56 protein-coding genes (1 of these 56 running past the window's edge) are annotated in these 55,703 nt (G+C 72.3%); 29 read left to right on the top strand and 27 right to left on the bottom strand.

The features are described from left to right. Positions 1 to 401, bottom strand: the 5' portion of a protein-coding gene (locus EBO15_RS22660; RefSeq protein WP_122196441.1) for an NUDIX hydrolase. It extends 145 nt beyond the left edge of the window; only the first 401 of its 546 coding nucleotides appear in the window; the start codon lies at positions 399 to 401; the stop codon falls past the left edge of the window. Positions 402 to 747: 346 nt separating this feature from the next. On the opposite strand from EBO15_RS22660, the gene EBO15_RS22655 reads away from it, so the two are divergent. From EBO15_RS22655 to EBO15_RS22635, 5 genes are all read left to right on the top strand, one after another. After that, the gene (locus tag EBO15_RS22655; protein WP_122196440.1) at positions 748 to 1,293 is read left to right on the top strand and encodes a hypothetical protein; all 546 of its coding nucleotides are present in this window, start codon (positions 748 to 750) and stop codon (positions 1,291 to 1,293) included. 46 nt (positions 1,294 to 1,339) lie between these two features. After that, on the top strand, positions 1,340 to 2,014 hold the full coding sequence (locus tag EBO15_RS22650) for a hypothetical protein (protein WP_122196439.1): 675 nt from the start codon (positions 1,340 to 1,342) through the stop codon (positions 2,012 to 2,014). A gap of 111 nt (positions 2,015 to 2,125) precedes the next feature. Beyond that, complete coding sequence (locus EBO15_RS43720) at positions 2,126 to 2,743, top strand: hypothetical protein (protein WP_147481617.1); 618 nt, start codon at positions 2,126 to 2,128, stop codon at positions 2,741 to 2,743. Between the two features lie 59 nt (positions 2,744 to 2,802). Then, positions 2,803 to 3,420, top strand: coding sequence for a TetR/AcrR family transcriptional regulator (locus EBO15_RS22640; protein ID WP_122196437.1), 618 nt, complete (start codon positions 2,803 to 2,805; stop codon positions 3,418 to 3,420). After that, the gene (locus EBO15_RS22635; RefSeq protein WP_122196436.1) at positions 3,417 to 4,046 is read left to right on the top strand and encodes a DUF1707 domain-containing protein; all 630 of its coding nucleotides are present in this window, start codon (positions 3,417 to 3,419) and stop codon (positions 4,044 to 4,046) included. The genes EBO15_RS22640 and EBO15_RS22635 overlap by 4 nt, the downstream gene beginning before the upstream one ends. Positions 4,047 to 4,058: 12 nt before the next feature. Here EBO15_RS22635 and hemC read toward each other — a convergent pair whose 3' ends face one another. Together hemC and EBO15_RS22625 are read right to left on the bottom strand one after the other, a co-directional pair. Next, the gene (gene hemC / locus EBO15_RS22630; RefSeq protein WP_122196435.1) at positions 4,059 to 4,988 is read right to left on the bottom strand and encodes a hydroxymethylbilane synthase; all 930 of its coding nucleotides are present in this window, start codon (positions 4,986 to 4,988) and stop codon (positions 4,059 to 4,061) included. Next, positions 4,985 to 5,497 carry an NUDIX domain-containing protein gene (locus tag EBO15_RS22625; protein WP_122196434.1) on the bottom strand — a complete coding sequence of 171 codons (513 nt, stop codon included), beginning with the start codon at positions 5,495 to 5,497 and terminating at the stop codon, positions 4,985 to 4,987. Before EBO15_RS22625 ends, hemC begins: the two co-directional genes overlap by 4 nt. 174 nt (positions 5,498 to 5,671) lie before the next feature. Between EBO15_RS22625 and EBO15_RS22620 the strand changes: the two genes are divergently transcribed. After that, entirely contained in the window at positions 5,672 to 6,850 is a 1,179-nt protein-coding gene (locus EBO15_RS22620) for a hypothetical protein (protein ID WP_147481616.1), read from the top strand. Here EBO15_RS22620 and EBO15_RS22615 read toward each other — a convergent pair. Further along, positions 6,842 to 7,474: a TetR/AcrR family transcriptional regulator gene (locus tag EBO15_RS22615; protein ID WP_122196432.1), complete on the bottom strand. Its 633-nt coding sequence runs from the start codon at positions 7,472 to 7,474 to the stop codon at positions 6,842 to 6,844. The two genes, EBO15_RS22620 and EBO15_RS22615, sit on opposite strands and share 9 nt — an antisense overlap. A 60-nt stretch (positions 7,475 to 7,534) precedes the next feature. Here EBO15_RS22615 and EBO15_RS22610 point away from each other — a divergent pair, with 60 nt between their 5' ends. Then, the gene (locus tag EBO15_RS22610) at positions 7,535 to 7,825 is read left to right on the top strand and encodes a hypothetical protein (RefSeq protein ID WP_122196431.1); all 291 of its coding nucleotides are present in this window, start codon (positions 7,535 to 7,537) and stop codon (positions 7,823 to 7,825) included. A 168-nt stretch (positions 7,826 to 7,993) separates the two neighbouring features. After that, positions 7,994 to 8,479 (top strand): hypothetical protein, encoded by a 486-nt coding sequence (locus tag EBO15_RS22605; RefSeq protein WP_122196430.1) that lies wholly within the window; start codon positions 7,994 to 7,996, stop codon positions 8,477 to 8,479. 45 nt (positions 8,480 to 8,524) lie between these two features. Here the strand turns inward: EBO15_RS22605 and EBO15_RS22600 are convergent, their stop codons facing one another. From EBO15_RS22600 to EBO15_RS22590, 3 genes are all read right to left on the bottom strand, one after another. Further along, positions 8,525 to 9,322: an endonuclease/exonuclease/phosphatase family protein gene (locus tag EBO15_RS22600; protein ID WP_122196429.1), complete on the bottom strand. Its 798-nt coding sequence runs from the start codon at positions 9,320 to 9,322 to the stop codon at positions 8,525 to 8,527. Positions 9,323 to 9,383: 61 nt separating this feature from the next. Then, the gene (locus EBO15_RS22595; protein WP_147481615.1) at positions 9,384 to 9,986 is read right to left on the bottom strand and encodes a TetR/AcrR family transcriptional regulator; all 603 of its coding nucleotides are present in this window, start codon (positions 9,984 to 9,986) and stop codon (positions 9,384 to 9,386) included. Positions 9,987 to 10,264: 278 nt separating this feature from the next. After that, entirely contained in the window at positions 10,265 to 11,143 is an 879-nt protein-coding gene (locus EBO15_RS22590; RefSeq protein ID WP_122196427.1) for a LysR family transcriptional regulator, read from the bottom strand. Positions 11,144 to 11,242: 99 nt separating this feature from the next. Here EBO15_RS22590 and EBO15_RS22585 point away from each other — a divergent pair, with 99 nt between their 5' ends. After that, positions 11,243 to 11,974, top strand: a complete 732-nt coding sequence (locus EBO15_RS22585; RefSeq protein WP_122196426.1) for an SDR family oxidoreductase — start codon at positions 11,243 to 11,245, stop codon at positions 11,972 to 11,974. Positions 11,975 to 12,038: 64 nt separating this feature from the next. Continuing rightward, complete coding sequence (locus tag EBO15_RS22580; protein WP_122196425.1) at positions 12,039 to 12,932, top strand: DUF1963 domain-containing protein; 894 nt, start codon at positions 12,039 to 12,041, stop codon at positions 12,930 to 12,932. A gap of 3 nt (positions 12,933 to 12,935) precedes the next feature. Here the strand turns inward: EBO15_RS22580 and EBO15_RS45420 are convergent, their stop codons facing one another. The 4 genes from EBO15_RS45420 to EBO15_RS22560 form a co-directional block, all read right to left on the bottom strand. Beyond that, entirely contained in the window at positions 12,936 to 13,271 is a 336-nt protein-coding gene (locus tag EBO15_RS45420) for a PASTA domain-containing protein (protein WP_199744738.1), read from the bottom strand. A 76-nt stretch (positions 13,272 to 13,347) separates the two neighbouring features. Then, complete coding sequence (locus EBO15_RS22570; RefSeq protein ID WP_122196424.1) at positions 13,348 to 13,647, bottom strand: sulfurtransferase TusA family protein; 300 nt, start codon at positions 13,645 to 13,647, stop codon at positions 13,348 to 13,350. A 41-nt stretch (positions 13,648 to 13,688) separates the two neighbouring features. Further along, a complete protein-coding gene (locus EBO15_RS22565) occupies positions 13,689 to 14,897 on the bottom strand; it encodes a cysteine desulfurase family protein (protein WP_199744737.1) in 1,209 nt (402 codons plus the stop codon). Further along, the gene (locus EBO15_RS22560) at positions 14,894 to 15,565 is read right to left on the bottom strand and encodes an ArsR/SmtB family transcription factor (protein ID WP_122196423.1); all 672 of its coding nucleotides are present in this window, start codon (positions 15,563 to 15,565) and stop codon (positions 14,894 to 14,896) included. Before EBO15_RS22560 ends, EBO15_RS22565 begins: the two co-directional genes overlap by 4 nt. A 98-nt stretch (positions 15,566 to 15,663) precedes the next feature. Between EBO15_RS22560 and EBO15_RS22555 the strand changes: the two genes are divergently transcribed. Together EBO15_RS22555 and EBO15_RS22550 are read left to right on the top strand one after the other, a co-directional pair. Next, positions 15,664 to 17,040: an MFS transporter gene (locus tag EBO15_RS22555; protein ID WP_233616367.1), complete on the top strand. Its 1,377-nt coding sequence runs from the start codon at positions 15,664 to 15,666 to the stop codon at positions 17,038 to 17,040. A gap of 35 nt (positions 17,041 to 17,075) precedes the next feature. After that, a complete protein-coding gene (locus EBO15_RS22550; protein ID WP_147481614.1) occupies positions 17,076 to 17,735 on the top strand; it encodes a DUF6518 family protein in 660 nt (219 codons plus the stop codon). A 16-nt stretch (positions 17,736 to 17,751) separates the two neighbouring features. Here the strand turns inward: EBO15_RS22550 and EBO15_RS22545 are convergent, their stop codons facing one another. Beyond that, positions 17,752 to 18,510, bottom strand: a complete 759-nt coding sequence (locus tag EBO15_RS22545) for a DeoR/GlpR family DNA-binding transcription regulator (RefSeq protein ID WP_122196421.1) — start codon at positions 18,508 to 18,510, stop codon at positions 17,752 to 17,754. A gap of 68 nt (positions 18,511 to 18,578) precedes the next feature. On the opposite strand from EBO15_RS22545, the gene EBO15_RS22540 reads away from it, so the two are divergent. Both EBO15_RS22540 and EBO15_RS22535 read left to right on the top strand, forming a co-directional pair. Further along, positions 18,579 to 19,253 (top strand): HAD family hydrolase, encoded by a 675-nt coding sequence (locus EBO15_RS22540; protein WP_122196420.1) that lies wholly within the window; start codon positions 18,579 to 18,581, stop codon positions 19,251 to 19,253. 77 nt (positions 19,254 to 19,330) lie between these two features. Beyond that, positions 19,331 to 20,479, top strand: coding sequence for an MFS transporter (locus EBO15_RS22535; protein ID WP_158628331.1), 1,149 nt, complete (start codon positions 19,331 to 19,333; stop codon positions 20,477 to 20,479). A 19-nt stretch (positions 20,480 to 20,498) separates the two neighbouring features. On the opposite strand, the gene EBO15_RS22530 is transcribed toward EBO15_RS22535, so the two are convergent. Next, a complete protein-coding gene (locus EBO15_RS22530; RefSeq protein ID WP_122196418.1) occupies positions 20,499 to 21,131 on the bottom strand; it encodes an RNA polymerase sigma factor in 633 nt (210 codons plus the stop codon). Between the two features lie 250 nt (positions 21,132 to 21,381). Between EBO15_RS22530 and EBO15_RS22525 the strand changes: the two genes are divergently transcribed. Then, positions 21,382 to 22,203, top strand: coding sequence for an SAM-dependent methyltransferase (locus EBO15_RS22525; protein ID WP_122196417.1), 822 nt, complete (start codon positions 21,382 to 21,384; stop codon positions 22,201 to 22,203). Positions 22,204 to 22,364: 161 nt separating this feature from the next. Here EBO15_RS22525 and EBO15_RS22520 read toward each other — a convergent pair whose 3' ends face one another. The 6 genes from EBO15_RS22520 to EBO15_RS22495 form a co-directional block, all read right to left on the bottom strand. Further along, entirely contained in the window at positions 22,365 to 23,555 is a 1,191-nt protein-coding gene (locus tag EBO15_RS22520) for a hypothetical protein (protein WP_122196416.1), read from the bottom strand. 35 nt (positions 23,556 to 23,590) lie between these two features. Continuing rightward, positions 23,591 to 24,469 carry an ABC transporter permease gene (locus EBO15_RS22515; protein ID WP_122196415.1) on the bottom strand — a complete coding sequence of 293 codons (879 nt, stop codon included), beginning with the start codon at positions 24,467 to 24,469 and terminating at the stop codon, positions 23,591 to 23,593. A 1-nt stretch (position 24,470) separates the two neighbouring features. After that, entirely contained in the window at positions 24,471 to 25,244 is a 774-nt protein-coding gene (locus tag EBO15_RS22510) for an ABC transporter ATP-binding protein (protein ID WP_122196414.1), read from the bottom strand. A gap of 131 nt (positions 25,245 to 25,375) precedes the next feature. Further along, the gene (locus EBO15_RS22505) at positions 25,376 to 25,903 is read right to left on the bottom strand and encodes a helix-turn-helix domain-containing protein (RefSeq protein ID WP_199744736.1); all 528 of its coding nucleotides are present in this window, start codon (positions 25,901 to 25,903) and stop codon (positions 25,376 to 25,378) included. A 387-nt stretch (positions 25,904 to 26,290) separates the two neighbouring features. Further along, a complete protein-coding gene (locus EBO15_RS22500; protein WP_122196412.1) occupies positions 26,291 to 27,223 on the bottom strand; it encodes a 5'-3' exonuclease in 933 nt (310 codons plus the stop codon). A gap of 31 nt (positions 27,224 to 27,254) precedes the next feature. Continuing rightward, complete coding sequence (locus EBO15_RS22495) at positions 27,255 to 29,879, bottom strand: SpoIIE family protein phosphatase (RefSeq protein ID WP_158628330.1); 2,625 nt, start codon at positions 29,877 to 29,879, stop codon at positions 27,255 to 27,257. A gap of 225 nt (positions 29,880 to 30,104) precedes the next feature. Here EBO15_RS22495 and EBO15_RS22490 point away from each other — a divergent pair, with 225 nt between their 5' ends. The 5 genes from EBO15_RS22490 to EBO15_RS22470 all read left to right on the top strand — a co-directional run bounded on the left by EBO15_RS22490 (position 30,105) and on the right by EBO15_RS22470 (position 36,498). Then, entirely contained in the window at positions 30,105 to 31,214 is a 1,110-nt protein-coding gene (locus EBO15_RS22490) for a M24 family metallopeptidase (protein WP_233616366.1), read from the top strand. 216 nt (positions 31,215 to 31,430) lie between these two features. Further along, positions 31,431 to 32,672, top strand: a complete 1,242-nt coding sequence (locus tag EBO15_RS22485) for an ABC transporter ATP-binding protein (RefSeq protein WP_122196409.1) — start codon at positions 31,431 to 31,433, stop codon at positions 32,670 to 32,672. Beyond that, a complete protein-coding gene (locus EBO15_RS22480) occupies positions 32,669 to 33,991 on the top strand; it encodes an ABC transporter substrate-binding protein (protein WP_122196408.1) in 1,323 nt (440 codons plus the stop codon). Before EBO15_RS22485 ends, EBO15_RS22480 begins: the two co-directional genes overlap by 4 nt. A 12-nt stretch (positions 33,992 to 34,003) precedes the next feature. Further along, positions 34,004 to 35,569 carry a carbohydrate ABC transporter permease gene (locus EBO15_RS22475; protein ID WP_122196407.1) on the top strand — a complete coding sequence of 522 codons (1,566 nt, stop codon included), beginning with the start codon at positions 34,004 to 34,006 and terminating at the stop codon, positions 35,567 to 35,569. Continuing rightward, a complete protein-coding gene (locus tag EBO15_RS22470; protein WP_122196406.1) occupies positions 35,566 to 36,498 on the top strand; it encodes a carbohydrate ABC transporter permease in 933 nt (310 codons plus the stop codon). The genes EBO15_RS22475 and EBO15_RS22470 overlap by 4 nt, the downstream gene beginning before the upstream one ends. Before the next feature lie 99 nt (positions 36,499 to 36,597). Here the strand turns inward: EBO15_RS22470 and EBO15_RS22465 are convergent, their stop codons facing one another. Continuing rightward, positions 36,598 to 37,635 carry an IS630 family transposase gene (locus tag EBO15_RS22465; RefSeq protein ID WP_122196454.1) on the bottom strand — a complete coding sequence of 346 codons (1,038 nt, stop codon included), beginning with the start codon at positions 37,633 to 37,635 and terminating at the stop codon, positions 36,598 to 36,600. A gap of 464 nt (positions 37,636 to 38,099) precedes the next feature. Between EBO15_RS22465 and EBO15_RS22460 the strand changes: the two genes are divergently transcribed. Both EBO15_RS22460 and EBO15_RS22455 read left to right on the top strand, forming a co-directional pair. Then, entirely contained in the window at positions 38,100 to 40,490 is a 2,391-nt protein-coding gene (locus EBO15_RS22460) for a hypothetical protein (protein WP_199744735.1), read from the top strand. A 90-nt stretch (positions 40,491 to 40,580) separates the two neighbouring features. Beyond that, complete coding sequence (locus tag EBO15_RS22455) at positions 40,581 to 40,994, top strand: hypothetical protein (RefSeq protein ID WP_122196405.1); 414 nt, start codon at positions 40,581 to 40,583, stop codon at positions 40,992 to 40,994. 67 nt (positions 40,995 to 41,061) lie between these two features. On the opposite strand, the gene katG is transcribed toward EBO15_RS22455, so the two are convergent. The 3 genes from katG to EBO15_RS22440 all read right to left on the bottom strand — a co-directional run bounded on the left by katG (position 41,062) and on the right by EBO15_RS22440 (position 44,476). Continuing rightward, positions 41,062 to 43,263, bottom strand: coding sequence for a catalase/peroxidase HPI (katG, locus tag EBO15_RS22450; protein WP_122196404.1), 2,202 nt, complete (start codon positions 43,261 to 43,263; stop codon positions 41,062 to 41,064). Positions 43,264 to 43,281: 18 nt separating this feature from the next. Then, the gene (locus tag EBO15_RS22445) at positions 43,282 to 43,728 is read right to left on the bottom strand and encodes a Fur family transcriptional regulator (protein WP_122196403.1); all 447 of its coding nucleotides are present in this window, start codon (positions 43,726 to 43,728) and stop codon (positions 43,282 to 43,284) included. A 100-nt stretch (positions 43,729 to 43,828) separates the two neighbouring features. Continuing rightward, a complete protein-coding gene (locus EBO15_RS22440; protein WP_233616365.1) occupies positions 43,829 to 44,476 on the bottom strand; it encodes a TetR/AcrR family transcriptional regulator in 648 nt (215 codons plus the stop codon). Positions 44,477 to 44,617: 141 nt separating this feature from the next. Between EBO15_RS22440 and EBO15_RS22435 the strand changes: the two genes are divergently transcribed. Next, a complete protein-coding gene (locus EBO15_RS22435) occupies positions 44,618 to 45,586 on the top strand; it encodes an AurF N-oxygenase family protein (RefSeq protein ID WP_233616364.1) in 969 nt (322 codons plus the stop codon). Between the two features lie 47 nt (positions 45,587 to 45,633). Beyond that, positions 45,634 to 47,076 carry an FAD-dependent oxidoreductase gene (locus EBO15_RS22430; protein WP_122196400.1) on the top strand — a complete coding sequence of 481 codons (1,443 nt, stop codon included), beginning with the start codon at positions 45,634 to 45,636 and terminating at the stop codon, positions 47,074 to 47,076. A 16-nt stretch (positions 47,077 to 47,092) separates the two neighbouring features. Here EBO15_RS22430 and EBO15_RS22425 read toward each other — a convergent pair whose 3' ends face one another. Next, on the bottom strand, positions 47,093 to 47,926 hold the full coding sequence (locus EBO15_RS22425) for a metallophosphoesterase family protein (RefSeq protein WP_122196399.1): 834 nt from the start codon (positions 47,924 to 47,926) through the stop codon (positions 47,093 to 47,095). A 199-nt stretch (positions 47,927 to 48,125) separates the two neighbouring features. Beyond that, entirely contained in the window at positions 48,126 to 49,376 is a 1,251-nt protein-coding gene (locus EBO15_RS22420; RefSeq protein ID WP_122196398.1) for an ABC transporter ATP-binding protein, read from the bottom strand. 166 nt (positions 49,377 to 49,542) lie between these two features. Between EBO15_RS22420 and EBO15_RS22415 the strand changes: the two genes are divergently transcribed. Next, complete coding sequence (locus EBO15_RS22415; RefSeq protein ID WP_233616363.1) at positions 49,543 to 50,577, top strand: LacI family DNA-binding transcriptional regulator; 1,035 nt, start codon at positions 49,543 to 49,545, stop codon at positions 50,575 to 50,577. 116 nt (positions 50,578 to 50,693) lie between these two features. After that, complete coding sequence (locus tag EBO15_RS22410) at positions 50,694 to 51,134, top strand: Lrp/AsnC family transcriptional regulator (protein ID WP_122196396.1); 441 nt, start codon at positions 50,694 to 50,696, stop codon at positions 51,132 to 51,134. 51 nt (positions 51,135 to 51,185) lie between these two features. Here EBO15_RS22410 and EBO15_RS22405 read toward each other — a convergent pair whose 3' ends face one another. Beyond that, positions 51,186 to 52,100 carry a TIGR03619 family F420-dependent LLM class oxidoreductase gene (locus EBO15_RS22405; RefSeq protein ID WP_122196395.1) on the bottom strand — a complete coding sequence of 305 codons (915 nt, stop codon included), beginning with the start codon at positions 52,098 to 52,100 and terminating at the stop codon, positions 51,186 to 51,188. A gap of 296 nt (positions 52,101 to 52,396) precedes the next feature. Here EBO15_RS22405 and trhA point away from each other — a divergent pair, with 296 nt between their 5' ends. After that, a complete protein-coding gene (gene trhA / locus EBO15_RS22400) occupies positions 52,397 to 53,065 on the top strand; it encodes a PAQR family membrane homeostasis protein TrhA (protein WP_122196394.1) in 669 nt (222 codons plus the stop codon). Between the two features lie 168 nt (positions 53,066 to 53,233). Here trhA and EBO15_RS22395 read toward each other — a convergent pair whose 3' ends face one another. Next, complete coding sequence (locus tag EBO15_RS22395; protein ID WP_122196393.1) at positions 53,234 to 53,500, bottom strand: hypothetical protein; 267 nt, start codon at positions 53,498 to 53,500, stop codon at positions 53,234 to 53,236. Between the two features lie 196 nt (positions 53,501 to 53,696). Between EBO15_RS22395 and EBO15_RS22390 the strand changes: the two genes are divergently transcribed. Both EBO15_RS22390 and EBO15_RS22385 read left to right on the top strand, forming a co-directional pair. Continuing rightward, positions 53,697 to 54,368, top strand: coding sequence for an RNA polymerase sigma factor (locus tag EBO15_RS22390; protein ID WP_122196392.1), 672 nt, complete (start codon positions 53,697 to 53,699; stop codon positions 54,366 to 54,368). Next, entirely contained in the window at positions 54,265 to 55,533 is a 1,269-nt protein-coding gene (locus tag EBO15_RS22385; protein WP_267898425.1) for a CU044_5270 family protein, read from the top strand. The genes EBO15_RS22390 and EBO15_RS22385 overlap by 104 nt, the downstream gene beginning before the upstream one ends. Positions 55,534 to 55,703: the final 170 nt, after the last annotated feature.

Genomic DNA, 55,703 nt, shown 5'->3' with positions numbered 1-55,703 from the left:
TGCTCCCCGACCCACCTGCAGTCCCGCGCGACGACGGCATGCCGGCGGTGCGTCGCGTACGACGCGAGCCACGTCTGCATGACGACCGCAGCCGACTCAGCCTCATAACCGGTCTCCTCGCGCAACTCACGCAGAGCGGCCCCGAGGACGTCCTCCGCGCCGGTCACGTTCCCGCCCGGCATCTCCAGCAAAACCGCATCCGGGCCCGGCCGGTACTGCCTGGCCAAAACGACCTGCTCGTCCTCGGTCAGAGCAAGGACCGCCACGGTCGACCCGCCCAGCAGAATGTCCCAAGGCTCCTCCCGGCCGTCCGGATACCGGTACACACGGGAGCAAACCTTCAAGAAACCAGCGGGCGCGCCTTCAGACAGCTGCACCCATTCCAGATCGGCATCACGCACACACCGAAGCTACCGACCGACGGCCGCAGGCATCGGGAACACCGCGAACACGCCGACGCCGGCAGCGGGAACCCCGGCCCTGGGACGCCGTCCCTCCCAGATCGCACCGCGCCTACTGGCAGGCCCCGACGTGCCGAACAAGGTGTCGCGTCATGGTTCTCCAGCGAGCGCACGGAGCAGGCAGCCACGACTCGGCTGGCGGGGCGGCTGTGGGCGGGGAGCTGCGGAAAGTGTTGAGTGCGCTCTGGATTGGCTTGAATGGCTGAGAATTGATTGATTCGGCGTGTACCTTCGGACGTCATGCATGTGGTCGAGATGCGGCAAGAGCTGGAGGTCGAGGTGCCCTGTGAGTGACGCTTACTCGCCGATTCCGGAACTGAACCTGCTCAAGGGGTTCCAGGATCGGTCTGCGGACTTCTTCTCGCCCGGCTTTGAGCTGCGTGAGTACGGGAAGGGGGTGGCCTGGTCGGACGACGAGGCGCCGGAGTTCGATGCGCGGATCATCTCGTTCGCGCGGGCCACGGTGTCGGGCTCGTCCTATGCGTTGTGGCGGTACGACGATGACGCCGACCTTTCTGCCCTGCCTGTCATCTTCTTCGGGGATGAAGGTGACCTCTACGTCGCCGCACACGATCTGCGTGACCTTTTCCATGAGCTCGCCCAGGACGACCCCGACGACATCGCTCCTGACCGCCGGTCGTACATCGAGACTCGCCGCGCCTACAAGGTGTGGTTGGAGAGCACGTTCGGGCCCGTGCCGCCGGAGCGCGAACGTGGGCCGATGGCCGAGTACGGCTGGAGGTTCGCCGACTGGCTGACGGCCGTGGGGATGGAGGACGCGGCCGAGATCGTGGTCGACAACCTTGAGGCCATGGGGATCGACCGTCCCTGAATCCTTCGGCGCCGACTGTCGGTCCTGATCACTACGGTGGGGCCGCATGACCGATCTGTACATCGTTTCCTTCGATGAGTGCGACGACCGGACGCTGACCGGGCGCGTGCATCTGTACAACCCGGACGCGGCGAGTTTTCCGAAGGGGAAGACGTTTCCCGCGCAGCTTCTCATGGACGCCTGGTCGATGATGCTGAACGGATTCTCGTTCGAGCAGGCCCCTTTCGACCGGGACGAAGGAGTTCGTCTTGCTTCGGAGGCTTCCGGTGCCGCGGCGATGCGCGAGCTCGAAGAACTTCTCTTCGGCAAGAGAGTCTGGGTGGACGCCGGGGGTCATCTCCTTAAGGAAGGGTCCAAGAAACTGCGGGAACCCCGGGTCAAGGCGTCCGAGGTATACAAGGACGACCTCCATCCGTACGGCGGAATAGGGAGGGAGGACGGACGCCACTTCGTGACGCTGAGGCCGAAGCCGGATGAGTTCCGCCGCCGGGCGGACGGCATGATCATGTCGTACGACCTGGGCCGTCCGGCCAACCTGCCGCAGGGGCGTCCGCCCGAGCGCCTGCACGAGGACGCGCTCTACGAGCTGCTCGACCGTCCCTTCGAGGAGCGCCCGTACGCGCCGTTCACCGTGAAGGTGACCTCGGCCCGCCACCTCGAGCCGCTGGCGGGCGGGATGCGCTGGAGGACCGCGCTCAGCGGGCAGCTACCCGAGCTCTGACCTGCGCTGTCTTCACCTGTCGCACAGCTTTCGGTGACCCGGCCGCGGGGAGGCTCCTGATCGTTCCAGCCGTCGCGTGAAGGTCGGCGGCTCGATCACCGGGGAGTCGATGTGCTTCATGTCCACACCGCCCAGACCCTCGCCGCGTGCGGAGTCGCGGCGCTCGTGACCGCGTCCTGGGCCGCTCCCGCCCGACCCGCGAGCGCCGCACCGCACGCCGCACCGCACGGCGTGCCGCACGGCGTGCCGCACGCCGTGCCGCACGTCGGTGGCCGCGCCGGGACGAGTGCGCTGCCGCCCGGGTCGTGTCACGCGTCCAGCGTCGATCCCGCGACGACCAGGCCGGACGCGCGGTGCACACCGGGCGCGCTCAACCCGGACGTCACGCAGGCGAACATCCACCGGACGGTCTGCGTCGCGGGCTACACCAAGCGGATCCGTCCACCCGCGTCGTACACGGGCGCGCTGAAGCGGCGGCAGATCGCCGAGTACGGCTACCGAGACACGAACCCGTCCTCCTACGAGGAGGACCACTTCATCCCGCTCAGTCTCGGCGGCGCGCCCCGTGACCCGAAGAACCTGTGGCCCGAGCCGGGCGCGTCGCCCAACCCCAAGGACACCGTCGAGTTCAAGCTCTACAAGGCCCTGTGCGCGGGTCAGGTCACGCTCGCCGCCGCACAGCACGCGATCACCAAGGACTGGACGACCGCGGGTTCACTCGTTCCGTAGCGACCCTTGTTGGCAGGGTGGACAACAAGGTATTGTCCACCCTGCCAATAGGAGGGGTCATGACCGGACGGCGCAGGCGGACGCCCGAGCAGGCACGCGAGGAGATCCTCGACGCCGCGACCGACCTCATCGCCCGCCACGGCCCGGACGGCGTGGGCCTGCGCCGCGTCGCGGAGGCCGTCGGCGTGACGCACGGCCTGGTCACCCACTACTTCGGCACGTACCGGGCGCTCGTGCGGGCCGTCCTGGAACGCGAGAACGAACGCAAACGCGACCTTGTGCGCGAGCGCATGCGCGCCGACGGGGGAGTGCCGTACGCGCGCGGGATGACCGAGGTGCTCTTCGACATCCTCGCGGACGAGCGCTACGTCCGGCTCTGGACCTGGTCGCAGCTCCACGACTGGGACGTCGAGAGGTCCACGGTCAGCCTCGCCAAGCTCGTCGACGCGATCGAGGACGGCGTCCGCAGCGTCCTGCCCGGACCGGACGGCCCCGACCGCGCGCGCATCGAGATGGTCGTCCTGTTGTGCATGTCGGGCGCCTACGGCTACGCGATCGGACGCCGCTACTGGCTCACCGACCTCGGGCACGACCCCGACGACCCGGACCGGGACGAGGCCTACCGCGCCGCCCTGTCCACCGTGCTCGCCGCCCACCTCGAAGGAAGGACGAAGTGACCGAGACCCCCGAACCCCCCGTCCCCGCCGCACGCCCGGACACCCCCGAGGCACGCCCGGACATCCTCGCCTCGGACGACGACCGCACCCGCGCCGAGGTCCGCGTCCGGGCCGCCGTGGAGAGCGGGCGCCTGGCGCTCGACGAGCTCGGACCCCGCCTGGACGAGGTCTTCCGGGCGCGCACCCGGGGCGACCTCGAGTCCGCCTGCCGGGGCCTGCCCGAGCCGGGTCCCCGGGACGCGCTCGTCGTCGACCGCGCCCCGACCTCGCGGAGCTTCCTCGTCGGCATCTTCGGCGGCTTCGAGCGCACGGGCGAGTGGGTCGTCCCGCCGAAGATGACCCTCTGGACGATGTGGGGCGGCGGCGTCCTCGACTTCTCCGAGGCGCGTTTCAGCAGCCAGGAGACCCAGATCCGCTCCTTCTCCATCTGGGGCGGCACCCGGATGGTGTTCCCCGACGACGTCGAGGTGGATGTCAAGGGCCTCGGCCTGTTCGGCGTCTTCGACAAGAGCGCCACCCGCCGGATCGGCAAGGCCGGCACGCCGCGCGTCGCCGTCCGGGGCCTGGCCCTCTTCGGCGCCATCGTCACCCGGACGAAGGCCCTCCGCCGCCGTCCACGGGACTGACCCGCAGGCGCGTCACTCCGAGGACGCCGCCGGCTCCTCGATCAGCTCGCGCGCGCCCTTGGCGATGAGCTCCCCGCCCACCGTCTCGCCGAGCTCCTCCGCCCGGGAGGCGGGCGCGACCCCGGACGCGGAGATCATGCGGCGGCCGTCGGAGGAGAACACGGCCGCCCGCAGCTCCAGCCCGTCATCGTCGGCCGGTCGGGCGTGCCCGGCGATCGGCGTGTGGCAGTGGCCGCGCAGCACCGACAGCAACGCCCGCTCGGCGGCCAGCCGCCGCCGGGTCGGCGCATGGTCGAGCGCGCCGACCGGCTCGGCCGCCGCGTCGTCCCCGGCCCGGCGCTCCACGACCAGCACTCCGGCGCCGATCGCCGGGACGATGTCCAGCCGCTCGTGCGAACGTTCGATACCGAGCCTCTGCAACCCGACCCGCGCCAGCACGACCGCCGCGAAGTCGCCGCGGTCGAGCTTCGCGAGCCGGGTGTCCACGTTGCCCCGGACGGGCTCGAACCGAAGCCGGGGAAACCGCTGGACGAGCTGCGCGTGCCGCCGCACCGACGACGTCCCCACCCGCGCCCCCGCCTCCAGGTCGGCGAGGTTCCGCACGTCGGCGTCCGCGCCGAACACCGCGATGTCGCCGGTGTCCTGGCCTTCCAAGCACGCGCCGAAGACCACACCGTCCGGCCTGGGGACGTCGCCGGGCAGGTCCTTGGCGCAGTGCAGGGCCGCGTCGATCTCACCGTCCACCAGGGCGCGGTCGATCTCCTTCGCGAACGCGCCCTTGCCGCCGAGCGCGACCAGGTCGCCGATCCCCTGGTGGCGGTCGCCGCTGGTGCTGATCGGCACGATCTCGACCCGCAGCCCGCCGTGCGACCGCTCCAGTTCTTGCGCGACGGTCCGCGCCTGCGTCATCGCGAGCGCCGACGGACGCGTCCCCAGCCTCATGTGTTGTCCCATCCGCGACGGCTCAGCAAGGCGCCGTCCTGTAGTTCTTCGAAGACCTGGACGATGTGCGGAATCGTCTGAGCGGGCAGCCGGGAAGGGGACGCCCACATCAGCCCGGAGCACCGGTCCGGTTCCATCACCTTCGGCTCACCCGAGACGGCGTCGCACCAGAAGTAGAAGTCGAGCAGCGTCCCGAACGGACCGGGCGGCGAGTCGTTGCGGCGATGCATGACGTGAGCGGGCGCCACGGTCTCCGGGTCCGCGTGAAGCCCCGTCTCCTCGGCCAGTTCCCGCACCACGCACGAGGTGACGTCCTCTCCGGGGGAGAGCTTGCCCGCGGGCGGATGCCACCATCCGTCCCGGTAGCCGGTGCCGGACCTCTGCAACAGCAGCACCTCGCCCCGCCCGTTGCGGACGAGGGCGTGGCACGCCACCCACGCGCCCCACCACCCGTGCGACACGGCGTCCGCGAACTGCGCGACCACCGTGTCCGCCACCGTTTCGGGCATTCTGGACGAGGATTCGTGCACCGCGGCCTCCCTGCTGCAGAGTCACCGCAACGCTACTCACCCCCTCGGCACCAAGCGCCCGAACCGACACGCCGAACGTGTGTCCCCGCCCACAGGAGGAGACGCCCCGAAACCTGGGTGGGGGGAGGAGTGGAAAGGGCTAGGTTGTCTCGCATGCCGGATGATGCTTCCCTTGTCGACCTGATCCAGGAGAGGCGTTCCGACCCTGCGGTGCCCGCGCGGATCGGACGTCATGACGTGCTGGTGGAGAAGGGCTTCATCGGGACCTTCGTGTACCGGATCCATGGTGAGCGGGTTCTGGTCGTCCATGCGAACAAGGGGTACCGGGACGACGTCGTCGCCGCACTTCTGGACGCCGTGGACGACCTCGCTGACGACCGCGACCCCGCGAACGCCTCGATCGTCCGGTTGCGTCCGATCGAGGTTCCAGGGTTTCCGCTCGACCGGGCCGTGTTCCTCGGCCCCGGGAACACGACCTTCTTCAAGGACGGGCCGCTGGCGGAGCGCGGGATGCAGGTCATCCCGGTGCACCGGTCGGAGGCCGCCGACGGTGAGGAGTACGAGGCCTTCTGGCCGGGCGTCATCGGCAAGAACCTGTCGATCCGGCACTACGACTGGACGCGTGAACCGTCGCCGAGGGTCGACGTGCTGCGGCTGGACAGCGGCAAGGGCGGCCCGTTCCGGCACAACCGCAACAGCCGCAGGAGTTCCAAGCCGGGACTCACGCGCGCGCAGCTGGTGTTCGAGCACGATCTGCCCGTCCTGCCGGACGGCGTCCGGGTGTCGCTCAGGGACATGCGCGGCCACGACCTGCGCGTCCACCGCGAATGGGACCGGCTGCGCGGGACCCTCCAGATCCCGGGGCGGGACGAGCCCGTCGACGTGGACGTCCCGAGGCTCTCGGCCCCGGCCGCCTTCGGCCCGCTGTTCGCCGGGGCCGACTTCGAGCCCGCCATGTTCGAGACGCGGACGCCGCCCGAGCACATGCTGATGATGCGGGTGAGGGACGCCGAGCGACGCCGCGATGACGACGGCGATCATCCGGCCTCCCTGGACGAATGCCTCCGCTGGCTGGACGCGCTCGCTCCCACCGACGGCAACCACTTGGTCCTCACCGGACGGTCGGACGGCGTCGTCCAGATGAGGTGGGAGGGGCCCGGCGAGCCGAGGCTCTGGCTGGAGACGCCCGAGCCCGCCCACCGCCACTCCCGGGGACGCCACGTCACGCGCGACGAGGCCACGGCCATGATCGAGGCGCTGGCGCGCGACGACCGCGTGGCCGTGGACGACCTGGGAGACCTGGAGACCGCTTCCTGGGGGACTTCAGTCTGAGCAGAGCTGGACGAGCAGCGTGCCGACGGCCCAGTCGCGCCAGCGTTCCACCGTCCAGCCGCGTTCGACGGTGAACAGCAGGAACAGTTCGGGGCTGAGCAGGCCGTAGAGCACGTCGGCCATGTCCCGCACGGACAACTCGGCCCGCGCGCCGGGTTTGGCGTGCAGCGCCGTCGCCGCGTTCTTGATGACGGTGTAGCGCGGGTCCGCGTCCTCCGGCCAGAGGGCGGCGACCTCCGGGTCGCTGGCGACGGCCTCGCGGGCGATCTTGGTGAGCGGCGCGACGCGTTCGAGGACCGCGCTCGTCCCGGCGACGTAGGCGCGCACCATCTCCGGCGCCGTCTCGGCGGCCAGCGCGTCCACGTACCAGGGGCGCTCCATGGTGGTGAGCGGCCGGTCGTCGCCCGCGACGGTGACGTCCAGCAGCTCCTTCAGCAGCGTGCGCTTGTTGCCGAAGACGAAGTAGATCGTCTGGACGGCCACCCCGGCGCGCCCGGCCACGTCCTGGAGGGTGGTCGCGCCGTACCCCTGCTCCCGGAAGGCCTCGAACGCCGCCGCGCGGATCCGGCGCCGGGTCTCCTGTGCCTTCTGCGCCCGTTTCCCCGGGGGCTTGACCTCGCTCATGGTTGGAGTCTATCTCTAGATTAAGTCACTAGAAGTCAACTCTAGAAACGAGGTCCAGTGATGACCGTCCTCCGCACCACGCGCTACCAGACCGGGACGTCCACCGTCGAGGAGGTGCTGACCAGGCGGAACGACCTGGTCGCCGCCATCCGCGCGGCCTATCCGGGCCTGGACGAGGCGCGGCTGACCCGGGCCGGGGACGGCACCTGGGTCGACCTCTGGCGCTGGGAGTCGGCCGAGCTCATGGAGGCCGCCGTGGCCGGCGCGCCGAAGCTCCCCGAGTCCGCGCGGGCCTTCGCCCTGACCAGTGACGTCACCGTCGAGGTGACCGAGGTCGTCGACGAACGCTGACCCAGGTCCGGGCCCGGCCCGGCCCCACACCCGGGCCGGGCCCGGCCGAAGGCATCTCGACACCGGACACCGACACGGGGGCGGAGTGCGGTGACGAAACTGGCCGGGGTCGGCGTCACGCGGCAGGATCATCAGGGACGATCCCGACCGCGCACGGAAGGCCCGACGATGAACGAGGCGACGCTCGACCTGCTGCTCGACGTGGTCGGACGCCTCGAACGCAACATCACCGCGCGGCAGTGCCCGGCGATCTGCGGCCTGGTCGGAGACCGCCACCTGACCCTGTCGGACTACGAGTACCTGCGCGACGACCCCGCCGCCGAGGCCTTCGAGCGGCGCGCCGCCGCCCAGGCGCGGCGGATCCGCGCGGACCGGTGGGTCATCGCCGTCCCCATGATCATCGCGATGGGCCCCGGCGCCGTGCTGAACGGGCGTCCCGTGTCGAACCAGGGACTGCGCGACGGCGAGCAGGAGGCCATCGTCTGGACGGCGTTCGACCGCGGCGACGGCATCGACTACGGCATCGTCGCCTACACCCGGCGCCCCAACGGCCAGCCGGTGTACCACGACCCCGAGATCTTCACGGCCCCCCTGACCAGCACCGCGACGGCACCCGGCTCGACCCTCCGCCGGGCGCTGCTCGACGCCGACTGACCGGAGACCGGCGGGCCTCCGACCTTGGGCATCAGACCTCGAGCATCAGACCTCGAGCATCAGCGCCCGGTGGTCCGACACCTCGGGCTCGGCGAGGATCTCGAACCGCCGCACCGCGGACGGGTCGGAGACCAGCAGGTAGCTCGCGTGCCGCAGCGGCTTGAGGTACCGGGACGTCCGGGTGTCGGACTCGCGGACGAGGTCGGTCAGCCCGATCCCGGCGAGCACCTCGAACGTCTCGCTGTCCGGCAGCAGGTTGAGGTCGCCGCACACGACCACCAGGTCGCCGTCCTCGCGCGCGTCGGTGACCAGGTCGGCGAGCCGCTTGGCCTGGTCGCGCCGCGCCGGGGTGTCGCCCTTGCCGCCGGCGTCGCGCAGGCCGTGCAGCTGGACGACCGTGACGAACCGTCCGGACGCGCGGTCCAGGACCCGCACGGCCAGCGCCGCCCGGGGCCGGTCGCCGGGCGGCCACTCGTCCGGATGCTCGGAGTACTCGCCATGGACGAGCGCCGTCCGCGTCGCGACCAGCGGGAACGTCTCCCCGACGAACGTCGCGACGCCGAAGTCCTGCCGGTGGACGGTCCCCTCGTGGTCGCGGACGGGACCGGCGTCACTGACGGTGAACACGGGGTGGTGCCGGGGGAGCAGGGTGCGGACGTCGTCCAGCAGGTCCGCGCGCTGCGGGAGGGACCGCTCGGCGTCGTCGAAGCGCGTCCACCCGCCGAGCGCGGCGGTGTGGGTCACCTCCTGGAGGCAGAGGACGTCGGCGCCGTTCGTACCGAGCCAGGGGGCGAGGTCGTCGAACATCGCGCCGCCCCAGGCGTTGAGAGAGATGATCCGCACGGCACACGAATCTAGGCCACGTCCGGCGGCGCCGCGCACACCGGCCCTCCGCGGGTCCGTCCTAGGACGCGGACCTGGTGAAGCGGGCGATGAGGTCGTGCAGGTAGTCGCGGAACCGGCCGACGCCGGTGGGCTCGTCGCTGCCGTGGCCCTGCCCGTCCTGGCCGATGAAGCCGAACTGGACGAACCCGTGGACGCACCAGACGATGTTCCAGATCGCCAGCTCCACGTCCACGCCCGGCAGGACGGCGGGCGACATCACCTGGTACATCGTGGACAGGACGGGCTTGGCGAACGGCGTCTCGACGTCGAGGTCGGCGGCGTCCCCGGCCCAGCGGTGCATCCACATCCCGACGAACGCGCGGTGGGAGAGGCAGAAGTCGAGGAAGGCGTCGCCGATCCCCTGGACCCCGGCCGCGTCGGGGGTGAACGCCTCGATCGCCCCGGCGAGGGCCTCCTGTTCCTGCTGGTGAAGCCAGGCGAACACGCTGAGGTACAGGGTGGGCTTGTCGCCGACGAGCTCGACGAGCTCGGAGGTCGGGAGGCCCGTCGCGTCCGCGATCAGCTTGAGGTCGACGACGTCGTACCCGAGGTCGGCGAACAGCCGGCCGGCGGTCTCGTAGATCTGCTCGCGACTCGCGTTCACTTTGGGCATCTCCACCATGACTCTAAGTTAGGTGCGAGAGCGTGAACGGCGGAAAGCGCCGCGCCGCGCGGGGAAGGGCGGAGAGGACGTGACATGGCGAACGACCTGGTGAACGGGGCCGGCGGCCAAGCGGGCTGGTGCTCCTCGTCGGGAAGGGGGATCAGCCCGCCGACTTCGCGTTCGCCTACGGCGCCCCGGAAGGCCCCGGGCGTTCGTGAGCACCGTCAAGCTGCGCCAGGCCGGGTTCACCAAGGCCCTCGACACCGAGGCGGCGATCCGCGACGCGCTCGAAACGCTCATCGAGGAACGGCTGCTGCCTCCGACGCGGCGATCTCCGCGAACTCGGTGAGCAGCGGGTTGCGGCGGGCGGCGTCCCAGGCGAGGTGGACGGCCGTGGGCGCCAGGTCCTCGACGGGGACGTAGGCGATGTCGGGACGGGTGTAGAACGTCGCGACCGACAGCGGCAGGATCACCAGGCCGCGTCCCGCGGCGACGTGCTCGAGCTTCTCCTCCACACTGTGGAACACGGGCGCCGCCGGACGGTTCCGCCGGCGCATCTCGACACCGATGTCCCGCCACTCGGGGACGGCGTCGGGGTTCTGCAGCAGGTGCTCGTCGGCGAGGTCGGCCGCGGCGATCCCCTCCCTGCCCGCCAGCCGGTGGTCGCCGGGGAGGACGACGACGCGCGGCTCGGTGAACAAGGGGCGGACCGTCAGCCCCCGGAGGTCGGCGGGCGGGCGGAGGTAGCCCACGTCGACGCGTCCGTCGCGGATGACGTCCACCTGGTCCTCCCAGGTCGTCCGGACGAGCTCCACCGACAGCCCGGGATGCCGGGCGCCCAGCTCGCGCACGGCGGCGGTGACGATCAGGCCCGGCATGAACCCGACCGTGAAGACGCGCGGCCCGCGCGCCGCCCGCCGGACGCGGCGGCGCAGCGCCTCGGCGCCCGCGAGCAGGGACGGCGCGTCGGCGAGCAGCTGCCGTCCGGCGGGGGTGAGCGCGGTCGAGCGCCGGTCCCGCTCGAACAGCGTCGCCTTCAGCTCGTTCTCCAGCGCCCGGATCTGCCGGGACAGCACCGGCTGGGCGATGTGCAGGGACGCGGCGGCGCGGCCGAAGTGCAGGTGCTCGGCGACCGCCACGAAGTAGCGCAGCTTGCGCAGGTCGACGTCGGTCATGATGCCCTCAGGGTATGACAGCGCCGCGCGAAGGTCTTGGACGCGGCGGCGGTCCCGGCCGCATCGTGAAGGGGCAACGAGAGATCGGAAAGGATCGACATGCCCCCCTTCGACAAGCTCGCGGGTCAGCGCGTGGTGGTGCTCGGCGGAACGTCCGGGATCGGGCTCGCGGTCGCCGAGGCCGCCGCCGCGGCAGGCGCGGTCGTGACCGTGGCGTCCAGCCGGAAGGAGAACGTCGAGCGCGCGCTCGACCGGCTCCCCGCGGGATCCACGGGCGAGGTCGCCGACCTCACCGACCCGGCGCTCGTCCGCGACCTGTTCGCCCGGCTCGGCGAGATCGACCACCTCGTCTACACGGCGGGCGACCCGCTGCCGCTCGCGCCGGTGACCGAGATCGACCTCGACGCCGCCCGCGACTTCTTCGCCCTGCGCTACTTCGGCGTGCTCGCCGCCGTCCAGGCGGCCGTGCCGAAGCTGCGCGAGGGCGGCTCGATCACCCTGACGACCGGCACCGCCGGTCCGCGCCCGGTGCCGGGCGCGGCGGTCACCGCCAGCATCTGCGGCGCGATGGAGGGCCTCACGCGCGCCCTGGCCGTCGAGCTCGCACCGATCCGCGTGAACGCGGTGATGCCCGGCGTCGTCCGCTCGAACCTGTGGGCGTCGCTGCCCGACGACTTCCGCGAGCAGCTCTACGCGGACACCGCCGCCGCGACGCCCCTGAACCGCGTAGGCGAGGTCGACGACATCGCCGAGGCGTACCTCTACACCATGACCCAACGCCACGCCACCGGCACCATCATGACCCTCGACGGAGGCGCCGTCCTCACCTGACGATCACCCGAACACCGTCCTCGGGAAAGACCACTTTGTCGGACCGCCCGGCCAGGATGCCGTCGTGATCTTTCTCGAGGAACAACTCACAGAGCTGGCCCGCAGGCACCTGCCGCCGGCCGTGGCGGAAGAGTGGATCGCTCTGATCCGCCCGGCGATCCACCTACGCCACCGCACCGACGGCGAGCCCACACTGGGGCGGCTCGGCGGCCTGCCCTCCCTGCCCGGCGACGTGCCCTGGCCGAGCTGGGAGGGCCGGTGGTCGCTGAACTTCGTGGCCTCGCTGGACTGCGGACGGCTGCCCGTGGCGTCCCTCGACCTGGACCTGCCGGCCGAGGGCACGCTGCTGTTCTTCTACCTCGACAACGAGGACGGACGTTCCTTCGACGACGAGGGCAGCGAGCTGCCGGTGCCCGAGGTGGCAGGCGAGGATCAGGGCTCGCTCGCAGAGACGCGGGTGCTCTACCTGCCGCCCGGGGTGGAGACCGCCGAGCGGCCGGCGCCGGGCGACATCGTGCCGTATCCGCGGGTCGAGCTCGGGGCCCGGCTGATCGCGACCGGGCCGGACTTCTCCCACCCGGAGTTCCAGGAGGCGGCGCGGCGGGTGGGGGCGTCCGAGCGGGCGTTCATGGACGACTACCGCAGCGCAGAGCCGATCTACAACGCGGTCACCGATGTGATGCCGTGGCCGATGCACTGGCTGGGAGGGCACGCGCGGCCCGTCCAGGACGCCGTAGAGCTCGACGCGGCGTACACCGCGTTCGCCGGGCGGGTCGGGTTCGATGACCCGCGGCTTGCCGAGGAGGCGTCGCGGTGGAGGCCGCTCGCGCAGTTCGACAGTGACGAGGCCGCCGGGATGCAGTGGGGAGACGTAGGGACGATCTACTGGCTCATGCGGCCCGGCGACCTCGCCGCGCGGCGGTTCGAGGCCGCGGCGTTCACCGTTCAGTACTGCTGAGGGTCAGTCCGTGTACTTCTTGCTGTAGAGGGTGACCTGCGTGCCGGACGAGACGCGGGCGCCCGGGGTGGGGATCTGGCGGACGACCACCCAGTTGCGGTCGATGAGCAGCTTGCGGCCGCGGCCCGTGGCGTCGCGCTCGGCGAGGTTGCGCAGGCCGCGGGACTGCATGAGGTTCTGCGCCTTCTGGTGGTTCATTCCGACGACGTTCGGCACCGTGACGGTCTGGTAGGAGCGCCGGACCGGGGCGTGGTGCCGCCGGTGGGAGTGGGTGCTGCACCCGGTGACCGCCACGGCGGTGAGGAGGGCGGCGGGGACGACGAGGGCACGCGTGGACAACAACACTGCTCCAGGAGCGGAGGGATCAAGAGACGCGTTCTGTGACGCGGCGGACGCGTCCCCGGTTCCCGGAAGATCAGTTCTCTTGCGGAGCCGGATGCCAGGGCCTGTCCGGCCTGGTCGCGCGCGCCTCGGCGGCGACCCGGAGCGCGTAGCCCGGAGTGCCTCCCGTCCCGGGGACGGGGCCCAGGTAGTGGTGGCCGGTGAGGTGGCACCACGCGGGCAGGTCGATCGGGGCGGCCGGGTCGGACGCGAGGAGGTGGACGAGCGTGCCCGGCGCGAGGCCGGCCAGGTGGGCGCGGAGTTCGAGGAGGAGGCGCACGCAGGCTTTGTCGCCACCGTCGATGACGATCGGTTCTTCCGGACGGCTGGTCACTGTGCTGCTTTCACGGCGTGGAGGTGCGGGGTCGGTCCTTACTACCGTGCCCCGGCGGCTTTGGCCAGAGCGGCGGCGGCGAAGCGGACGTCGCCGGGGGTGCTCCAGCGGCCGAGCGAGAGCCGGAGGGCGCCCATCGCGCGGTCCCGCCCCATGCCCATCGCCGTGAGGACGGGCGAGGGCGTGTGGGCACCGCTGTGGCAGGCCGAGCCGGTGGACGCCGCGATCCCGGGGACCCGGGCGAGCAGCTCATGGCCGAGCACGCCGTCGATACTGACGTTCAGCGTGTTCGGGAGGCGTGCTCCGGGCGGGCCGTTGAGATGGATGCGCCCTGGCAGGGCTTCGGTCAGGCGCCGGTGCAGATCGTCGCGGAGGGCGCCGATCCGCCCGGGCCCGCCCGCGGCGAGCTCTTCGGAGGCGAGCCGGGCGGCGGCGCCGAGGGCCACGGCCAGGGAGACGTTCTCCGTCCCGGCGCGCAGGCCCCGCTCCTGGCCGCCGCCGTAGACGACCGGCTCGAGGCGGACGCCGGGGCGCACGCGCAGGGCGGCGATGCCCTTGGGCGCGTACATCTTGTGCCCGACGATCGTGAGCAGGTCGACGTCGGACGCGTCCACCGGGATCTTCCCGACGGCCTGGGCGGCGTCGCAGTGGAACAGGGCGCCGTGGCGGCGGGTCAGGGCGGCGAGCTCGGCGATCGGCTGGAGGGCGCCGGTCTCGTTGTTCGCGGCCATCACCGACACCAGGACGGTCGCGTCGTCCAGGGCGGCGGCGAGGCGTGCCGGGTCGACCAGGCCCTCGGCATCGACGGGCAGCACCGTCACCCGCGCTCCGTGGAGACGTTCGAGGGCGTTGCAGGTCGCGAGGGCGGCCGGATGCTCGGTCGCCTGGGTGATCACGTGCGGGTCCGGGAGCCCGGACGCCAGCACCGCGCCGCGCAGCGCGAGCAGGTCGGCCTCCGATCCCGAGGCCGTGAACACGATCTCGTCCGGCCGGGCGCCGACCAGGGCGGCGACGTCCGCGCGGGCGCGCGCGAGCGCGGCCGCTGGGGACGTCCCGTACGCGTGGGCGCTGGCGGGGTTGCCGAACTCGCGGGTGAGGTGCGGGAGCATCGCCGCCACGACGCGCGGGTCGACCGGCGTGGTCGCGTTGTAGTCGAGGTAGACGGGACCGCCGGTGAGGGCGGGGTGGACCTCGGCCCGGCCGTCCTCGTTCATGCTGTCGTCGTCGTGCGTGCTTCGGTCGTCGTTCATGCTTCGGCTCCGGCGGTGACAGGGAGGCCGGAACGGCGCCACTCGGGCAGGCCGCCGTCCAGCGGGCGGGCGTCGAACCCATGGTCGCGCAGGAGCCGGACGGCGTCCGGGGCGAACACGCAGTACCGGCCGCGGCAGTAGGCCACGATCTCGGTGCCCGCGGGCAGGTCGGTGAGCCGGGCGGCGAGCAGGTCGTGCGGGACGTTGACCGCGCCCGGGATGTGCCCGGCGGCGTACTCGGCCTCGGGCCGGACGTCCAGCACCAGCACCCGGCCGTCGCGCAGGCGGCGGGCCAGCTCGTCACGCGCGACCGGGTCCAGGGCCGCGACGTCGCCGAGATAGTCCCGGGCGGCGTGTTCCACCTCGGCGAGGCGGGAGGCGGCGAACCCCTGCACTTGTCCGACGAACTCCTCGACCTGCTCGTCCGCGAGCCGGTAGATGACCCTCACGCCGTCGCGGCGGGCGTCGACCAGGCCGGCCCGGGCCAGCTCCCGGAGCTGGGCGGAGGTGTTGGACACCTTCATCCGGGCCGCCTCGGCCAGGTCCTCCACGCCCCGCTCGCCCTGAGCCAGCAGGTCCAGTAGCTCGAGCCGGGCGGGGTTGGACAGCGCCTTGCCCACCCGGGCGAACTGCTCGTACAGGTTCGTCTTCCGGGTACGCTCGTCCATCAGTATCTTCCAATCTTCTTTGGAATATTGTAGTACGGAACGGGTCGGGGAGCGAACTCCCGCCCGGGCCGTGCGCGTCACCGCTTGTGGAGGACCCCGTGGGCTTCGCCCGAGACCATCTGACCAGGCCTGCCGAGCCACCCGCCGGGCCGTCCGGCAGGGCCCCGTCCTTCACCGCGTCCCGCGCGCCCGTCCTCGGCCTGCGCGCGAACCTCGCCCAGTTCCTGCTGCTCGTCGCGGTCAACGCGCTGGTCGGCGGCATGCTCGGGCAGGAGCGCACGGTCCTGCCCCTGCTCGCCCGTGACACCTTCCGCCTTTCGGCGTACACGGCCGCGCTCACCTACATCGTGGCGTTCGGCGCGACCAAGGCGGTCGCGAACTTCTTCGCCGGGACGCTGTCGGACCGGTACGGCCGCAAGCCCGTTCTGGTCGCCGGATGGCTGGTCGCCGTCCCCGTGCCGCTGCTGCTGATCTGGGCCCCGTCGTGGGGCTGGATCGTGTTCGCCAACGTCCTGCTCGGCGTCAGCCAGGGTCTGACCTGGTCCACGACCGTCATCATGAAGATCGACCTGGTCGGGCCCGCGAGTCGCGGCCTGGCCATGGGCTTCAACGAGGCCGCCGGGTACCTCGCCGTCGCCGTCACCGCGCTGGCGTCCGGCGCGATCGCCGCGCACGCCGGGCTGCGGCCCGGCCCGTTCCTGCTCGGCGCGGCCTACGCCGCGCTCGCGCTCGGCCTGTCCACGCTCGCGGTCCGGGAGACCCGCGAGCACGCCCGGCTGGAGGCCGGGCGGCACGCCGCGTCCGGCCACGATCCGGACGCCGCGCTCTCGACCGGGCAGATCGTCCGCCGGACGAGCCTCGGCGACAGGTCCCTGTCGGCCGCCAGCCAGGCCGGAATGGTCAACAACCTGAACGACGCCCTCGCCTGGGGCGTCTTCCCGATCCTGTTCGCCGCCCACCACGTCCCGCTCGCGCGGATCGGCCTGCTGGCCGCGCTGTACCCGGCCGTGTGGGGTCTCGGCCAGCTCGTCACCGGCTGGTGGTCCGACCGCGCCGGACGCAAGCACCTCATCACCGCGGGCATGCTCGTCCAGGCCGTCGCGATCGGGCTGGTCGCCCTCGGGACGAGCGTCCCCGCGTGGGCCGCCGCGCAGGTCCTGCTCGGCGTCGGCACCGCGCTGGTCTACCCGACGCTGCTCGCGGTCGTCGGCGACATCGCCCACCCGGCGTGGCGGGCGCGCGCCGTCGGCGTCTACCGCCTCTGGCGGGACGGCGGCTTCGCCGTCGGGGCCGTCCTCGCGGGGGCCGTCGCCGACGCCTGGGGCCTGACCGCCGCGATCTGGGCCGTCGCCGCCCTGACCGCGGTCTCGGGGCTGGTCGTCGCCGTCCGCATGGACGAGTCGCATCCCGCCCGGGCACGCGGGGTGGTACCCGCGGAGGGCGCGCCGGCGGCGGCCGATCACCCCCAGGGGTGACGGCTCCGGCCGCCGGCGTCCGTACGCTGACGGCCATGCTCTCGCCGGACCTGCTCGTCGACGCCGACGTCCCCGCCCCTCCCGTCCCCGCCCGCCGCCGGAGGCTGCTCGCCCTCCTGGCGGCCGCGCTGGTCGGGGTCGGGGCGGGAGCGCTCACGTTCGGGCTGGAGCGGCTGGAGGACGCCCCGGCCTGGTTCGGTTTCTGGCACGGCCTCGCCCCGTGGGGCGTGGTCGCCGCCGTGGTCGGGGCGGGGCTCCCCGGACGGTGCCGCGCGGCCGCCGTCGCCGGGGCGCTCGTCCAGGTCGGCCTCGTCACCGGTTACTACACGCTCGAGATGGTCTCCCTCGGGACGGTCTCGACGAACCTCGCCGTGTACATGGCGGTCGCGGTGGCGGCGGGTCCGTTCTACGGGGCGTCCGGCGCGCTGCTCGGCGGGCCGGAGGGGCGGGCGCGGACGGTCGCGTCCGGCGTCCTGGCCGCGCCCTGGCTCGCGGACGGGTGCCGCGACCTGCTCGAGGACGTGAGCGGCACGGGCTCGCCGTCCGTGCTGGCGGTCGCGGTGGGCGTCCTGGTCGTGGGCGCCGTCCTGCCGCTGGCGCTGAACCGTTCGCTGCGCGCGGGATTCGGCGGCCTCGGGACGGCCGCGCTGGTCGCCGCGCTGATCCTGGCCCTGGAGGAACTGCCCCTCGGCTGACCGGCGGGGGCGCCGCTCAGACCTGGACGACCGTGACGCCCGCCGCCTCGAGCCGCTCCAGTTCGTCGCGCGGCGCGGACGCGTCGGTGATGACGGTGTCGAGGTCGGTGACGGGGCAGACGAAGCCGAGTCCGGTGCGTCCGAACTTGGATCCGTCGCAGACCGCGATCCGGCGCTGCGCGGCGGCGATCGCGGCGCGCTTCACCGGCACCTCGGCCAGGTCGTGCGCGGTGAGCCCGTGTTCGGCCGACAGGCCGCAGACCGCGACGACGGCCGTGTCGACGCGCAGGGCCCCGAGCGACGCCTCGGTCAGGTGGCCCGCGAGCAGCCAGGTGCCGGGGATCATCTGCCCGCCGGGGACGAGCAGCCGGACGTCCGGGGCGGTGCTGAGGGCGTTCAGCGAGTAGAGGTCGAGCGGGATCGCGGTGACGCGGCGGTTCGCCAGCAGGCGGGCCACCGCGAGCGTGGTCGTGCCGCTGTCGATGATGACCGACTCGCCGTCGGAGACCAGCGCGTCGACCTTCGCGGCGATCGCCCGCTTGGCGTCCACGGCCTCGTGCTCGCGCAGCGCGAACGGGGGGTTCTCGCCGCGCAGCAGCAGGCTGACCGCGCCGCCCCGGACGCGCCGGAGGACGCCCTGCTCGGCGAGCAGGTCCAGGTCGCGGCGGATCGTCATCTCCGAGCAGCCGGTCTCCGCGGCCAGCTCCGCCACGGTCACCCGCTCACTCGTCCGCAACCGTTCGATGATCTCAAGATGCCGGTTCAAACCTTCCATATGTGCAATCACACGTGATACGTGTCTATAAGTCAAGCTTCCACTCGTGATTCGAGAGAGGAACCAGCGTGGAGAGCACCGTGGGCGGCCTGGGCGGCATGGACCGGAGCATGGACCGGAGCGTGGACTGGGTCGTCTTCGACTACGGCGGCGTGATCTGCCGGCCGCCGTCCCCCGAGGCGGGGAGGCGGCTGGCCGGCGAGGTGGGCGTCGAGCCGGGCGAGTTCTGGCCCGCCTTCTGGCGCCGCCGGGCCGACTACGACCTCGGCGCCGTGGACGCCGCCGCCTACTGGCGCGACGTGTTCGCCCAGCTGGGCCGTCACGACGCCGAGGTGGACGTCGAGCGGCTGGTGGCCCTCGACCTCAGCGCCTGGCTCGACCTGGACGCCGGGACGCTGGAGGTCGTCGGCATGCTGGCCGCGCGCGGCGCCCGGCTCGCGCTGCTGTCCAACGCCCCGGTGGAGATGGCGCGGGTCATCGACGGCGAGGGCTGGTCGGCCGCGTTCCGGCACCGCCTGTACAGCGCCGACCTGCGCATGGCGAAGCCGGATCCGCAGATCTACCACCGGATGTGCGCGATCCTCGGCACCCGTCCCGGTCAGGTCCTGTTCATCGACGACCGGGTCGAGAACGTCGACGCGGCCGAGGGCATCGGCATGCGCGCGCTGCTGTTCCAGGACGCCGCCAAACTCTGGAGCGAGCTGTCCCTGCTGCTGCCCGCGTCCCCGGCCGGGCCCCAGTGACCCCACCACCGCTCCCCGCGAGGGCGCGCGATCTGGGCCCGACGTCGTTCGGCCGGACGGCCGTCGCCGGGATGTGCGTGTCCTTCGTGGTGATCGGCGTCCTCCAGGCGCTGTACGGCCCGGCGGCGCCCGCGGTGCGCGAGCGCTTCGGGCTGTCGTCCGGGGCCGTCGGGCTCGCGCTGTCGGTGCACTTCGTGGGCGCGCTGCTCGGCGTCCTGTGCACGCCGCGCCTGCGCCGGATCGGCAACCGGCGGTTCCTTGCGGCGGCCGTGACGACGATCGCGGCCGGCTGCGCCGGGTTCGCCCTGGCCCCCGCGTGGCCCGTCGCGCTCGCCGCCGCGTTCGTCGCCGGGGTCGGGTTCGGCTGGATCGACGTCGGCGTGAACGAGCTGTTCATCGAGTACTACGGGACGGACGGCCGGAACAGCACGGGCATGCTGAACCTGCTCCACGGGACGTTCGGCGTCGGGGCCGTCCTCGCGCCGCTGCTCGTGGGCGCGCTGCCGAACCGCATGTACCCGTGGGCGTTCGCGCTCTGCGCGCTGCTGTCGCTCACCGTGCTCGGCACGGTGCGGGGCGTCGGCGGCGGCCCGCGCCGGACGGCGGCGTCGCGCGACGTCCCGTGGGCGGCGGCCGGACGCATGACCGCGCTCTTCACCGTCTTCTTCGCGCTGCACGTCGGCGTCGAGTCCGGGGTCGGCGGCTGGGAGACCACCCACCTCGTCGGCCTCGGCTGGACGCCCGGACCGGCGGCGATGGCCACGTCCACGTTCTGGCTGGCCTTGACCGGGGTGCGGTTCGCGATCGGCCCGATCGCCCGGTACGTCACCGCGCAGCGGATCCTGATGGCGTCCCTCGCGGTGATGGTGCTCGGCCTGCTCCTGGCGCAGGTCGGCCCCGCCGCCCCGGCCGGATACGTTCTGGCCGGGCTCGGTGTCGGCCCGCTCTTCCCGACGGGGCTGGTGTGGCTGACGCAGAAGATGCCGGGCGTCGGCGGCGTCACGTCCTACGTGATCGCGGGGTCGATGCTCGGCGGTGTGCTGCCCAGCGCCATCGGCGGGGCGGCCGGACGGTGGGGACCCGGAGTGATCCCCACCGTCCTGGCGGCCCTGGCCGCGACGGCGCTCGCCCTCGCGCTCGCGATCAGAGCGCTTCCGGCGACCAGGGCGACCAGGGCCGCCGCCGCCGTGGCGCGGACCGAACCGGCTCGCGAGCCCCGGCCGTGACGGGTCGTGCGGCGTCGCGTCAGCGGCGGGGGCCGCGGAACGCGACGAGCAGGCGGCTGCGGCCCCGGTCGGACAGGCCGTCCGGGCCGGGGGTGCCCGGCGTGGCCGCCACCTGATCGAGCTCCGGGACGGCCCGCCGCAGCGCGGCGCGTCCCAGGTTCAGGAGGACGAGCTGGTCGGACGGCGTGATCCCGAGCAGCCACGCGGCCTCGTCCTCGTCGCAGCCCTCCGCGTCGGCGAGCAGCAGCGGAAGCCGGAATCTCAGCGGCATCGCGTCGAGCGCGGGCCGCAGCGCCTCCAGCGCGGGGACGCTCAGCGGGACGCCCGGGACGGCCTGGCCGTTCGCCGCGACGTCCTCGGGATGGACCGCCACCTCGAGCGGCCAGCGCGTCCGGCCCGCCTCGATCACCGCGCGCAGCAGCCGGAGCCGCGGCGACGGGCCGTCCGGCGGGGGAGCGTCGCGGACGATGCCCAGCAGCGCCTCGCGCGCCATTGTCTCGGCGCGCCCCGGCGCGGGGCCGGCGACCTCCCGGGCGAGCCGGGACAGACGCCCCCCGTAGAAGTCCACCAACTGCAGGAACGACGCCTCGTCGCCGGCGAGGGCCCGCTCCAGGACGACATCGTCCGAAGGACGGTCGGATGCGAGGTCCACCGGTCCTCCTTCCGTTCTTGACCTTCCGTTTTCGACCGTTGGGCACGGTACATCACGGGCGCGACGGTGAGCGTCGGAGGCCCTCCGCTCCGTCAGCTCCCACGCCCCGACCGGCGGGTTCCCGCCGGAGCGCCCGGCGTGGGGACCATCCGGGGGCACATGCGGACACGGAGGAATTATGATCATTTCCCGCACGATCGAAGGTGCTTCGGTAACGTGATCACCCGAGGTTCATGAGGGAAGGTGCACGATGGAACGCAGGCCGCGGCCGGGTGCTGGGCCCGCCGTTCCCACCGAGGTGCCGCTGGGGCAGCCCACCGCCGCGCGGATGTACGACGAGGCGCTCGGCGGCAAGGACCACTTCGCCATCGACCGCACCGCCAACTCCCGGCTGTACGGCGCGATCGGCGAGGAGCGGGTGCGCAACACCGCGATGGAGAACCGCCGGTTCCTCGGCCGCGCGGTCGAGTACCTGTCCCGCGAGTGCGGCGTCCGCCAGTTCCTGGACGTCGGGTCCGGGCTGCCGACGGTCCGCAACACCCACCAGATCGCCAAGGAGGCCGACCCGGACTCCCGCGTGGTCTACGTCGACATCGACCCGATCGTGGCGGTGCACGGGCGCGCCCTGCTCGCCGACGACAACACCCGGATCGTCACGGCCGACATGCGCCGTCCGGAGACCATCCTGGACGACCCGCAGCTCAACGGCCTGCTCGACTTCAGCGAGCCCGTGGCCGTGCTGTTCGTGGCCGTGTTCCACTTCATCACCGACGAGGACGACCCGGCCCGCATCGTCCGGGCGTTCCGCGAGCGGCAGGCGCCCGGGTCCTACGTGACGATCTCGCACCTGTGCGCGGACGGCATGGCCGAGTCCGAGCAGCAGGGCTGGTACTCGGGGTTCTCGGGGGCGACCGTCCCCATGGTGCTGCGCACCGAGCCCGAGGTCCAGGGGCTGTTCGAGGGATACGACCTGGTGGAGCCGGGTCTCGTCCGCCCGTGGCGGTGGCGTCCGTCCGACGACGGCTCGCCGCGCACCGACTCGCTCCTCGGCGGCGTGGCCCGCCTGGGCTGACGGCGCGGCGTGCGGCGTGCGGCGTGCGGCCGCCAGCCCCCGTCTGTCCATGATCTTTCCGGGGCCGTCCGGCCGGACGCCCGGCACGGGACATTCGAGGCATCGGGACGGGGCGGTGTGTTCGCTCAGGAGGGGACCGCCCCGTCCGGCGGGGCCCGCCGTCAGAGATGGACGGACGGATCCAGGAACTCGTCGGTGACCAGGTCGCCCGCCGCCAGCCCGGCCGGGACGGCCTTGCCGTTCCGCGCCTCCAGCGGACGCAGCAGCCCGATCACCTTCGCCACCCGGGACGTGTCGAACGACCCGAGCACGCCGTTCGCCCCGTTGCGGACGATGCCGTACTTGGCGAGCGCGTCGTGCGCGAACGCCGCGTGCTCGGCGGTGTAGGCCGCGGTGGTGTTGAAGCGCTTGACCGCGTCCACGATCATCGCGTTCGTGGACGCCGGGTCGCGCATGTACTCGGCCGTCGAGCGCTGGAAGATCGGCACGAGCCGCTTCAGGCACGGCGCGAGCTTCGCCTTGTCGGCGGGCCGGAACGCCACCGACTCGGGGTAGATCGCATACCCCGTGTCGTGGACGAGCTGGAACGCGACCGGCTTGTGCCAGGCGGTCACCTCGTGCTCGTAGGCGTACGGCTCGTTGGTGACGTACCCCTGCTGCGCGACCTTCCCGCCGGACGTCGCGAACCGCGCGGGCGAGCCGTCGTAGGAGCCGTCCACCTGGGACTTGCGCAGCAGCCCCGAGCCGGTCAGGTAGTCCATGAAGGGGACGCCGTTGGCGTACAGGACGGTCGCGCCCGCTCGTCCGATGTCGGCGATGGACTTCCACTCCGGGTGCGCCTGCGGCGACCACATGATGATCTGCGGGTTGACGTCCATCGGAGAGAACACGGCCTGGAGCCGGTGCGTCCCGGCCTGAGCGACCTGCTCGTCCGTGGCGACCACGCCCAGCGTGATGGACGGGTCGGACGCCATCAGCGTCGACACCGGCTGGAACCCGGTGACCGGCCCGCCCGACCGGATCTGGAACGTCACGCCCGTGTCGTGCCCGTCCACCGTCAGCGGCGCGGTGAGCGTCTTGCGGCTCGTGTCCACCTTCGGGGACGACCCCAGCAGGTGGTACAGCCCGCCGTGCTCGGCCTGCGGGTACCAGTTCATCTGGAGCGTGACCGTCGCCGGGCACACTCCACGCAGATCGTCCTTACCGGACGCGGCGGGCAGTGACGGGGCCGCCTGCCCGCTGTCGCTCGCGCCGTCCGAGCACGCCGTGAGCGCGGCCAGCAGCACCGCCGCCAGCCCGGCCGCGAGCGGCGCGGCCGGCCGCCTTCGCCGCGTGCTTCGCCTGGTTCGCATGTTCCCCCACCTTGTTCGTTCCGGTTCCGCCGCCTTCAGCGGCGGGTGCCGTCCGTGCCGTGCAGGCGCGCCGCCCAGTGGGCGAGCAGCCCGAAGAACCAGAACACGGCCAGGCCGAGCAGGCTCGCGAGCAGCACCGCCGCGAACATCCGCTCCGACTCCAGCCGGGCCCGGTAGACGTTGATGAGGATGCCGAGACCCGGCTGCCCCTGCTGGTAGAAGTAGTCGCCGACGACCGCGCCGACGACGCTCAGCCCGGCGGAGATGCGCAGCCCGGTCAGCATCGCCGGGACGGCCGCGGGCAGACGCAGCTTCAGCAGCCGGCGCAGTCGCCCGGCGCGGGCCAGCCGGAACACCTCCTCCAGCGTCCCGTCGGTGGAGCGCAGCCCGAACAGCGTGTTGGCGATCACCGGGAAGATCGCGACCAGGACGCACACCAGGACGCGGCTGGCCATCCCGAACCCGAACCAGAACCCGAGCAGCGGCACCAGCGCCAGCACCGGGACGGTCTGGAGCACCACCGCGTACGGGTACAGCGACCGCTCGATCCAGCGCGCCTGGCTCATCAGGACGGCCAGCGCGACGCCGATCAGCGCCGCCAGCAGCAGCCCGATCCCGGCGACCTCGGCCGTCCGGCCGAGCGCCGCGAGCAGCTCGGCGCGGTTGGCGGCGTCGAGGAACCCGACGCGCACGACCGCGTCCGGCGGCGGCAGCAGGAACCGGCGCTCGGGGCTGAGCAGATGGTCGCTCACGCCGTACCAGGCGCCGATCGCCAGCACGAGGACGATCAGCGGCGGAAGCCACGCGCGCACGCGCAGACGCGCGGCGGACCTGCGGAGGCGTGTGGTGGAACGGTCCCGTGAGGGCGGGGACGCGGAGTCGCGGGCGGTCGTCCCGCCCTGCTGGAGCGGCATGTCAGGCGGCCTCCGCCATGCCCCGGTAGAGCCGTTCGGTCAGGGCGGCGACGACCTCGGCGAACTCCGGCGTCGCGCGCAGCGGCCGTTCGCGCGGGGACGGGAACGGGACGTTCACGCGCGCGACGATCCGTCCCGGCCGCGCCGACATCACCAATACCGTGGATGACAGGAACACCGCCTCGGCGACCGAGTGCGTGACCAGCACCGCCGGGCGGGGCCGCGCCGCGAGCAGCGCCGCCAGCTCGTCCCCGAGCCGGGCCCGGGTGATCTCGTCGAGCGCGCCGAACGGCTCGTCCAGGAGCAGCGCGCCGGGGTCGTCGGCGAGCGTGCGGGCGAGCGAGACCCGCATCCGCATCCCGCCGGACAGCGCGGCGGGCCGGTGCCGCGCGAACTCCGTCAGCCCGACCAGGTCGAGGGCCTGCGCGGCCCGCTCCCGGCGCTCGGCGCGCGGGACGCCGCGCAGCTCCATGAGCAGCTCGACGTTCGCGCGGACGCTCCGCCAGGGCAGCAGGGCGGCGTCCTGGAAGACGTAGCCGATCCGGTCGGCGGTGCCGCGGACGGTCCCGGACGTCGGAGTGTCGAGCCCGGCGGCGATCCGCAGCAGCGTGCTCTTGCCGCATCCGGACGGCCCGACGATCCCGACCAGCTCCCCGTCGCCGACGCCGAAGCCGACGTCCGCGAGCGCCTCGGTGCCGTCGTCGTAGACCTTGGACACGCCGGCCAGCTCAAGACGCGGCCCGCCCGTTCCGGCGGCCGCGGTCCGCTCGGTCATATCTGGACGAAAGGGATGAGGCGGTGCACAGGTGGGAGCGTACCTCCTCACCCGCCACATCCGTCTCGCCCGGTGATCACGGTCACGCCCGTCCGCCCGGCCTCGCCCGCCGGCGACCCCGGGACGCCCGGTCAGTTCGCGGGGGAGTGGTCGTCCGCCTCCAGGACGTAGCCCCGCCCCCACGCGGTGCGGATGGTGAGCCCCAGCGGGCGGACGCGCCGCCGGATCCGCTTGATGTGCAGGTCGAGGGCGTTGCGGCTGGCCTGGTGGCCGTCCTCCGACAGGTGGGCGCGCAGCTCCTCGCGGGCCGCAATCCCCCCGAACCGCTTGATCAGCAGGTGCAGCAGCCGGGCCTCGCTGGGCGAGACCGCGACGCTGCGGCGGCCGTTGCGCAGGATGCCGTCCTGGTCGAGATGGGGGCGGGTCCCGGCGCCGCCGCGGGCGCGGAGCGCCGCGATCCGGGCCTGGAAGTCCCGGTTGGTCGCGGGCACCCGGATCCAGTCCTCCCGGACGTCCGCGCAGACCGGCGGCTCGTGGTCGCGCTCGACGACCAGCAGCCGCAGAAGCCCGTGCTCGCGGCACAGCTCGCGCCGCTCGGACTCGGCGGGCCAGCGCAGGATGTTGACATCGCGCTTCAGGGAGAGCCGCTGCAGTTCCACGGTCGCCGGGGGGAGCGGGCGATCGGGGACTAAAGGGCGGGGCTCGTCTCGTGTCATGCGTGGCGGGGGGTGCACCGGTCCGCGCCGACCTCCCTCTGTGAACAGCGACCACAGCGACCGTCGTTATGGAAACCCATGATCGTGTAGCCCGCAAGGCGCGGCGAGATGTGATGTGAATCACATGGACATGACACGGTCGCGGCGCCGTCCTGACGACGCTGTCAACCGGTCCGCCCGCCCTTCGCCGCCCTTTCTGCGGCGTTCCCCACCGGAGAACGAACGCCCCAGGAAGCGCCCGGCGTGTCAGGACCTGCCCGCCATGCCGGACGCGTCAGGAACGCCCGCCGTGCCCGGCGGCGTCGGGAATCGTCCGCAGCGCCGTGCGCGTCAGGAACCCGCCGCCCCGCCGAGCGCGTTGAGCAGCCGGTTCACCGGGCTCGCCAGGTTCCACGCGTCGGCCAGCGCGACCAGCGCCTCCGGATCGCGCGGCGCCGCGGGCAGCCGGTCGTCCAGCCCGGTCAGGACGGGCGCGTCGATGTCGGTGACGACCTGGACCACCGACGGCGCGGTGGCCAGGTAGTCGCGGGCGGCCTCCAGCCGCCGCCGGGACCCCGCCGGGAACCCCTCGTCCGAGCCGGAGTCGAGCGCCGCGAGGATGCCCGGCACCGAACCGAACCGGGTGACCAGCGCCGCGGCGGTCTTGTCGCCCACACCGGGCACGCCCGGCAGGCCGTCGCTGGGGTCGCCCCGCAGCGTCGCGTACTCACCGTAGCCGCGGCCCGGGATGCCGTACTTCGCCGCCACCGCCGCCTCGTCCATCACCTGGAGGTTGCGGATGCCGCGCGCGGTGTACAGGACCGCGACCGGGGCGCGGTCGTCCACCAGCTGGAACAGGTCGCGGTCGCCGGTGACGATGTCGACCGGGCCCTTCTCCGTACCCCGCACCGCGAGCGTGCCGATCACGTCGTCGGCCTCGTAGCCGGGCACCCCGGCGCGGGCCAGCCCGACCGCGTCGAGCACCGCGTCGATCAGCGGGAGCTGCGCGGCCAGCCCGTCCGGGACCTGGTCGCCGCCGTCCTCGGCCACCCGGTGCGCCTTGTAGGACGGCAGCGCCCGCACCCGGAACTCCGGCCGCCAGTCGGCGTCGAACGTGCACACCAGCCGCTCGGGCGACCGGTCCCGGACGAGGGTGGCGATCATGTCGACCAGCCCGCGCACCGCGTTCACCGGCGTCCCGTCAGGGGCCTTGACGCTGTCGGGCACCCCGAAGAAGGCGCGGAAGTACAACGACGGCGTGTCCAGAAGCATCAGCCCGCTCATGCCCGCCATCGTCCCACGCGGGTCCGACGCTTCAGGTGACCCGCACCGCCAGCAGGCAGGTGTCGTCGTTCGGGTTGGCCGCGCCCAGCGCGGTCAGCACATGCTCGATCAGCTCGTCCGGGCCCGCGTCCGGACGCTGCTGGACGGCCTCCCGCAACAGCCCGAACCCCTCCGTCAGGTCCCGGTCACGACGCTCCACCAGCCCGTCGGTGTAGAACAGCAGGACGTCCCCGGGCTCCATCTCCAGCGTCGCCAGCTCCAGCGGCGGATCGTCGAGCGCGCCCAGCAGGACGCCGTCCGGGCCCTCCAGCAGCCGCGCCCGCCCGCGGCGCAGCAGCACCGGCGGCGGATGCCCGGCCCGCGCCCACCGCAGCGTGCGCGTCTCCGGATGGAACCGGGCCGCGATCACGCTCGCCGTCAGCGACCGGCGGCGGTGCATCACCAGCCGGTTCAGCCAGATCAGCAGCGCGTCCGGGGGAGCGCCGGTGCAGGCCAGGCCGGACAGCGCGTTGCGCAGCCGCGCCATCGCCGCCGCGGCCGCCAGGCCGTGCCCCGACACGTCCCCGACCGCCAGGAACACCTCGTCGTCCGACAGCGCCGTCGCCTCGTACCAGTCGCCCCCGACCCGCGCCTGCGACTGCGCGGGCAGGTACCGGACGGCGACCCGCAACCCCGGCAGCGTCCGCGGGCCCCGCGGCAGCGGCAGGATCGCCCGCTGCAGCTCGACCGCTATGTGCCGCTCCTCGGCGATCCGCTGCCGCTCCCGCTGGAGCTGCTGGCGCGTCACGGCGAGCATCTCGTCCGAGCGGCGGCGCTGCGACACGTCCTGGAACACCGTGTGCAGCGCGACCGGGCCGCCGAGCGGGTCCAGGATCGGCTCGGCCATCACCCGCAGGTGCCGGACGTCCGCGCCGACCCGCACCCGCAGCTCCACGTCGGCGGGCTCACGGCGGCCGAGCAGGGTCCGCATCAGGTGCTCGGCGCGCGGCAGGTCCTCCCGGACGACGTACTCGTCGAGCATCGCGGGCGGCAGCGGGCCCGCCGCCCGGGACCGTCCGAAGATCGTGTACAGCTGGTCCGACCAGCGCACCTCGCCGGTCGTCAGGTCCCAGCGCGACCAGCCGAGGTTCCCGAGCCGCTGCGCCTGCGCGAGCTGCGCGGCCAGGTCGGCGGACTCCCCGTCGAGCTGCCACGACACCAGCACGCCGCCGCCTACCCGGCAGGCCCGCACGGTCAGCGTCGTCGCCGCCCGCCGCCCGCCGCCGTTCAGGCTCGTGTAGGGACGCGGCCCCGGCCGCAGCGGCACCCCGCCCTCCAGCACCCGGACGTAGTCGGCGAACAGCCCCGCGACGGCCAGCCCCGGATAGGTCTCCAGCAGCCGCGTCCCGACGATCTCCGCCGGGCGCCGCCCGGACAGGTCGGTCGCCTCCGCGTTCACCGCGTCGACCAGGAAGTCCACCACCCGGCCGGACGCGTCGCGCACCGGCGACATCAGCGCGGACGGCGCCTGGATCGCGTCCAGCAGCGCCCGCAGCCAGGGCGCCCCCGCCAGGTCGCCCGACTCCGGAGCCAGCTCGGCCAGCCGCCGCGCGCACGCCGCCAGCACCGACCGGACGTAGCGGCGCGCCCCGTCGTCCAGGACGGTCCCGGGCGTCCAGCCGATCTCGGCCGCGCCGACGACGCGTCCGCCGACCGCCAGAGGAAGGCACGAGTGCGGACCCCGCGGCCGCGCCGCCGCGCCCACCAGCACCAATGCCTCTGGATCCGGCCCCCATAGCGGCACTCCACCGCGCACCGCGCGGACTAGGCCGATGCCGGTGTGCGGCGGGATGCGCGCCCACTCGCTCACCACGCGCGCGGGCAGGCCGTGCGCGCCCGCCACACGCAGCGCGCCGTCCGGCTCGAGCGCCGTGACCAGCGCCGACTCCGCGCCCAGCCAGCCGAGCGCCTCCTCGGTGAGCCGCCGCGCCAGCTCGTCCCCGGTGCGGGCCTCGGCGAGCGCCGCCGCCGACAGGTGCCGCGCCGCAGCCAGCGGCGCGGGCAGCGGCTCCGGGACGACCAGGGGAACGGCGGGACGCACATCGGCGTCCGGATGGGCCGCCGCGTCCGGCCCGCACGGAGCGGCGCCCCGGCCGTCCCGCACGGCGTCCCCGTCCGGCGGTGACGCGAGGTAGGTGCCCGAATCGAACGCCGTGCAGGCCGGACGGTCCGGATCCCCGCAGGCCGGACGGTCCGGACCCCCGCAGGCCGGACCGTCCGGCCCCCCGTCGGCAGGCACGTCAGTGTCGGCGCCGGTGCCGAGGAGCAGCGCGGCGGCCACCGGCGGCTCGACGCCGCTCTCGGCGGCCAGCCGCAGCAGCCGCTCGTGCGCCTCGTCCACGCCGCAGCCGAGCCGCCCCGCCAGCAGGCCCTTCGCCTGCTCGACCACCGCGCGGGCGCGCTGCTCGCGGCGCTGCGCGTCCAACTCGGCGCGCAGCCGCTCGACGACCACGATCAGTTCCGCGCCCGGCGCCGGGCCGGGCGGTGGGCCGGCCGGGTGACCGGTCAGGTGGCCCGGGACGCCGGAGAAGGCGTCGTCGGGCCGGGACGGCGGCACGGGCGGCGCGTCCGGACGGCCGGGGCCGTGCGGATCCGCGCTCTGAGACTGGGACGTCACGGGATCTCCCGTCGCGTTCAGACCCGCCGCTGCGGGTAGGCCAGGGGCAGGGCGGCGCGACGGCGCCCCCCGGAGCCTGCGATCCTGGTTCGGTATCCGGACATGGCATGCCAGTGTCGGAGCATGTACAGAATGTAACAGGGCCGGTTTTCGGGAGAGGAGGAAGCGGGGTCCTCCGTGCCGCGACCGCGCGCACGAGACCCAGCGACCAGCATGGACAGGGATGTGACAAGGGCGTTGTATCCGCACGAGCGCGTCGAGACGGTGCGGGAGGCGACCGCGAAGGCGGGCCTCGCCGCGCTGCTGCTGACGCCGGGCCCGGACCTGCGGTACGTCAGCGGGTACGACGCGCTGCCGCTCGAACGGCTCACCTGCCTGGCGGTCCCCGCCGAGGGCGCGCCGTTCCTGGTGGTGCCGCGCCTGGAGCTGCCCGCCGCGCAGGAGTCGCCCGCGGGCTCGCTCGGCGTGGAGATGGTGCCGTGGGACGAGACCGACGACCCGTACGCGCTGGTCGCGCGGCGGCTCGGCGTCTCCGGCGGCAAGGTCGGCCTCGCCGACCGGATGTGGGCGATGATGACGCTGCGGTTCCGGGACGCGATGCCCGGCGTCGAGCAGGTCCTCGCCGGGACGGTGCTGCGCGAGCTGCGGATGCGCAAGAGCCCCGCCGAGGTCGCCGCGCTGCGCGAGGCGGGCGAGGCGATCGACCGCGTGCACCGCAGGATGGCCGAGTTCCTCCGGCCGGGCCGCACCGAGAAGGAGGTCGGCCGCGACATCCACGACGCGATCCTGCAAGAGGGCCACACCACGGTCGACTTCGTGATCGTCGGGTCCGGCCCGAACGGCGCGAACCCGCACGCCGAGCTGTCCGACCGGGTCATCGGCGAGGGCGAGCCGGTCGTCGTCGACATCGGCGGGCAGATGCCGAGCGGCTACTGCTCGGACTCGACCCGCAACTACTGCGTGGGCGAGCCGCCCGCCGACTACCGGACGTACTTCGCGGTGCTGGAGGAGGCGCAGCGCGTCTCCTGCGAGGCCGTCCGCCCGGGCGTGACGCCGGAGGCGGTCGACGCCGCCGGACGCGACCTGATCGCGGCCGCCGGGTACGGCGAGTACTTCGTCCACCGCACTGGTCACGGCATCGGCATCGAGACGCACGAGGAGCCGTACATCGTCTCGGGCAACACCGAGCCGCTCGAGCCGGGCATGGCGTTCTCGATCGAGCCGGGTATTTACCCAGGTGCGCACGGTGCCCGCATCGAGGACATCGTCGTGTGCACCGAGGACGGTTACGAGGCGATGAACAAGACCGAACACGGCCTGGTCGTCATCGGCTGACAATAACGCTTTTCGCGCGAAGGCGGGTCCGCTCACGCGGGCCCGCCTTCGCGCGTCTCGGGCCATATAACGATCTCCATACCAAAGCGATCCGCACGCGCTCCCGCTGTTGCGCGGCCGTGGCGTCCCCCTGTACCTCCTTGGAGCATCCGGCGGGTTTTACAACGGAGTGACACGAAACGCCGGGCCGTTCCGGCCCGCAGAGGAGGAGGGACCGTGGCAGAGGTCGCCCTGCGGGGAGTCGGGAAGGTGTACCCCGACGGAACCCGTGCCGTGACCGACCTGGATCTCGGCATCGCGGACGGCGAGTTCCTCGTGCTGGTCGGGCCGTCCGGGTGCGGCAAGACCACCGCGCTGCGGATGCTGGCGGGCCTGGAGGAGATCTCCGAGGGGGAGATCGCGATCGGTGACCGCGTCGTCAACCGGGTGCCCTCGAGGGACCGCGACGTCGCGATGGTGTTCCAGAGTTACGCGCTCTACCCGCACCTTTCCGTGCGCGACAACATCGGCTTCGGGTTGTCGCTGCGCAAGGTGCCGAAAGCCGAGATCAGACGGCAGGTGGACCACGCCGCGCAGATTCTCGGGCTCACCGACTACCTCGACAAGAAGCCGCGGAATCTGTCCGGAGGGCAACGTCAGCGCGTCGCGATGGGACGCGCGATCGTCCGGCAGCCGCAGGCGTTCCTGATGGACGAACCGCTGTCCAATCTGGACGCCAAACTGCGCGTTCAGATGCGCGCCGAGATCGCGCGCATCCAGCGCGACCTGGGCGTCACGACCGTCTATGTCACCCACGACCAGACCGAGGCCATGACGCTCGGCGACCGGGTCGCGGTGATGAAGAAGGGCGTGCTCCAGCAGGTCGCGCCGCCGCAGGAGCTGTACGACCGTCCCGCGAACCTGTTCGTCGCGGGGTTCATCGGCTCGCCCGCGATGAACCTGCTGCAGGGCTCGCTGTCGGACGGCGCGTCGCCGGCGCGGCTCACCGTCGGCGGGCAGACCCTCGAGTTGCCCGCCTCGGTCTTCGACGCCCGTCCCGCGCTGCGCGGCTTCCTCGGCAAGGACGTCGTCGTCGGGATCCGGCCCGAGGACATGGAGGACTCCCGCCTCGTCCCGGCGGACGCCGCCGGGGGACCGGCGGGCGGCACGCTGACCTCCACCGCCGAGCTCGTCGAGGCGATGGGCTCCGACGTGCTGGTGCACTTCACCGTCCAGGCGGCCCAGGTGGTCACCGAGGACACCCGCGAGCTGGCGAGGGACGCGGGCACCGACGTGCTCGGCAAGCTCGAGGGCCCGCACACCGATCTCGTCGCGCGGTTCAGCCCGCGCACCACGGTGAAGGCAGGCGACCCGGTGACGGTCCACGTCGACACCGGACGCCTGCACTTCTTCGATATCGAGTCCGGCGCCGCGATCTGGGGCGAGGACGCCGGTTCGTCCAGGGAGGATGAGGAATGAGGACAGGCAGGCGGGTCATCGGCGCGACCGTCGCCGTGGGGCTGGCGCTCACGGCGGCCGCGTGCGGTGGCGGCGACAAGAAGAAGGACGACGGAGGCTCGGCGCAGGGAAGCGAGCTCAAGGGCGTCAAGATCGAGGTCGCGGCCAAGTGGACGGGCACGGAGGAGCAGAACTTCCGGCAGGTCCTGAAGGCGTTCGAGAGCAAGACCGGCGCGACGGTGTCCTACGCGTCCACCGGTGAGAACACCGACGCGTTCCTCGGCCCGCGGATCGCGGCCAAGAACCCGCCGGACGTGGCGATCCTGCCGCAGCCCGGCCTGCTCCAGCAGTACGCGGCCAAGGGCGACCTGAAGCCGCTGTCGCCGGACGTGGTCGCCGAGATCGACAAGAACTTCTCCCCGTACTGGAAGAACCTCGCCTCGGCGAAGGGCCAGACCTACGGCGTGCTCGCCAAGGCCGCCTACAAGTCGATCATCTGGTACCGGCCGAAGGTGCTGCAGGACGCGGGCGTGACCCCGCCGGCGACCTTCGACGACCTGGTGAAGGCCGCCGGGACGCTGCAGGACGCGGGCCAGACCCCGTTCACGATCGCCGCCGCGTCGTCCGACTCCTGGACGCTGACCGACTGGTTCGAGAACGTCTACCTGTCGCAGGCCGGGCCGGACAACTACGACAAGCTGTCCAAGCACGAGATCAAGTGGACCGATCCGACCGTGGCGACGGCCCTCCAGACGCTCGCGAAGATCTGGGGCAAGCCGGAGTGGATGGCGGGCGGCCTGGCCACCGCGACCAAGACCAAGTTCGACGAGTCGGTCACCCAGGTCTTCGGCCAGGACAAGGCCGCCATGGTCTACGGCGGAGACTTCGCGGCCGCGAACATCTCCACCACCAAGGCCAAGGTCGGCACCGACGCGCAGGTCTTCCCGTTCCCGAAGGCGGGCAACACCGCCCCGGCCGTCCTCGGCGGCGACGTCGCCGTCGCGCTGAAGGACAGCAAGGGCGCGATGGCCCTGATGAAGTACCTGGCGTCGCCGGACGCGGGCACCACCTGGGCCAAGCTCGGCGGCTACCTGTCGCCGAACAAGAACGTCGGCCCGGACGCCTACTCCGACCCGATCTCCAAGCAGCTGATCGACGCGATGCAGAAGGCCGGGGACTCCGCCCGGTACGACATGTCGGACCTGGCCCCGGCCGCGTTCGGCGGCACCCCCGGTTCCGGCGAGTGGGAGGCCCTGCGCGGGTTCCTGCAGAAGCCGTCCGACGTCAAGGGCGCCCAGGACAAGCTCGAGTCCGAGGCCGCGAAGGCATTCAAGAGCTAGGACGGTTCCGGCATGACGGCTCCGAAGGACCGGGCGCCCGGCGACGACGGGACGCCCCCCGGGGACGAGGCGCCGCAGGGACGGGAGGCGTCGCCCGAGGCCGCGGACACCACCGCGGCCGAGGGCGGCGCCCCCGCCGCCGTCGCTCCCGACACCGAGGCGTCCGGACCGGCGGAGGCGACGGCCTCCGCGGCGTCCGACACCTCTGCTGAGACCACCGAACCCGCGAAGACCGAACCAGCGAAGGCCGAACCCGCGACGGCGGGCAGGGCGGCGAAACGCGCGCGGGGGCTGACGCCGCCGTCGTGGCTGTCGCTCGGCTTCCTGCTGCCCGCGCTGCTGCTGCTCGGGTTCCTCGTGGTGTACCCGATCGTCTTCTCGGTCATCCGCAGCTTCTTCGGCGCGGACGGCCACTCGTTCGCCGGGGTGGACAACTACACCGGCATCTTCCAGGGCCACGACAACATCGTGACCGTCCGCAACACCGCGATCTGGGTGGTGGTGGCGCCGACGCTGGTCACCGTCCTCGGGCTGATCTTCGCGGTGCTCACCGAGCGGATCCGCTGGTCCACCGCGTTCAAGCTGGTGGTGTTCATGCCGATGGCGGTGTCCTTCCTCGCCTCCGGCGTGATCTTCCGGCTGGTGTACGAGCAGGACCCGAACATGGGCGTCGCGAACGCGGCGGTGGTCGCGGTGCACGACACGTTCGAGCCCGGCGCGGGCTACCCGGGCGCGGGGCCGCGCACCGGCAAGGACGCCCTCGGCACCCAGCAGGGCGACGGCACGATCATCAGCACGCGGCAGTACGCGGCCGGGCAGAGCGCGCTGCTGCCGCTGCTGCGGATCAAGCCGGAGGACCTGCCGAAGAAGCCGGTCCAGGCCGTCCCGCCACCCGCGGCGAAGCCGGGCGAGCTGACCGGCGCGGTTTGGTTCGACTTCACCAAGGGCGGCGGCGGGACACCGAACCAGCCGAACGCGGGCGAGTCGGGGCTGCCGCGGATCAAGGTCGAGGCCGTCCGGGACGGGAAGGTCGTCGGCAAGGCCACCACCCGCGACGACGGCACCTTCACGATGAGCAAGGTGAAGGGGGACGGGCCGGTCACGCTGCGGCTGCCCAAGTCAAACTTCACCGCCTCCTACGGCGGCGCGCAGTGGCTCGGCAACACCCTCATCACCCCGGCGATCATCGGGTCGTACCTGTGGGTGTGGTCGGGCTTCGCGATGGTGCTCATCGCGGCCGGGCTCGCCGCGATCCCCCGGGACGCCCTGGAGGCGGCCCGCGTGGACGGCGCGACCGAGTGGCAGGTGTTCCGGCGGGTGACGATCCCGCTGCTCGCGCCCGTCCTCACGGTCGTCCTGGTCACGATGGTCATCAACGTGCTGAAGGTCTTCGACCTGGTCTTCATCATCGGCGGCGGCGATCCGCACGCCAGCGTGCTCGCGCTCCAGATGTGGGTCGAGTCGTTCGGCGGCGGGAACGACCCGGGGAAGGGCAGCGCGATCGCGGTGCTGCTGTTCCTGCTGGTCGTCCCGGCGATGCTGTTCAACATCCGGCGGATGCGGCGGGAGCGGGCATGAGCACGACCGAAACCGGGACGGCGGCGGCCGGAACCCCCGGAAACGACGGGTCGGGCGCGCCGCGCCGCGGGATCGCCGCGCGGATCGTCGGCAGGATCGGCGGCGGCGTCGCGCAGTTCCTGCTGATCGTGGTCGCCGTGGTGTGGCTGGTCCCGACGTTCGGGCTGCTGGTCGCGTCGCTGCGGTCGACGTCCGACAACGGCGCGTCCGGCTGGTGGAAGGTGTTCTCCAAGCCCGGCCAGCTGACCTTCTCGGCGTACTCCGACCTGCTCGGCAAGGGCGACTTCGTCGACTCGTTCTGGAACACGGTGCTGATCACCGTCCCGGCGACCCTGCTGGTGGTGGTGATCGCGTCGCTGGCCGCGTACGCGTTCGCGTGGATGGAGTTCCCCGGGCGGGACTGGCTGTTCCTCATCGTGGTCGGACTGCTGGTGGTGCCCGTCCAGGTCGCGCTGCTGCCCGTCGCGAAGCTGTACGGCTCGGTGCGGATCGGGAGCTTCCACCTGTTCGGCTCGATCGCGGGCGTGGTGCTGTTCCACGTGGCGTTCGGGCTGCCGTTCGCGATCTTCCTGCTGCGCAACTTCTTCGCGGGCATCCCGAGGGACCTGCTGGAGGCCGCGCGCATGGACGGCGGCTCGGAGTGGACGATCTTCCGGCGGGTGATCTTCCCGCTGGGCGGCCCGGCCATCGCCTCGCTGGCGATCTTCCAGTTCCTCTGGGTCTGGAACGACCTGCTGGTGGCCCTGGTGTTCGCCGACACCGGCAGCCAGCCGATGACCAAGTGGCTCCAGTCGCAGATGCGCCAGTTCACCGGCAACATCGACATCCTGGCGCCCGGCGCGTTCTTGTCCCTGATCGTGCCCCTGGCGGTCTTCTTCGCCTTCCAGCGCTACTTCGTCCAAGGCGTCCTCGCCGGCTCGGTGAAGTAGCCCTCGACCGCCGACACCGGCACCACCCAAGAAGCCCCGCGCGACGAACCGCGCGGGGCTTCTTCCATGCCCACTGGTCTGGTCGCTGACCAGTTGTGGCTAGTGAGCTGGTCCGGAGATTCTTGAGCAGTAGCGGCAGATGCGGTCGATGATCTGGTCGGGGGTGGCGGTCCAGGTGAAGGGCCGGGCGTGGGTGTTCCAGGTTGTGATCCAGGTTTCGAGGGCGGTGGTGAGTTCCTCGATGGAGCAGAAGACGCCGCGGTCCAGGCAGCGGCGTTGGAGTTCGGCGAACCACCGTTCGACCTGGTTGATCCAGGAGGAGTAGGTGGGGGTGAAGTGCAGGGTGAACCGGGGATGGGCCAGCAGCCGGCGCTGGATGACCGGAGCCTTGTGCGCGGAGAGGTTGTCACAGATCACGTGAACGGCCAGTGCGGGGTCGGTGTGCTGGTCGATGACGTCCAGGAAGTCACGGAAGTCGACCGCGCGATGCCGGGTGGACAGTTTCCCGATGACTTGGCCGGTCGCGGTGTTGAGGGCGGCGAACAGGTCGATCGTGCCGTGCCTGCGGTAGTCGTGGCTGCGGCGTTCGGGGACGCCGGGCAGCATGGGCAGCACCGGCGCGGTCCGTTCCAACGCTTGGATCTGGGGTTTCTCATCCACCGAGAACACCACCGCGTTCGCCGGCGGGGCCAGGTAGAGACCGACCACGTCCCGGATCTTGTCGATCAGCAGCGGGTCGGTGGAGATCTTGAAGTCCTCGGTCCGCCAGGGCTGCAGCCCGAACGCCTTCCAGATCCGCTGCACGCTGGACGGTGAGATGCCGACCTGTTCGGCCAGTTCCCGTTTGGACCAGTGGGTGGCTCCCCGGGGTGTCTCCTCCAGGGTTCGGACGACCACCTCCTCCACCTGCGCGTCGGTGATCGACCTCGGCGCCCCCGGCCGTGGCTCGTCACTCAACCCGTCCAGCCGCCGGGCCAGGAACCGTGCTCTCCACCGGGACACGGTGTTGCGGGCCACGCCCAGCCTGGCCGCGACCGCCAGAATGCTCCGGCCCTCAGCGCACTCCAGCACGATCCGCGCCCGCATCGCCAGGCCCTGAGCGGTCGAACGCCGCTTGGCCCAGCCCTCCAACACCATCCGCTCGTCCTGCGACAACACCAGCGGCACCAGCCGATTGTCAGCCACAACCACCAGCACAACCCGCCACCGACCCCGACGCCACCCCAACCCAAAATCTGAAACAGAACCCGACTCACGTGGTGACACCAGAACTCAAAACCAGCTCACTAGGTGGCGGTGCCGCACCTGCGGCGGCGAGCGGGGGAGCGCGGCGACGCTGTGTGTCCGAAGGACGCGCCGAAGGGGTGCGGGCGTGCGTCGTGCGTGGCGAAGGCGGGGCCGGGGCGCCGGAAGGCGTCGACTGTGCGCCCGTGGCCGTGGCCGCGCAACGGGCCGGACGAAGCCATCGGGTTTTCCCTGCGTTCATGAGGCGTTCCCCGCCTGTTGGCGGTTCTTGTCGGCGGGTGGGGCCGGGTTCAGCATGGCGACTGTTTCGTCCCATCAGGCATGGGTTATCCATCCTTGTCCGAAAGGACCCCGCCGTGCCTCGTCCCCGGAAACCCCGAGCCGGCCTGGCCGTGCTCACCGCGACCCTCGCGGCCCTCACCGCGCTCTCCGCACCCGCCCAGGCGAACGCCGCCCCGCCCGCGCCGCCGCGCCCGCCCCGCCAGTCGGCCGACTCGGGTCCCGCGGTGCGCCACGACGTCTCGCCGCCGCTGCGGTCGATCCGTCCCGTCCCGCCCAAGGCCACACGACACAGCGAGCCGGACGACGAGGTCCGGCTCCCGCACCCGCCCGCGGCGAAGATCCCCGACCCGGTGCGGCAGCGCTCCGGCGGGACCACCCGCACCACGTCGACCGCGAGCAACTTCGACGGCGTCGGGCAGGGCTTCACCGGCCCCCAGGGCACCTACTCGGTGACCGGGGTGCCGCCGGACCCCAACGCCACGGTCGGCTCGACGCAGGTCGTCGAGGTCGTCAACACCGCCTACGCGGTCTTCAACAAGTCCACCGGCACCGCGACCTACGGCCCCGTCAACACCAGCACGCTCTTCTCCGGGTTCGGCGGCTCCTGCGAGACCACCAACGACGGCGACGCGACCGTGCGGTGGGACACCCTGGCGAGCCGCTGGATCGTCACCCAGTTCGCCAACGTGTCGTCCGCGAGCGGCCCCTACTACGAGTGCGTGGCGGTCTCCACCAGCGCCGACGCGACCGGGTCGTACAGCCGGTACAGCTACCAGTTCACCGACTTCCCCGACTACCCGAAGATCTCGGTCTGGCCGGACGCCTACTACCTCACCTACAACCTGTTCAACGGGAACACCTTCGTCGGCGCCGAAGCGTGCGCCATGGACCGCTCGAGCATGCTGACCGGCGCCGCGGCCACCCAGCAGTGCTTCACCACCAGCTCGTCCTACGGGGGACTCCTCGCCGGCGACCTCGACGGCTCGACCCCGCCGCCGTCCGGTGAGAACGAACTGCTGGTCGGGCTCGGCGCGACCAACACCTCCCTGGCCTACTGGAAGTTCCACGTCGACTGGACGACCCCCGCGAACTCCACGTTCACCGGGCCGTCCAGCCTGACCGTGGCCTCCTACACCACCGCCTGCGGCAGCACCGGCACCTGCGTTCCGCAGAGCGGCACGACCCAGCAGCTCGACTCGCTGTCGGACCGCATCATGTACCGGCTGGCCTACCGCAACTTCGGGGACCACGAGGCGTTCGTGACCGACCACGCCGTCACCGTCGCGAGCGCGGTGGGGACACGGTGGTACGAACTGCGGCTGTCGGGCGGGAACCCGACCGTCTACCAGCAGGGCACCTACGCGCCCGACTCCACCTACCGGTGGATGGGCTCGATCGCGATGGACCACGTCGGCAACATCGCGCTCGGCTACTCCCAGTCCTCCTCGTCGAGCCACCCGTCGATCCGGTTCACCGGACGCGCGCCCGCCGACCCGCTCGGCACCATGACCCAGGCGGAGACGACCACGATCACCGGCGCGGGCTCGCAGACGTCCTACAGCCGCTGGGGCGACTACACCTCGATGGCGGTCGACCCGAGCGACGACTGCACGTTCTGGTACACCAACGAGTACGAGCCGGCCAACGGCAGCTTCAACTGGCACACCCGCCTGACCTCGTTCACCCTCCCGGGCTGCGCGAGCACGCCGACCAACGACTTCTCGATCTCGGCGAGCCCCGCGTCCGGCAGCGTGACCGCCGGCGGCTCGGCCACCACCACCGTGTCCACGGCCGTCACCACCGGGTCGGCGCAGACCGTCACGCTGGCCGCCTCGGGGCTGCCCACGGGCGCGACCGCGTCGTTCAGCCCGTCCTCGGTGACCTCGGGCGGTTCGAGCACCGCGACCATCACCACCGGCTCGTCCACCCCGGCGGGCACCTACCCGATCACCATCACCGGAACCGGGACGTCGGCGACCCACTCCACCGGCTACACCCTCACCGTCAACCCGGTCGGCGGAGGCGGGATCACCAACGGAGGCTTCGAGACCGGCAGCCTGTCCGGCTGGACCGCGAGCGGCCCGGCGACCAGCGTCACCAGCACCGGCCCGCACGGCGGCGTCTACGCCGCGCTGCTGGGCAGCAGCAGCACCGCGACCAACGGCGACTCGTCCATCGCGCAGACCTTCACCGCGCCCACCGGCACCACCAAGCTGTCCTTCTATTACAACGTCACGTGCCCCGACACCGTCACCTACGACTGGGCGACCGCCACGCTGAAGGACAACACCGCCAACACGACCACGACGGTCCTCGCCAAGACCTGCGTCTCCAGTTCCGGATGGAAGCAGGTCACCTCGGCGGTCACCGCCGGGCACTCCTACACCCTCACCCTGACCAGCCATGACGACGACTACAGCGGCGACCCCACCGCCACCGCCTACGACGACGTCACCCTGAGCTGACACCGCGCGAGCCCGCCGTCCGACGCCGGACGGCGGGCACCCGCACGTAGACTCGAAGCCCGGGACCCGTCCCGTGAGGAGGACCCGGCCATGCGGTCCCTGACGGCCCTGTTCCTGCTTCTCTGCGCGGCCTGCACGAGCCACGACCCACCGAAGGCCGCCCAGCCGAAACCCGGCCCGTGCGAGTCGGGGGATGTGACCCTCACCGCGCGCAGGGGCGAGCGGCCCCCACCGCTCTGCCTGACGGTCGGCGCGGTGCTCCGGGTCGTCGCCGAGCCGTCCTCGCGCCAGCCCTGGTCACCTCTCACCAGCACCGACGAACAGGTCCTGAGCTGCGTCTCGCGACCCGGGTCCGAAGGAACCATCACCGCCACCTGCACCGCGAGGCGTCCCGGCCGGGCCACCGTCGCCACGGTGACCGCGCCCTTCCCCGGCGACCCCCGCGGCCCGGCCCAGTTCCGCTGGACGCGGCAGATCGAGGTGGTCGCGCACGGACGGGCCTGACCCGGCCTGACACGCGAAACGGCGTCCGGGGCGGGAAACCCCGGACGCCGCTCCCTTCTCTACCGGATCAGCGGGCGTCGAAGCGGTCGAGGTCCATGACCTTGGCCCACGCCTTGACGAAGTCCGCCACGAACTTCTCCTTGGCGTCGTCGCTGGCGTAGACCTCGGCGACGGCGCGCAGCTCGGAGTTCGAGCCGAACACCAGGTCGGCGCGGCTGCCGGTCCAGCGGACCTTGCCGGTCTCGGCGTCGCGGCCCTCGAAGAGGTTGTCGTCGCCGGTCGACTTCCACTCGGTGCCCATGTCGAGCAGGTTGACGAAGAAGTCGTTCGTCAGCCGTCCCGGCGTCTCGGTGAACACGCCGAGCTGGGTGTCCTTGTAGTTCGCGCCCAGCACGCGCAGGCCGCCGACCAGGACGGTCATCTCCGGCGCGCTCAGCGTCAGCAGGTTCGCGCGGTCGAGCAGCAGGTACTCGGCGGACAGGCGCAGGCCCTTGCCGAGGTAGTTGCGGAACCCGTCCGCGGACGGCTCGAGGTTTGCGAACGACTCGACGTCGGTCTGCTCCTGCGAGGCGTCCGTGCGGCCCGGCGTGAACGGCACCGCGACGTCGACCCCGGCGTCCTTGGCGGCCTTCTCCACGCCCGCCGAGCCCGCGAGCACGACCACGTCGGCCAGCGAGACCTTCTTGCCGTCGCTGCGGCCGGAGTTGAACGACTCCTGGACGTCCTCCAGCGTGCGCAGCACCGGGGCCAGGCGGTCCGGCTCGTTGACCTCCCAGCCCGCCTGCGGCTGGAGCCGGATGCGGCCGCCGTTGGCGCCGCCGCGCTTGTCGCTGCCGCGGAAGGACGAGGCCGCCGCCCACGCCGTCGACACCAGCTGCTGGACGGTCAGCCCGGACGCGAGGATCCGCGCCTTGAGGTCGGCCGCGTCGGCGTCGTCGATCAGCGCGTGGTCACGGGCCGGGACCGGGTCCTGCCAGATCAGCTCCTCGGCCGGGACCTCCGGGCCGAGGTAGCGGACGACCGGGCCCATGTCGCGGTGGGTCAGCTTGTACCAGGCGCGGGCGAACGCGTCGGCGAGCTCCTCCGGGTGGTCCAGCCACCGGCGGGTGATCTGCTCGTACACCGGGTCGACGCGCAGCGACAGGTCGGTGGTGAGCATCGTCGGCTGGTGCTTCCTGGACGCGTCGAACGCGTCGGGCACGGTGCCCTCGCCGCCGCCGTCCTTCGGCCGCCACTGGTGGGCGCCCGCCGGGCTGTCGAACAGCTCCCACTCGTACCCGTAGAGGATCTCCAGGAAGGAGTTGTCCCACTGGGTCGGGGTGTTGGTCCAGATGCCCTCGAGGCCGCTGGTGATGGCGTCCGGGCCGACCCCGGTGCCGTGGGTGCTCTTCCAGCCGAGGCCCTGGTTCTCCATCGGCGCGGCCTCGGGCGCCGGGCCGACGTTGTCGGCGGGGCCCGCGCCGTGGGTCTTGCCGAAGGTGTGGCCGCCGACGATCAGCGCGGCCGTCTCCTCGTCGTTCATCGCCATCCGGTGGAAGGTCTCACGGATGTCGCGGGCCGCGGCGAGCGGGTCCGGGTTGCCGTTGGGGCCCTCGGGGTTGACGTAGATCAGGCCCATCTGGACGGCGCCCAGCGGGTCCTCGAGTTCGCGGTCGCCGGTGTAGCGCTCGTCGCCGAGCCAGGTGCTCTCGGGGCCCCAGTAGACGTCCTCGTCGGGCTCCCAGGCGTCGACGCGCCCGCCGCCGAAGCCGAACGTCTCGAAGCCCATCGTCTCCAGGGCGACGTTGCCGGTGAGGATCAGCAGGTCGGCCCAGGACAGGGAGCGGCCGTACTTCTTCTTCACCGGCCACAGCAGGCGCCGGGCCTTGTCGAGGCTGGCGTTGTCGGGCCAGCTGTTGATCGGCGCGAACCGCTGCTGGCCCGAGCCGGCGCCGCCGCGCCCGTCGTGGATCCGGTAGGTGCCCGCGCTGTGCCAGGCCATACGGATCATGAACGGGCCGTAGTTGCCGAAGTCGGCGGGCCACCAGGCCTGGGAGGTGGTGAGCACGTCCGCGATGTCGCGCTTCACCTCGTCCAGGTCGAGGGTGCCGAACGCCTCGGCGTAGTCGAACTCCTCGCCGAGCGGATTGGCGACCGCCGGGTCCTTGGCGAGGATCTTCAGGTTGAGCCGCTCCGGCCACCACTGGCGGTTGCCGCCGCCTTGGGTCGGATGCGCCGCGCGACCGTGCGCGACGGGGCATTCACCGCTGTTGTTCTGGTTCTCAGCCATGATGGCACCCTTCGGGAACTAGACCGATGAGGAACTCTGAGCGGGGGCGCATGCGGGGCAGGTGCCCCAGAAGGTGACCTCGGCCTCGTCGATGGCGAAGCCGTGGTCGTCGGACGGGATCAGGCACGGCGCCGGGCCGGTGGCGCAGTCGACGTCCGCGACCGCGCCGCACGAGCGGCACACGACATGGTGGTGGTTGTCGCCGACACGCCCCTCGAACCGCGCCGGATGCCCGGCGGGCTCGATCCGCCGGACGAGTCCGGCGGCGCTGAGCGCGTGCAGCGCTTCGTAGACGGCTTGCAGGGAGATGTGCCCGACCCGGTCCCGGACCCCGGAGGCGAGCGCCTCGACTCCGAGATGGTCACCGGTGCGGACGGTCTCGAGCAGCGCGACGCGTGCGGCCGTCACCCGGAGGCCGGCACCGCGCAGCTCTTCGGCGGTGGTCCGAGGCTGCGGTGCGCTCATACGGATCAACCTACGCCCGCAAACCTGAATAGTTCAAGAGAGTGAGGAAGACAAGGTTGAGGCTTTGCCCTTCCATGGGCGATTTCCCCCGGCGGCCCGTTCAGTGGAGTCCGGCGATCATGCCGAGGGCGTTGCGCAGGTAGCCGCGCAGGACCTCGGGGTCGTCGAAGTCGTAGGGCCCCTGGATCAGGACGATCGACAGGGTGATCCGGAACAGGGCGTCGGTGAGCAGCGTGACGTCCACCGGCGGGATGCGTCCCGCCTCGACGTGCTTGGCGACGATCGGCTCGGCGAGTTCGGCGATCCGCCGGATCGGGCCGTCCGCCTTCAGGGTGAACTCGGGCAGGACGATCTCGGGGACGTCGCGCAGGGCGGCGTTCAGCAGCGTGTGCCCGCGCGCGTAGCCGACGACGAAGACCATCAGCTCGGTGGCGTAGTCGGTGGACCAGGCCATGGCCTCCAGGCGGGGCGCCAGCGCCTCCAGGAACCGGGTGAGCTCGCGCTGCACCAGGGCGTGCCGGATGTCCTCGACGGTCCCGCCGTACTTGTAGAGCGTCGGCCGTGAGACGCCCGCCTTGCGGGCGATCGCCGACAGGATGCGTCCCGAGGCGAACCCGCCCTCGATCAGGCAGTCGGCGGCGGCGTCCAGGATGCGCTGCCGCATGTCCCCGCCCGCCCGCCGAGCCCCCTCGGCCGTCCCCCGTCCGTTCCCGGACGCCTCGGACGTCTCGCCGCGCGGCCCGCGCACCCCGTCTCCCCTCGGTCTCGTCCGCCCGGTCCGAGTGTCCCACATCACCGCCCTCGGGCGATCTTCGACCTTGACCGGCAAGTGATCAGGTACTTACAGTCGACCCACTAACTGTAAACGAGCTCGTGGGTGGAGGCGGTCGTGACGACCATCGACCAGGACTACCGGGACACGCTGCGCGTCCTGTCGGAGGGCTCGGTGACGCGCCGCTTCGACCCCTACCTCGACATCGACTGGGACTCGCCCGAGTTCCGCATCGACGCGGACGACCCGCGCTGGATCCTCCCCGACTGCGACCCGCTCGGCGCGCACCCCTGGTACAAGGCGCAGCCCGAGAAGCGGCGGATCGAGATCGGGATGTGGCGGGTCGCCAACATCCAGAAGGTCGGCCTCCAGTTCGAGAGCGTCCTGATCCGCGGGATGATGCAGTACGCGATGCGGCTGCCGAACGGGACGCCCGAGTTCCGCTACTGCCTCCACGAGATGACCGAGGAGTGCAACCACATCCAGATGTTCCAGGAGCTGGTCAACCGGACCGGCCTCGCGGTCCCCGGGATGCGCGCCGACTACCGCGCGACCTCGCACTTCTGGCATCTGGCCGCCTACCTGCCGATCGTCTTCTTCATCGGCATCCTCGCGGGCGAGGAGCCGATCGACCACTTCCAGAAGGAGGCCGTCCGGGCGGGCGAGGACGAGCTGCCCCCGGCGGTGCTCCGCACCATGGAGATCCACATCGCCGAGGAGGCGCGGCACATCTCCTTCGCGCACCGCTTCCTGCACGACAAGGTGCGGCGGCAGGGACGCGTCGGGAAGGGCGCGACGTCCCTCGCCTACCCGGTGATCATGCGCTGGCTCGCCGGTGCGATCATGTCGCCGCCCCGCGACCTGGAGAAGCGCTTCGGCATCCCGCGCTCGGTGATGAAGGAGGCGTTCTGGGACAGCCCGGCGTCCCGCGAGATCATGCGCGGCTACTTCGGCGACGTCCGGATGCTCGCCGACGAGCTCGGCCTGATGAACCCCGTCTCCACCCGGCTGTGGAAGGCCCTGAAGATCGACGGACGGCCGTCCCGGCACCGCGGCGAACCGCACCGCCCGGCCCGCGCAGCCTGACCGACACCGCAGCCTGAACGCCGCCGCCCGACCGGAGAGATCGCCCCATGCCCCACGTGGTCACGCAGTCCTGCTGCAACGACGCCTCGTGCGTCCACGCCTGCCCGGTGAACTGCATCCACCCCACCCCGGACGAGCCCGACTTCCTCACCGCGGAGATGCTCTACATCGACCCCGTGAGCTGCGTGGACTGCGGGGCCTGCGTGAGCGCGTGCCCGGTCGGGGCGATCAGGCCGGCGGGCAGGCTGGACGACACGCAGCTGCCGTTCCTCGAGATCAACGCCGACTTCTACAAGGACGGACGGCAGCGGCGGACCATCCTCGCCCCGCACGAGAAGCCCCTGCGCGTGACCTCCCGCGAGCCGCTGCGCGTCGCGATCGTGGGGTCCGGGCCGTCCGCGATGTACGCCGCCGACGAGATCCTCACGATCCCGGGCGCGCGCGTCGACGTCTACGAGCGCCTGACGACCCCCTACGGCCTCGCCCGGACGGGCGTCGCCCCCGACCACGCCGAGACCCGCCGGGTCACCGAGGTCTTCGACCGGATCTCCCGCGAGGACGGTTTCCACCTCCACCTCGGCGTCCGGATCGGTGAGCGGGTGACCCACGCCGACCTGCTGCGGGACCACCACGCGGTCCTCTACGCGACGGGCGCGTCGTCCGACCGCCGCCTGGAGGTCCCCGGCGCGTCCGGCGTCGCGACGGCGACCGAGTTCGTGGCCTGGTACAACGGCCACCCCGACCACGCCCACCACCGGTTCGACCTCTCGCACCGCCGGGCCGTCGTCATCGGCAACGGCAACGTCGCGCTGGACGTGGCCCGCGTCCTCACCACGCCGCCGGACGCCCTGGCCCGGACCTCGATCTCCCGCGCCGCCCTGGACGTCCTGCGGGCCAGCGCGATCGAGGAGGTCGTGGTGGCCGGACGCCGGGGACCCGCCCACTCGGCCTTCACCCTGGCGGAACTGGTCGGGCTGAGCTCGGCCGTGGACGTGTCCGTCCCGCCCGGCGACCTCACCGGCCTGGACGACGCGTCGCTGAAGCACCGCACGATCCGCGCGCTCGCCCACGAGCCGGCCACGGGACGGCGCGTCACCCTCCGGTACCTGCTCACCCCCGCCGAGATCACCGCAACGGGCGTCACGTTCACCCGCGCCGCCCAGCGCGGCGACGAGACCGTCCCGACCGGTGAGACCGAGCACCTGGAGGCGGGACTCGTCCTCACCTCCATCGGATACCGGGCGCGGCCCCTGCCCGGCCTGCCCTTCGACGACGTCCGCGCGGTCGTCCCGAACGACCGGGGCCGGGTCGTCGACCCCGGCACCGGCGCGCCCGTCCCCGGCACCTACGTGACGGGCTGGATCAAGCGCGGGCCGACCGGCTTCATCGGCACCAACAAGACGTGCGCCCGGGAGACCGTCCGGCAGCTCGTCGACGACCTCAACGCCGGGCGCCTCCCCGCGCCCGCGGCGATGGCGAGCCCCGCCTGACGGCGGCCCGCGCCGGTCAGGAGGCCGCGGCGGGGAACACCGGGCGCGGCCCGGCGGGCCCGCCGCGCCTCTTCCACTCGCGCGGGTAGCCCACCGACACCTCCTCGAACCGGACGCCGTCGTACACGGTCGTCCGGGGGATGTGCAGGTGGCCGTACACGACGGCGGCCGCCTCGTACTTCAGGTGCCAGTCGGCCGTCCGGTCCGTCCCGCACCACTGCGCGAACTCGGGGTAGCGCAGCACCCGGGTCGGCTCCCGGACGAGCGGCCAGTGGCTGATGAGGACGGTCGGCAGGTCGCTGCCGCGGTTCGCGAGCCGGTCCTCGGTGTAGGCGAGCCGGGCCCGGCACCACGCGTCCCGCGTCGGGTACGGGTCGGGGTGCAGCAGGTACTCGTCGGTGCAGACGATCCCGGACCGGTAGGCGATCTCCAGGGCCTCGTCCTTGGTGGACGCCCCGTCCGGCCGGAAGCTGTAGTCGTACAGCAGGAACAGCGGCACCAGCTGCACCGGGCCGCCCGCGCCCCGCCACACCGGGTACGGGTCCTCGGGCGTGTGGACGCCGAGCTCCCGGCACACCTCGACTAGGTGCAGGTACCGCTCCTCGCCGCGCCGCTGGTCGGGGTCGTTGCGGGGCGTCCACAGCTCGTGGTTGCCGGGCGCCCACACCACCTTGGCGTACCGCTCGGCGAGGGTGCCGAGGGCCCAGGCGATGTCGTCGGCGCGCTCGGCGACGTCGCCCGCGACGATCAGCCAGTCGTCCGGGTCGCGTGGTTCGAGCGCCGCCAGGTGCTCACGGTTCGAGGCGTGGCCGACGTGCAGGTCACTGATGGCGAGCAGGGTGCCGGGCACGGGCCGCCTTCCTGTCCGGGCTCGGGTGATCGATTCTCCATCCTTGGCCGTCGCGGCGGCGGGCGCAAGGGGGCGGGGTGCGCCACCGGCCTGCTACTTCGATCGTGCGCGGAACGGCGAACGGCCGCCCGCCCCCTCGGAAAGGGGAGGCGGACGGCCGTTCGGGGCCGTGTGTCAGGCCGGACCGTCAGGCCGACCGTCAGGCGGGGACGTCGTCCTCGACGTCGGTGGCCGCGACGACGTTCTTCGCGGCCTCGTGACCGATGGCCAGGCCGCTCGCCGGGTCGAAGAAGTGCAGGCGGGTCGTGTCGATCGCGAGGTCGACGGTCTGGCCGGGACGGACGTGCGAGCGGGAGTTCACGCGGGCCGTCCAGAGGGCCTTGTTGTCGGTCAGCGGGATCGCGTCGCCCTCGCCCTCGGCGGCGTCCTCGGCCAGGTCGGCGGTGTCCTTGTGCTCGACCGGCGGGGCGTCGATGGTGAAGATGACGTTGATCTCGCTGCCCAGCTCCTCGGTGACGCTGCTGGTGACGGTGATCGGCGCCCAGTCCTCCTTGGCGTGCCCGGAGTCCTCGAAGTCCGACGGGCGGATGCCGAGGATGATCTTCTTGCCGATGTAGGCCTCCAGGCTCTCGCGTCCGGCGAGCAGCTCGTCGGGCACCGGCAGGGAGAACCCGGCGAACTCCACTCGCGTGGCGCCGTCGGCGGTGACCAGCTCGGCCTCGACGAAGTTCATGGCGGGGGAGCCGATGAACCCGGCGACGAACAGGTTCACGGGGTGGTCGAACAGGCGCTGCGGGGTGTCGACCTGCTGGAGCTTGCCCTCGCGCAGGACGCAGACGCGGGTGCCGAGGGTCATGGCCTCGACCTGGTCGTGCGTGACGTACACGGTGGTGACGCCGAGGCTCGCGTGGAGCTGGCTCAGCGAGGCGCGCATGGACACGCGGAGCTTGGCGTCCAGGTTCGACAGCGGCTCGTCCATGAGGAACGCCTGCGGCTGCCGGACGATCGCGCGGCCCATCGCGACGCGCTGGCGCTGGCCGCCGGACAGGGCGGCGGGCTTGCGGTCGAGGTACTGCTCCAGGCCGAGCATCTTGGCGGCCTCGAGGACCTTCTTGCGGCGCTCCTCCTTGGGCACGCCGCGCAGCTTCAGGCCGAACGCGAGGTTCTGCTCGACCGTCATGTGCGGGTAGAGCGCGTAGTTCTGGAAGACCATCGCGATGTCGCGGTCCTTGGGCGCGAGGTCGTTGACGACGCGGTCGCCGATCGACACCGTGCCGCCGCTGATCTCCTCCAGGCCCGCGATCATGCGCAGGGCCGTGGACTTCCCGCAGCCGGACGGACCGACCAGCACCATGAACTCGCCGTCGGCGATCTCCAGGTCGAGTCCGTCGACGGCCTTGACGCCACCGGCGTACACCTTGTCGACGCTCTCGAGTGCGATCCCGGCCATCCCGGCCCCCTTCATTGGAAACGTTTCCACTACCCCTTGGCCACCTGGGCTTTCGAGGTTGGAATCGGATTGAACATCATGGAAACGTTTCCAGAAAAGGGTCGTTCGTGGCAGCATGGGGCGAGCCGGGCACGCGGGGCCCGGACCGGCGGGGGAGAGGGACGCGGTGGCGACGACGATCAAGGACGTGGCGGCGGCGGCCGGGGTCGGCATCGCGACCGTCTCGCGCGTGTTCTCCGGCACCGGCTCGGTCAGCGCCGCGACCCGCGAGCGCGTGCTCGCCGTCGCGGGCGACCTGGACTACCGGCCGAGCGCCGTCGGCCGCAGCCTCAAGACCCGCCGCACCGGCGGCCTCGGCCTCGCCGTCCCCGACGTCAGCGACCCGTTCTGCGCCGAGGTCGTCGCGGGCGTCCTGGAGTGCGCCCGCAGCCTCGGGCAGCACGTCCTGCTCGACGCGACGCTCGGCGACCCGGCCCGCGAGGCCGAGATCGCGGACCGCTTCGCCGAGCAGCGCGTGGACGGCGTGATCGCGATGCCGTCCGGCGTCGCCGACCCGTGGACCGGGTTCGGCCGCACCGGCGTGCCGCTGGTGTACGTCGGCCGCGTGCCGTCCTGCCGGTCCTGGGCCGGGAAGGTCCCCGCGGTGCTCGCCGACGACGCGGCCGGGATCCGCTCGGCCGCCGAGTACCTGGTCGGACTCGGGCACCGGCGCATCGGATTCCTCGGCGCGCCCGCGCCCGGCACCCCGCCCGACGTGCGCGAGGACGCCTTCCGCGCCGCGCTCGCCGCCCTCGGCGTCCCGGTCGACGAGGACCTCGTCGCCCGCGCCCGCCCCACCCGGGACAGCGCCTACGCCGCCGCGGCCGGGCTGATGCAGCGCCGCGCCGACCTGACCGCCGTCCTGGCGTCCGGGCACCTGCCGGGGGAGGCCGCCGTGCTCGTCGCCCGCGAACTGGACCTGCGCGTCCCGGCGGACCTGTCGATCGCGATGGTGGACGACATCGCCTGGGCCGAGCTGGCCGACCCGCCGCTGACCGCCGTGAACCGTCCCGCCCGCGACCTCGGCTACCGCGCCTGCGAGCTCGCCGCGCGCGGCACCGCCCGGCGCGGGCCGGCCGGGCCGGTGCTGCTGCCGACCGAGCTGATCGTCCGCGGCTCCTGCGGCCCGGCACCGTCCCGCCGCGACCGCGCCCGCCACTGAGTCGGGTCGTGATCCGGGCGACGGATCCGCCCGCGCAGGGCCGGACCTCCCCGGATGGACCGTTCCGGAGGGGTATCGGATCGCGCCGCGGTCGGCGGGCGCGCTAGATTCGTCCGGTGGAGGATATCGATCGCCAGATCCTCGGCCTGCTGGCCGACGACGGCCGGATGAGCTTCACCGACCTGGCCAAGGAGACGGGGCTGTCGGTGTCGGCGGTGCACCAGCGGGTGCGCCGGCTGCAGCGCCGCGGCGCGATCCGCGGCTTCACCGTGCAGCTCGACCACGAGCAGGCCGGGCTGCCGATGACCGCGTTCATCTCCATCAAGCCGATCGACCCGGCGGCCCCCGACGACGCGCCCGACCGGCTCGCCCACCTGAGCGCGATCGAGGCGTGCCACTCGGTGGCGGGCGACGAGAGCTACATCCTGAAGGTCCGGGTGGCCTCGCCGAACGAGCTGGAGGAGCTCCTCCAGAAGATCCGCGCCGCCGCGAACGTCGCGACCCGCACCACCGTCTGCCTCAGCACCCCCTGGGAGGGCCGCCGCCCCTCCCTGTGACACCCGCCGCGGCGCGGCGAGTGCCAGGGCGTTCGGGCCGGGGCCTGTGCGTCAGGGCTTGGGGGCGAACGCCTCGAGGGCCTCGCGGGCGCGGTCCATGGACGCGGCGGGGTCGGCGTCCGGGCCGGTGAGCCGGGCGTCGAAGTTCAGGTCGACGAACAGCTCGGTGACGCCCTGCTCCGCGAGCAGGCCGAAGTCGTCGCGGACCTGGCCGATGGTGCCGGTGAGCGGCGGACGGTCCGGCGCGGACGCGGCGTCGGCGTGGATCCGCACCGCCCCGCGGCACACGAACCGCAGCGCGCCCGGGTCGCGTCCCGCCTGCTCGGCGGCCTCGCGGACGATCCCGATCGAGCGTCCGAGGTCCCCGAGGTCGGCACGGCTCGAGCTGACCCAGCCCGCGGCGAGCCGTCCGGCGCGGCGCAGCGCGCCCTCGGCGCCGCCGCCGAGCAGCACCGGCGGCCCCGGCTTCTGGACGGGCTTGGGCTCCATGACCACGGGCGGGAAGTCGTAGAACTCGCCGTGGAACTCGCTGACCTCGTCCGTCCAGAGGGTGCGCAGCACAGCGAGGAACTCGTCGGCGCGGGCGCCGCGGCGGGCCATCGGGGTTCCGGCGGCGGCGAACTCGGCGGGCATCCAGCCGGTGCCGAGGCCGAGGTCGAGGCGTCCGCCGGAGACGTGGTCGAGCGTGGCGGCCTGCTTGGCCAGCAGCGGGGGAGCGACGAACGGCAGGTTGACGATCGCGACGCCGAGCCGGATCCGTTCGGTCAGCCCGGCGAGGTAGGCGAGCGTCACCAGCGGGTCGGGGACGTCGCGGTAGGTCAGGTCGGTGGAGTCGGCGGGATTGAGCAGCCGCTGGAGCGTCCAGAGGGAGTGGTAGCCGAGGTCCTCGGCGCGCCGGGCGACCTCCACCTGGTTGGCGGGCGTGGCCCAGGCTCCCGAGACCGGCACGGCGAACCCGATCTGCATGGCGTCCTCCTGTCGCGGGGACGGCGTGGTTCTCCTGCCGTCCCGGTCCGAACCTTACAACGTCAAGGCGCGCGCCTGTGGGCGGCCGCCTCCCGGGATCATTGCGAAAGGTTCCTCTCCTGTCGCACCTCGGGGGCGCTATTCATCGCGATGTGCCACGATTCACTCCAGGACGTCCCGCGTAGAAACCTACGGTGCCGTAGGTTGAGAACCTACGGTTCCGTAACCACAAATCGGGCGGGCCCGTCCGGGAGATCCCGGCGGCGCGCCGTCCGAACCTCGAGGGGGAGGGTGCGATGCGTCGTGCGGTCGAGATCGCCGGAGCGGTCAAGCCGAAACTGCGTGGCTGGCTGCATGCGGGGACGTTCCCGCTGGCCCTGCTCGCGGGGATCGCGCTGGTCGCGTTGGGTCCCACGCTGCCGGCCCGGGTGTGCGCGGCGGTCTACACACTGACCTCGACGCTGCTGTTCGGGGTTTCCGCGGCCTACCACCGCGGCCGCTGGTCCGAGCGGGTCCAGGACGTGCTGCGCCGGTTCGACCACGCGAACATCTACCTCATCATCGCGGGTACCTACACGCCGTTCGCCTACCTGATCCTTCATGGTGCGGCCCGCGCGCTGGTGCTGTCGGTGGTGTGGGCGGGCGCGATCGCGGGCGTCCTGTTCCGGGTGCTGTGGGTGCGCGCGCCGCGCTGGCTGTACACGGCGCTGTACATCGGCCTTGGATGGGTCGCGGCGTTCTTCGTGCCGCAGTTCATCAAGGGAACCGGTGTGGGTGTGGCCGCCTTGGTCGCGCTCGGTGGCGTCCTGTACAGCGTGGGCGGGCTGGTCTACGGGCTGCGCCGTCCGGATCCGTCGCCGCGCTGGTTCGGTTTCCATGAGGTGTTCCACGCCTTGACGGTGGCGGCGTACGTGCTGCAGTACATCGCGGTGTCGTTCGTGGTCTACCGCGCCGGCGCCGTCTGATCCCGGCGCGGCCGGGTTCGTCCCTGGTGCGAGTCAGGTCGTTTCCGCGCATGCGACAGGCCCAACGGTGAACCGTTGGGCCTGGACGCTTCACTGGTCAGATCGGATCAGTGAAGGTCGCACTGGCGCCGGACGCGTGTCGTCCGTCGAGTCGGCGAGGGCTACTTCTTAGTCCCAGTCGCCCCAGTGGCCCCAGTGGTGGTGGCGGCCGCCGTAATAGTCGCCGCCGCCGCCGTAGTAGATGTCGCAGTCGTTCTGCTGGAAGTTGAGAAGGCCGAGCCCGAGCAGACCGCCGTCGCCCGAGGAGTTCTCGCAGGGGCCGCCCCGGTTGGAGCTGGCGTGGCTGGTCATCGGCGCTGCCTGGGCCGGGGTGGCCATCAGGGCGCCGAAGATCGCCGCGGCCGCGCCGGCGGTCAGGATCGTGGCCTTGATCATGACAGAAGCTCCCGTTCTGCACTCGGTCCCCCCTTGGGACCGTTCTTCCGACAGATACCCGGCAACCTCATAAAGTAACCAGAGCACCACTAATTGTAGCCGCAACGCCAGGATGCGGTGGAAGCGGCGATGGAAGGGCACCGTGGCCTTCGGGGGAGAGGAGGTGACCATCCTCCATATCCGAGACGAGGCATAGATGAAGGAACCCCCTGTGGCGGCCCCTCCGCATGCGCCTCCCCAGGTCGTGTCCGATCTCCTGTCCGATCTGGCGTCCGAGGCCGGTTCGGGCCTCGGGCGGAACGACGGTGCGGTGATCGAGCGGTCCTGGCGTGAGCCCGAGCGGTTCGGTGAGATCTTCGACGCCTACTTCGCGGAGATCCACCGGTATGTCGCGCGGCGGCTCGACGTGGACGCCGCGGACGACATCGCGTCCGAGACCTTCCATGTCGCGTTCCGCCGCCGGAAGACCTTCGAGGTGTCCCGGGACAGTGCGCGGCCCTGGTTGTACGGCATCGCGAGCAACCTGGTCGCCAAGCACCGGCGTGCGGAGGTGAGGAAGTTCCGGGCCCTTGGGCGCCTTGGTGACGACGGTGTCGTCGACGGGCATGACGAGCGGGTCGCGACCCGTGTGAGCGCTGAGAGGGTGCGGGGGCGGCTGGCGCGTGCCATCGGTGATCTGTCGGCGGCGCATCGTGAGGTGCTTCTGCTGGTGGTCCTTGCCGGTCTCGGCTATGAGGAGGTCGCGCAGGCTCTTGACGTCCCGTATGGCACTGTCTGCTCCCGGTTCAACAGGGCGCGGAAGAAGGTGCGTGAGGCGCTGGGTGGGGTCGATCCCATGCTCGTTCAGGAAGGAGCCGTCAGTGGATGAGTTGCAGTCGGTCCGTGAGTTGTTCGGGGAGCCCGCGCCGCCGTCGCCGCGTGTCGTCTCCCAGGCTCGTCGCAGGGCCACGGGTGGCGGTCGTCGGCGTCTTCCGCGAACGCGCTGGATGGTGTCGGGGGTCGGTGTCGGTCTGGCCGCTGCGGCGACGGCGGTCGCGTTGGTGGCGGTGGACGGGTCCGCTGGGCACGGGCCTGCTCGGTCCGGGGGCGCGCCGGAGTCGGCGAGGCGGGTTCTGTTGGCGGCCGCCGACTCTTCCGCGCGGATGCCGGGGCCTGCGGGGGCGCCTGGGACGTCCGGGAGGCAGAGTGCGTTCTGGTTCACTCAGGTCAGGAATGGGGAGCGGACGCAGGTCGCGGGCAAGGGCGGCGCGTACGTCGTTGAGGAGCTTTCGGAGACCAGGGACTGGACGAACGCCCATGGCCCGCGTCGGACGGAAGCGCAGACCAAGGCGGGTCGCGGTGGGACCACGACGCATTATTGGGCCGGCCGGCGGCTCGGTGCGCGTCCGGCCGAGGCGCGGGACCAGGCGGCGTGGAAGCGTGATGGGTCTCCGTCGCGGTGGCATGTCGGCAAGCGTGACCTGAACACGGAGACGACGGCGTGGCAGGTTCACCAGGAGGAGACCGCGTTCAATGCGTCGTTCCCGGACGGGTCGCTGGAGCAGGTGGGGAGGCTTCCCGCTGACCCTGACGGGTTGCGCCGGTATCTTCTGGCCCATCCGAATGCGAACATGCGGAATCGGCAGGACTGGGAGACCGATTCGCAGTATCTGCTGAACACCGTTGGGCGGATGCTGGTGGTTGAGCCGGTCAGTGCGCAGGTTCGTGCGGCTGCTTACCGGTTGCTCGCGGCGTTGCCGGATGCCCGCTCGGCCGGGCGGGTGACGGATCCGCTGGGGCGTTCCGGTGTGCAGGTCAGTGTTGAGGGTCCGGGGCCTAAGCCGGGGTTCGCGCCGGGGCCGGGGCCGACGCCGGAGCGGCTGGAGAGCGGGATCGTGTTCGATCCGTCCACGGGCCGGCTGCTCGCCACGCTGAACATCTCCACCGGTGGGCGGTCTTCGCTTCCGAAGGGGGCCCTGCTGGGCTGGTCGGCGGTCGTTCGGACCGGGTGGGTCGATAGGGCGCCTGCGAACGCCACGAAGCTGCCGGGTTGATCCGGCGGTTCGAGGAGTAGGTGCGGGTTTCGTCCCGGGGGCGGGGTCAGACATCCCTGGAGGTTGGATGTCAAGCGGCGAGGTCGTGGTGGTGGTGTGACCAGGCGGTTGCCTGGTCGTAGGTGGTGTGGGTTTTGAGGCATCCGTGGAGGATGCCGACCAGGCGGTTG

It is taken from the genome of Actinomadura harenae (assembly GCF_003696215.1).
GTDB classification, from domain to species: Bacteria; Actinomycetota; Actinomycetes; order Streptosporangiales; family Streptosporangiaceae; genus Spirillospora; species Spirillospora harenae.
Note: the sequence above shows the minus strand (reverse complement) of the source record. Positions and strands in the feature narration are given on the sequence as shown.

Coding starts and splice junctions, on each gene's coding strand:
- EBO15_RS22650 (WP_122196439.1), top strand. CDS start 1,340: ATGACCGATCTGTACATCGTTTCCTTCGATGAGTGCGACGACCGGACG.
- EBO15_RS22640 (WP_122196437.1), top strand. CDS start 2,803: ATGACCGGACGGCGCAGGCGGACGCCCGAGCAGGCACGCGAGGAGATC.
- hemC (WP_122196435.1), bottom strand. CDS start 4,988: ATGAGGCTGGGGACGCGTCCGTCGGCGCTCGCGATGACGCAGGCGCGG.
- EBO15_RS22625 (WP_122196434.1), bottom strand. CDS start 5,497: ATGCCCGAAACGGTGGCGGACACGGTGGTCGCGCAGTTCGCGGACGCC.
- EBO15_RS22620 (WP_147481616.1), top strand. CDS start 5,672: ATGCCGGATGATGCTTCCCTTGTCGACCTGATCCAGGAGAGGCGTTCC.
- EBO15_RS22615 (WP_122196432.1), bottom strand. CDS start 7,474: ATGAGCGAGGTCAAGCCCCCGGGGAAACGGGCGCAGAAGGCACAGGAG.
- EBO15_RS22610 (WP_122196431.1), top strand. CDS start 7,535: ATGACCGTCCTCCGCACCACGCGCTACCAGACCGGGACGTCCACCGTC.
- EBO15_RS22605 (WP_122196430.1), top strand. CDS start 7,994: ATGAACGAGGCGACGCTCGACCTGCTGCTCGACGTGGTCGGACGCCTC.
- EBO15_RS22595 (WP_147481615.1), bottom strand. CDS start 9,986: ATGGTGGAGATGCCCAAAGTGAACGCGAGTCGCGAGCAGATCTACGAG.
- EBO15_RS22590 (WP_122196427.1), bottom strand. CDS start 11,143: ATGACCGACGTCGACCTGCGCAAGCTGCGCTACTTCGTGGCGGTCGCC.
- EBO15_RS22585 (WP_122196426.1), top strand. CDS start 11,243: ATGCCCCCCTTCGACAAGCTCGCGGGTCAGCGCGTGGTGGTGCTCGGC.
- EBO15_RS22565 (WP_199744737.1), bottom strand. CDS start 14,897: ATGAACGACGACCGAAGCACGCACGACGACGACAGCATGAACGAGGAC.
- EBO15_RS22560 (WP_122196423.1), bottom strand. CDS start 15,565: ATGGACGAGCGTACCCGGAAGACGAACCTGTACGAGCAGTTCGCCCGG.
- EBO15_RS22550 (WP_147481614.1), top strand. CDS start 17,076: ATGCTCTCGCCGGACCTGCTCGTCGACGCCGACGTCCCCGCCCCTCCC.
- EBO15_RS22545 (WP_122196421.1), bottom strand. CDS start 18,510: ATGGAAGGTTTGAACCGGCATCTTGAGATCATCGAACGGTTGCGGACG.
- EBO15_RS22525 (WP_122196417.1), top strand. CDS start 21,382: ATGGAACGCAGGCCGCGGCCGGGTGCTGGGCCCGCCGTTCCCACCGAG.
- EBO15_RS22520 (WP_122196416.1), bottom strand. CDS start 23,555: ATGCGAACCAGGCGAAGCACGCGGCGAAGGCGGCCGGCCGCGCCGCTC.
- EBO15_RS22515 (WP_122196415.1), bottom strand. CDS start 24,469: ATGCCGCTCCAGCAGGGCGGGACGACCGCCCGCGACTCCGCGTCCCCG.
- EBO15_RS22510 (WP_122196414.1), bottom strand. CDS start 25,244: ATGACCGAGCGGACCGCGGCCGCCGGAACGGGCGGGCCGCGTCTTGAG.
- EBO15_RS22500 (WP_122196412.1), bottom strand. CDS start 27,223: ATGAGCGGGCTGATGCTTCTGGACACGCCGTCGTTGTACTTCCGCGCC.
- EBO15_RS22480 (WP_122196408.1), top strand. CDS start 32,669: ATGAGGACAGGCAGGCGGGTCATCGGCGCGACCGTCGCCGTGGGGCTG.
- EBO15_RS22475 (WP_122196407.1), top strand. CDS start 34,004: ATGACGGCTCCGAAGGACCGGGCGCCCGGCGACGACGGGACGCCCCCC.
- EBO15_RS22470 (WP_122196406.1), top strand. CDS start 35,566: ATGAGCACGACCGAAACCGGGACGGCGGCGGCCGGAACCCCCGGAAAC.
- EBO15_RS22465 (WP_122196454.1), bottom strand. CDS start 37,635: ATGGTGTTGGAGGGCTGGGCCAAGCGGCGTTCGACCGCTCAGGGCCTG.
- EBO15_RS22455 (WP_122196405.1), top strand. CDS start 40,581: ATGCGGTCCCTGACGGCCCTGTTCCTGCTTCTCTGCGCGGCCTGCACG.
- katG (WP_122196404.1), bottom strand. CDS start 43,263: ATGGCTGAGAACCAGAACAACAGCGGTGAATGCCCCGTCGCGCACGGT.
- EBO15_RS22445 (WP_122196403.1), bottom strand. CDS start 43,728: ATGAGCGCACCGCAGCCTCGGACCACCGCCGAAGAGCTGCGCGGTGCC.
- EBO15_RS22430 (WP_122196400.1), top strand. CDS start 45,634: ATGCCCCACGTGGTCACGCAGTCCTGCTGCAACGACGCCTCGTGCGTC.
- EBO15_RS22420 (WP_122196398.1), bottom strand. CDS start 49,376: ATGGCCGGGATCGCACTCGAGAGCGTCGACAAGGTGTACGCCGGTGGC.
- EBO15_RS22405 (WP_122196395.1), bottom strand. CDS start 52,100: ATGCAGATCGGGTTCGCCGTGCCGGTCTCGGGAGCCTGGGCCACGCCC.
- trhA (WP_122196394.1), top strand. CDS start 52,397: ATGCGTCGTGCGGTCGAGATCGCCGGAGCGGTCAAGCCGAAACTGCGT.
- EBO15_RS22395 (WP_122196393.1), bottom strand. CDS start 53,500: ATGATCAAGGCCACGATCCTGACCGCCGGCGCGGCCGCGGCGATCTTC.
- EBO15_RS22390 (WP_122196392.1), top strand. CDS start 53,697: ATGAAGGAACCCCCTGTGGCGGCCCCTCCGCATGCGCCTCCCCAGGTC.
- EBO15_RS22385 (WP_267898425.1), top strand. CDS start 54,265: ATGGCACTGTCTGCTCCCGGTTCAACAGGGCGCGGAAGAAGGTGCGTG.